The sequence below is a fragment of the Halobacillus hunanensis genome, from assembly GCF_900166655.1.
In the GTDB taxonomy this organism is placed as follows: domain Bacteria; phylum Bacillota; class Bacilli; order Bacillales; family Halobacillaceae; genus Halobacillus_A; species Halobacillus_A hunanensis.
Map to the genome: position 1 here is coordinate 1 of NZ_FVZB01000007.1, position 57671 is coordinate 57671.

General features: G+C 42.2%; 43 protein-coding genes, 16 tRNA genes, 1 rRNA gene and 1 pseudogene (1 of these 61 running past the window's edge). 54 read left to right on the top strand and 7 right to left on the bottom strand.

The features are described 5' to 3' along the window. Nucleotides 1-308 precede the first annotated feature (308 nt). The 20 genes from rrf (at nt 309) to B5354_RS12610 (ending at nt 5516) form a co-directional block, all read left to right on the top strand. Nucleotides 309-422, top strand: a 5S ribosomal RNA gene (rrf, locus tag B5354_RS12515). Between the two features lie 11 nt (nt 423-433). Next, a tRNA-Asn gene (locus B5354_RS12520) sits at nt 434-508 on the top strand. Between the two features lie 5 nt (nt 509-513). After that, nucleotides 514-606 (top strand) — tRNA-Ser (locus tag B5354_RS12525). Nucleotides 607-624: 18 nt separating this feature from the next. Beyond that, a tRNA-Glu gene (locus B5354_RS12530) sits at nt 625-699 on the top strand. A 55-nt stretch (nt 700-754) separates the two neighbouring features. After that, nucleotides 755-830 (top strand) — tRNA-Val (locus tag B5354_RS12535). Between the two features lie 46 nt (nt 831-876). Beyond that, nucleotides 877-953: transfer RNA gene (locus tag B5354_RS12540), tRNA-Met, on the top strand. A 6-nt stretch (nt 954-959) separates the two neighbouring features. Next, nucleotides 960-1036, top strand: a tRNA-Asp gene (locus tag B5354_RS12545). A 36-nt stretch (nt 1037-1072) separates the two neighbouring features. Further along, nucleotides 1073-1148 (top strand) — tRNA-Phe (locus B5354_RS12550). Nucleotides 1149-1160: 12 nt separating this feature from the next. Further along, nucleotides 1161-1236, top strand: a tRNA-Thr gene (locus B5354_RS12555). 12 nt (nt 1237-1248) lie between these two features. Beyond that, nucleotides 1249-1334 (top strand) — tRNA-Tyr (locus B5354_RS12560). Nucleotides 1335-1343: 9 nt separating this feature from the next. Continuing rightward, nucleotides 1344-1414: transfer RNA gene (locus tag B5354_RS12565), tRNA-Trp, on the top strand. 20 nt (nt 1415-1434) lie between these two features. After that, nucleotides 1435-1510 (top strand) — tRNA-His (locus B5354_RS12570). 20 nt (nt 1511-1530) lie between these two features. After that, nucleotides 1531-1605: transfer RNA gene (locus B5354_RS12575), tRNA-Gln, on the top strand. A 6-nt stretch (nt 1606-1611) separates the two neighbouring features. Beyond that, a tRNA-Gly gene (locus B5354_RS12580) sits at nt 1612-1686 on the top strand. 43 nt (nt 1687-1729) lie between these two features. Next, nucleotides 1730-1803, top strand: a tRNA-Cys gene (locus B5354_RS12585). Nucleotide 1804: 1 nt separating this feature from the next. After that, nucleotides 1805-1886, top strand: a tRNA-Leu gene (locus B5354_RS12590). A 485-nt stretch (nt 1887-2371) separates the two neighbouring features. After that, on the top strand, nt 2372-3577 hold the full coding sequence (locus tag B5354_RS12595; RefSeq protein ID WP_079529175.1) for an SEC-C metal-binding domain-containing protein: 1206 nt from the start codon (nt 2372-2374) through the stop codon (nt 3575-3577). Nucleotides 3578-3763: 186 nt separating this feature from the next. Next, nucleotides 3764-4411: a hypothetical protein gene (locus B5354_RS12600; RefSeq protein ID WP_079529176.1), complete on the top strand. Its 648-nt coding sequence runs from the start codon at nt 3764-3766 to the stop codon at nt 4409-4411. Nucleotides 4412-4598: 187 nt separating this feature from the next. Beyond that, on the top strand, nt 4599-5153 hold the full coding sequence (locus B5354_RS12605; RefSeq protein ID WP_079529177.1) for a hypothetical protein: 555 nt from the start codon (nt 4599-4601) through the stop codon (nt 5151-5153). Nucleotides 5154-5333: 180 nt separating this feature from the next. Further along, nucleotides 5334-5516 carry an aspartyl-phosphate phosphatase Spo0E family protein gene (locus B5354_RS12610; RefSeq protein ID WP_079529178.1) on the top strand — a complete coding sequence of 61 codons (183 nt, stop codon included), beginning with the start codon at nt 5334-5336 and terminating at the stop codon, nt 5514-5516. Nucleotides 5517-5642: 126 nt separating this feature from the next. Here B5354_RS12610 and B5354_RS12615 read toward each other — a convergent pair whose 3' ends face one another. Beyond that, a complete protein-coding gene (locus B5354_RS12615) occupies nt 5643-5849 on the bottom strand; it encodes a hypothetical protein (protein WP_079529179.1) in 207 nt (68 codons plus the stop codon). A gap of 125 nt (nt 5850-5974) precedes the next feature. Further along, complete coding sequence (locus B5354_RS12620; protein ID WP_139377135.1) at nt 5975-8161, bottom strand: FUSC family protein; 2187 nt, start codon at nt 8159-8161, stop codon at nt 5975-5977. A gap of 579 nt (nt 8162-8740) precedes the next feature. Here B5354_RS12620 and B5354_RS12625 point away from each other — a divergent pair. From B5354_RS12625 to B5354_RS12660, 8 genes are all read left to right on the top strand, one after another. Next, nucleotides 8741-8814: transfer RNA gene (locus B5354_RS12625), tRNA-Gly, on the top strand. A 135-nt stretch (nt 8815-8949) separates the two neighbouring features. Continuing rightward, on the top strand, nt 8950-10656 hold the full coding sequence (locus B5354_RS12630; protein ID WP_079529181.1) for an ABC-ATPase domain-containing protein: 1707 nt from the start codon (nt 8950-8952) through the stop codon (nt 10654-10656). A gap of 23 nt (nt 10657-10679) precedes the next feature. Then, nucleotides 10680-11813 (top strand): tRNA epoxyqueuosine(34) reductase QueG, encoded by a 1134-nt coding sequence (gene queG / locus B5354_RS12635; protein ID WP_079529182.1) that lies wholly within the window; start codon nt 10680-10682, stop codon nt 11811-11813. 70 nt (nt 11814-11883) lie between these two features. Then, nucleotides 11884-12429 (top strand): methylated-DNA--[protein]-cysteine S-methyltransferase, encoded by a 546-nt coding sequence (locus B5354_RS12640; RefSeq protein ID WP_079529183.1) that lies wholly within the window; start codon nt 11884-11886, stop codon nt 12427-12429. Nucleotides 12430-12543: 114 nt separating this feature from the next. Then, a complete protein-coding gene (locus B5354_RS12645) occupies nt 12544-13401 on the top strand; it encodes an amidase domain-containing protein (RefSeq protein ID WP_079529184.1) in 858 nt (285 codons plus the stop codon). A 48-nt stretch (nt 13402-13449) separates the two neighbouring features. After that, entirely contained in the window at nt 13450-13926 is a 477-nt protein-coding gene (trmL, locus tag B5354_RS12650; RefSeq protein WP_079529185.1) for a tRNA (uridine(34)/cytosine(34)/5-carboxymethylaminomethyluridine(34)-2'-O)-methyltransferase TrmL, read from the top strand. Between the two features lie 350 nt (nt 13927-14276). After that, entirely contained in the window at nt 14277-14597 is a 321-nt protein-coding gene (locus B5354_RS12655; RefSeq protein ID WP_079529186.1) for a hypothetical protein, read from the top strand. 121 nt (nt 14598-14718) lie between these two features. Next, a complete protein-coding gene (locus B5354_RS12660; protein WP_079529187.1) occupies nt 14719-15504 on the top strand; it encodes a hypothetical protein in 786 nt (261 codons plus the stop codon). A gap of 32 nt (nt 15505-15536) precedes the next feature. On the opposite strand, the gene lipA is transcribed toward B5354_RS12660, so the two are convergent. Both lipA and B5354_RS12670 read right to left on the bottom strand, forming a co-directional pair. Next, complete coding sequence (lipA, locus tag B5354_RS12665) at nt 15537-16484, bottom strand: lipoyl synthase (protein WP_079530573.1); 948 nt, start codon at nt 16482-16484, stop codon at nt 15537-15539. A 37-nt stretch (nt 16485-16521) separates the two neighbouring features. Further along, entirely contained in the window at nt 16522-17337 is an 816-nt protein-coding gene (locus B5354_RS12670; protein ID WP_079529188.1) for a lipoate--protein ligase family protein, read from the bottom strand. A 279-nt stretch (nt 17338-17616) separates the two neighbouring features. Between B5354_RS12670 and B5354_RS12675 the strand changes: the two genes are divergently transcribed. From B5354_RS12675 to B5354_RS12735, 13 genes are all read left to right on the top strand, one after another. Further along, nucleotides 17617-19515: a PrkA family serine protein kinase gene (locus tag B5354_RS12675; protein WP_079529189.1), complete on the top strand. Its 1899-nt coding sequence runs from the start codon at nt 17617-17619 to the stop codon at nt 19513-19515. 443 nt (nt 19516-19958) lie between these two features. Next, a complete protein-coding gene (locus tag B5354_RS12680) occupies nt 19959-22787 on the top strand; it encodes a 2-oxoglutarate dehydrogenase E1 component (RefSeq protein WP_245804832.1) in 2829 nt (942 codons plus the stop codon). Continuing rightward, nucleotides 22774-24078 (top strand): 2-oxoglutarate dehydrogenase complex dihydrolipoyllysine-residue succinyltransferase, encoded by a 1305-nt coding sequence (gene odhB, locus B5354_RS12685; protein WP_079529191.1) that lies wholly within the window; start codon nt 22774-22776, stop codon nt 24076-24078. Before B5354_RS12680 ends, odhB begins: the two co-directional genes overlap by 14 nt. A 504-nt stretch (nt 24079-24582) precedes the next feature. After that, nucleotides 24583-25746, top strand: a complete 1164-nt coding sequence (yhbH, locus tag B5354_RS12690; RefSeq protein WP_079529192.1) for a sporulation protein YhbH — start codon at nt 24583-24585, stop codon at nt 25744-25746. A 328-nt stretch (nt 25747-26074) separates the two neighbouring features. Continuing rightward, a complete protein-coding gene (gene proC, locus B5354_RS12695; RefSeq protein WP_079529193.1) occupies nt 26075-26887 on the top strand; it encodes a pyrroline-5-carboxylate reductase in 813 nt (270 codons plus the stop codon). A 103-nt stretch (nt 26888-26990) separates the two neighbouring features. Then, nucleotides 26991-27467: a PH domain-containing protein gene (locus B5354_RS12700; RefSeq protein ID WP_079529194.1), complete on the top strand. Its 477-nt coding sequence runs from the start codon at nt 26991-26993 to the stop codon at nt 27465-27467. Further along, the gene (locus tag B5354_RS12705) at nt 27457-28902 is read left to right on the top strand and encodes a PH domain-containing protein (RefSeq protein WP_079529195.1); all 1446 of its coding nucleotides are present in this window, start codon (nt 27457-27459) and stop codon (nt 28900-28902) included. The genes B5354_RS12700 and B5354_RS12705 overlap by 11 nt, the downstream gene beginning before the upstream one ends. A gap of 147 nt (nt 28903-29049) precedes the next feature. Continuing rightward, on the top strand, nt 29050-30345 hold the full coding sequence (locus tag B5354_RS12710) for an NCS2 family permease (protein ID WP_281252741.1): 1296 nt from the start codon (nt 29050-29052) through the stop codon (nt 30343-30345). A gap of 129 nt (nt 30346-30474) precedes the next feature. Further along, a complete protein-coding gene (locus B5354_RS12715; protein ID WP_079529196.1) occupies nt 30475-32031 on the top strand; it encodes a spore germination protein in 1557 nt (518 codons plus the stop codon). Then, entirely contained in the window at nt 32015-33124 is a 1110-nt protein-coding gene (locus B5354_RS12720; protein ID WP_079529197.1) for a GerAB/ArcD/ProY family transporter, read from the top strand. The genes B5354_RS12715 and B5354_RS12720 overlap by 17 nt, the downstream gene beginning before the upstream one ends. Then, entirely contained in the window at nt 33117-34238 is a 1122-nt protein-coding gene (locus B5354_RS12725) for a Ger(x)C family spore germination protein (protein ID WP_176142488.1), read from the top strand. The genes B5354_RS12720 and B5354_RS12725 overlap by 8 nt, the downstream gene beginning before the upstream one ends. Nucleotides 34239-34815: 577 nt before the next feature. Continuing rightward, on the top strand, nt 34816-35949 hold the full coding sequence (locus B5354_RS12730) for a NupC/NupG family nucleoside CNT transporter (RefSeq protein WP_245804833.1): 1134 nt from the start codon (nt 34816-34818) through the stop codon (nt 35947-35949). A gap of 179 nt (nt 35950-36128) precedes the next feature. Continuing rightward, nucleotides 36129-37559: an aldehyde dehydrogenase family protein gene (locus B5354_RS12735; protein ID WP_425432153.1), complete on the top strand. Its 1431-nt coding sequence runs from the start codon at nt 36129-36131 to the stop codon at nt 37557-37559. Between the two features lie 379 nt (nt 37560-37938). Here B5354_RS12735 and B5354_RS12740 read toward each other — a convergent pair whose 3' ends face one another. Next, the gene (locus tag B5354_RS12740; RefSeq protein ID WP_079529200.1) at nt 37939-39300 is read right to left on the bottom strand and encodes an MATE family efflux transporter; all 1362 of its coding nucleotides are present in this window, start codon (nt 39298-39300) and stop codon (nt 37939-37941) included. 98 nt (nt 39301-39398) lie between these two features. Here B5354_RS12740 and B5354_RS12745 point away from each other — a divergent pair, with 98 nt between their 5' ends. From B5354_RS12745 to B5354_RS20775, 6 genes and pseudogenes are all read left to right on the top strand, one after another. Then, nucleotides 39399-40484 (top strand): undecaprenyldiphospho-muramoylpentapeptide beta-N-acetylglucosaminyltransferase, encoded by a 1086-nt coding sequence (locus B5354_RS12745; protein ID WP_079529201.1) that lies wholly within the window; start codon nt 39399-39401, stop codon nt 40482-40484. 66 nt (nt 40485-40550) lie between these two features. Continuing rightward, nucleotides 40551-40904, top strand: coding sequence for a hypothetical protein (locus B5354_RS12750; protein ID WP_079529202.1), 354 nt, complete (start codon nt 40551-40553; stop codon nt 40902-40904). A gap of 348 nt (nt 40905-41252) precedes the next feature. Continuing rightward, on the top strand, nt 41253-43523 hold the full coding sequence (helD, locus tag B5354_RS12755) for an RNA polymerase recycling motor HelD (protein ID WP_245804785.1): 2271 nt from the start codon (nt 41253-41255) through the stop codon (nt 43521-43523). 67 nt (nt 43524-43590) lie between these two features. Then, complete coding sequence (locus tag B5354_RS12760) at nt 43591-44415, top strand: aldo/keto reductase (RefSeq protein ID WP_079529203.1); 825 nt, start codon at nt 43591-43593, stop codon at nt 44413-44415. Nucleotides 44416-44569: 154 nt separating this feature from the next. Next, complete coding sequence (locus B5354_RS12765) at nt 44570-46084, top strand: FAD-dependent monooxygenase (RefSeq protein ID WP_079529204.1); 1515 nt, start codon at nt 44570-44572, stop codon at nt 46082-46084. A 40-nt stretch (nt 46085-46124) separates the two neighbouring features. Next, nucleotides 46125-46495: pseudogene (locus B5354_RS20775) on the top strand (class I SAM-dependent methyltransferase); the annotation flags it as partial. Nucleotides 46496-46536: 41 nt separating this feature from the next. Here the strand turns inward: B5354_RS20775 and rlmN are convergent. Beyond that, nucleotides 46537-47622: a dual-specificity RNA methyltransferase RlmN gene (gene rlmN / locus B5354_RS12770; protein ID WP_079529205.1), complete on the bottom strand. Its 1086-nt coding sequence runs from the start codon at nt 47620-47622 to the stop codon at nt 46537-46539. 1061 nt (nt 47623-48683) lie between these two features. Here rlmN and B5354_RS12780 point away from each other — a divergent pair. The 7 genes from B5354_RS12780 to B5354_RS12810 all read left to right on the top strand — a co-directional run bounded on the left by B5354_RS12780 (nt 48684) and on the right by B5354_RS12810 (nt 57500). Continuing rightward, on the top strand, nt 48684-50429 hold the full coding sequence (locus B5354_RS12780) for an ABC transporter ATP-binding protein (protein WP_079529207.1): 1746 nt from the start codon (nt 48684-48686) through the stop codon (nt 50427-50429). Then, on the top strand, nt 50426-52456 hold the full coding sequence (locus tag B5354_RS12785; protein ID WP_079529208.1) for an ABC transporter ATP-binding protein: 2031 nt from the start codon (nt 50426-50428) through the stop codon (nt 52454-52456). Before B5354_RS12780 ends, B5354_RS12785 begins: the two co-directional genes overlap by 4 nt. 33 nt (nt 52457-52489) lie before the next feature. Continuing rightward, entirely contained in the window at nt 52490-53320 is an 831-nt protein-coding gene (locus tag B5354_RS12790) for a S1C family serine protease (protein ID WP_079529209.1), read from the top strand. 373 nt (nt 53321-53693) lie between these two features. Continuing rightward, a complete protein-coding gene (sigI, locus tag B5354_RS12795; protein ID WP_079529210.1) occupies nt 53694-54431 on the top strand; it encodes an RNA polymerase sigma factor SigI in 738 nt (245 codons plus the stop codon). Further along, a complete protein-coding gene (locus tag B5354_RS12800) occupies nt 54428-55603 on the top strand; it encodes an anti-sigma factor domain-containing protein (RefSeq protein ID WP_079529211.1) in 1176 nt (391 codons plus the stop codon). The genes sigI and B5354_RS12800 overlap by 4 nt, the downstream gene beginning before the upstream one ends. Before the next feature lie 80 nt (nt 55604-55683). Further along, nucleotides 55684-56082, top strand: a complete 399-nt coding sequence (locus B5354_RS12805; RefSeq protein ID WP_079529212.1) for a DUF1499 domain-containing protein — start codon at nt 55684-55686, stop codon at nt 56080-56082. Next, entirely contained in the window at nt 56079-57500 is a 1422-nt protein-coding gene (locus tag B5354_RS12810; RefSeq protein ID WP_079529213.1) for a dihydrolipoyl dehydrogenase family protein, read from the top strand. Before B5354_RS12805 ends, B5354_RS12810 begins: the two co-directional genes overlap by 4 nt. A 36-nt stretch (nt 57501-57536) precedes the next feature. Here the strand turns inward: B5354_RS12810 and B5354_RS12815 are convergent, their stop codons facing one another. Next, nucleotides 57537-57671, bottom strand: partial view of a TetR/AcrR family transcriptional regulator gene (locus B5354_RS12815; RefSeq protein ID WP_079529214.1) — the 3' portion only. Its footprint extends 465 nt past the window's final position; the window shows 135 of its 600 coding nt (coding positions 466-600); its start codon lies off the right edge, out of view; the stop codon is at nt 57537-57539.

The following is a 57671-nucleotide window of genomic DNA, read 5'->3' on the forward strand; positions in this document are numbered from 1 at the left end:
GTCCGAGGTGGAAGCGTGGTGACACGTGGAGCTGACGGATACTAATCAATCGATGACTTAACTATATTCAAAAGCGGAGACGACCGTTTAAGTCCGCTGGGCTAAGCAAGCTCACATTAAGGCTGTGATTTTTCAGCCTTGAGGGGAGATAGCTTAGAACATGAGGACTTGGGAGTCGGAGCTAGATGATAAAATATGTTTGATAACTTGAATGTCTTATCCAGTTTTGAGGGTTTTCAAAAAAACTCTTGATATTTTCCTTCAAGGATCTTATAATATATCTTGTCCTTGAAAATGAATAATAGAGATCTGGTAACGATAGCGAAGAGGTCACACCTGTTCCCATGCCGAACACAGCAGTTAAGCTCTTCAGCGCCGATGGTAGTCGGGTCGATCCCCGTGAGAGTAGGACGCTGCCAGGTTTCATACTTATTCCACCGTAGCTCAGTGGTAGAGCAATCGGCTGTTAACCGATCGGTCGTAGGTTCGAATCCTACCGGTGGAGCCATTTACGGAGAGCTGTCCGAGCTGGCCGAAGGAGCACGATTGGAATTCGTGTAAACCGTTTTCGCGGTTTCGAGGGTTCGAATCCCTCGCTCTCCGCCATATCGAAGATATTCGTTTGGCCCGTTGGTCAAGTGGTTAAGACACCGCCCTTTCACGGCGGTAACACGGGTTCGAATCCCGTACGGGTCACCAACAAATGCATGATGTACATATTCACCTTACTCATGCTTAGGCACATTCCTTTTGTGGAGGATTAGCTCAGCTGGGAGAGCACTTGCCTTACAAGCAAGGGGTCGCAGGTTCGAGCCCTGCATCCTCCACCATTTATTTCATTATTATGGGAACCAAATAAAGGTTCACCCACATTATCGCGGGGTAGAGCAGTCTGGTAGCTCGTCGGGCTCATAACCCGGAGGTCGCAGGTTCAAATCCTGCCCCCGCAACCAAAATACGGTCCGGTAGTTCAGTTGGTTAGAATGCCTGCCTGTCACGCAGGAGGTCGCGGGTTCGAGTCCCGTCCGGACCGCCACTGATTACATTTTTACATACAATCATAGATTGATTTGGCTCGGTAGCTCAGTCGGTAGAGCAACGGACTGAAAATCCGTGTGTCGGCGGTTCGATTCCGTCCCGAGCCACCATTTCATCAGCTTGCCGGCCTAGCTCAACTGGCAGAGCAACTGATTTGTAATCAGTAGGTTGGGGGTTCAAGTCCTCTGGCCGGCACCATTTATTTAATATGGAGGGATAGCGAAGTTGGCCAAACGCGGCGGACTGTAAATCCGCTCCCATCGGGTTCGTAGGTTCGAGTCCTACTCCCTCCACCATTTTTTCATAGGGGTATAGTTTAATGGTAAAACTACGGTCTCCAAAACCGTCAATGTGGGTTCGATTCCTACTACCCCTGCTTTTCTACTATTAATTATGGCGGCTATGGCGAAGGGGTTAACGCACCGGATTGTGGTTCCGGCATGCGTGGGTTCAAATCCCACTAGTCGCCCCATTTTTTTAAAAAAATGTTGTTGGGCCATAGCCAAGCGGTAAGGCAACGGTTTTTGGTACCGTCATGCGCTGGTTCGAATCCAGCTGGCCCAGCCAATAAATGCGGGAGTAGTTCAGTGGTAGAACACCACCTTGCCAAGGTGGGGGTCGCGGGTTCGAATCCCGTCTCCCGCTCCATTTTATATTCATAATATTGAAATGACTGTATAGAATGTAATATGGCGGCATAGCCAAGCGGTAAGGCAGAGGACTGCAACTCCTTTATCACCGGTTCGATTCCGGTTGCCGCCTCCATGCCGGTGTGGCGGAATTGGCAGACGCGCACGACTCAAAATCGTGTTCCTTCGGGAGTGCCGGTTCGACCCCGGCCACCGGTATTACAAAATAGCCAAAAGTAGACGTTCTTGCGTAAAGCAAGGCGTCTTTTTTTCTGGGAGTAAAGGTAATGAACGATTCACAGTTTGCAGAATCGAAAAATCCTATTGACTACTTATAAGAGGGATACAAAAAGTCGTAGAGACGTTGAATAATTCTATTGTATACGAAAATGGTACGTTTTTAAGGAAGTTCCAAAACAAGTGAACGTGTTGAGTTGGGGTGAACGAAAAAACATCACCGTTATTACAAATACATGCACAACAAGACTTCAACGATAATGTTGTGGTCTTTTTTAATTCTCATAGTGATTATTGTATAATAAAACTTTAATCAAGGATAAAATCAGTTTTAATAGATGTGAGATGAAGTACGGTAACCATTACAACAAGTTGATAAAGTGAAAAATAGCAAGAACCTGAAAAAGAAGAACACAGAAGTCTAGTTGTATAAATTGTAAACTACGTATCGAGAGTAGGTGGAAATAGTGAGTGGAAAGAAACTAGATAAAGAGATGAAATCGGTTTTTTCAAGATTAGAAAGGGTGCAAAGAGAGCAGGAGGAGAAACAGTATAATCGGCATTGGAGTGAAATAAAAGTTCCTTTTACGCTATATGAAGGACTAAGCAAATATACGAAATATGAACTAGATGCTATCAGAAAAAATTTAAAAGTTAAAAATGCGAGCAGCTTGAAGAAGAAGGAATTAATAGCAGTATTAGAAGAAAGGGTTCAACTTTACCTTAAGCAAATTCCCCTCTTATGGGATAGCGAACGTTTTAAGTTGCTAACCAACATAGCTAGTAATGGTGGTTATGTGGTCGCGCCAAAATTGGAAGCCGATCAAGTCGAGTATTTTCGTGCTTATGGTTTGATTTATACTGGAACCCTGGAAGGGGAGAAAATACTGGCTGTACCTGATGAGTTGATTAAGCCAATCCTATCCTTAAAAAATGATTTAAAAGTAAGAGCGGCAATAAGTAGAAATACAGAGTGGATTAAGCTGACACAAGGGCTTTTGTATTATTATGGAACATTAAGCAGCAGGCAATTAATAAGCTTGCTGGAAAAGTACACAAAAGATACGTTCAATTTTGCAGAATATATAGAAATAATTGCTGATGCCATTTCTTATCATGAGGAAGTATATATAGATGAGGAGGGCTTCTCAAATATTCGTGTGTTTGATCCGAAACGGGTAAAACAGGAACATGAAATGAGAGGAAATGTACCGTTCTATCCTTTTACTAAGCAACAAGTTCTAACAGCAGGGGAACCAGGATTTGTGGATAGGAACAAAAGTTATAAGCAATTAGTCAACTTCTTTACAAAGCATTTTGGAATGGGTAAAGAGGAAGCAGACGGCACTGTAGAAGAATGCGTCTATGCTACTAGGATTGGGCATGGTCCAAATGATGTTTTAACTTATTTATCAAATTTATTAGAATTTGATAGTAAGGAAACTGTCCAAGCTGTAATGGATAAAGTCGTGTATTTAATGAATAACACTAGGGAATGGTTTCTTAAAGGATATACATCAACAGAGTTGAGTACGCGGGAGAAAAAACATCTACAGCCATTACCGTCATCTGAATTTAACCACAATGATGGTAAAAAGGTTGTGAAGATAGGCAGAAATGAACTATGCCCCTGTGGGAGTGGAAAGAAATATAAGAAGTGCTGTGGCAGATAAAAAGATAAAATGCTTAGAAAGAGCTGAGCTGCCCCAAGTATTATGAAAATAGTGAAATGAAGGCGCCCTGTCCCCACAGGGCGTTTTTTTAAAAAAACTGTTGACGTATATAAGTCTTTGTAACTATTATATAAGTAGTGTTAAATGTAAAATTTTGAAAATGGAAAATTAGAGGGAGAAGATGATATGCTTCAATATTACAGAGATGAGCAGCTGCTGTTATGGACTAAGTTATTACATGAGCTATTTCCTAATGGTGTACCTAATAAAGCTGACTGGGATAAAAAAGAGGACATTATGAAAGTATTAAAGTTTGTAGGTGAGCATAAGGCTTCAAACCACACATTTTTGCCTGAAAGTGGCGGTTTGGATTTAGTTGGTGCTGATTTGGCTACAGAGGAAGAGACTATAGAATTACTATTTGACGGAAACCCTCAAATTTTAAAACCAAAGGTACTACATTTTCGTTGGAATCAGGAAGCAGATTCAGAATGGGCATATTTTTATTTGGAGGCTGGTGAGCTGCCTGATAGTAAAGTTTATTCTAATTCTAGTAACCACGAAGAATTAGCGGAGCTGGATCCAGGAGAGTATGTTGACCGTGGCTGTTGGGAGAAGGGAGAAATAGGCGGACAGAAAATACCGAGAAGCGCAAGACTAATCAAAAGGCACCGAAGTGGTTCATTTGTGATATTTTCAAAGGGATCCAAGTATAATGCTGTGACAGGTACATATGACGGACGTCATGACAAATTCGGTTTTAAAAACTTTGAGAAATATATTAGCGGTACCATAGAGGCCATTAATGATGAAGTTCGGCACACATTAACCTAAATGGAAAGAATTGTTTTTTAAATTTTATGGTGGGAAATATCGCACCTATTGAATGAGTTAGGAATGATCAACTTAGAAAATAAACCGCCATACTTTGGCGGTTTTTTACTGGAATAATTTACACGTATATGCGACTTTGTTACGATAATATTACAATAAAGATGAGAAAAAGGTGGGATACGATAAAATGACATTCAAAAGAACGATGTGGACTCTCGGAATTATTGCTTTCCTCGTGTTAGCTGTGTTCGTTTACCTTGTTGTTTCGGACGTAATGACGAAGGAGGATGTGGCAAGCGAGTCTAGTCAAACGGAGGAAGCTGCAAGCGATTCCGGTCAAACGAAGGAAGCGGAAGCCGGGGAGGTTTCAACAGAGAAAATTGAAGAAACGCAGGCAACGGTTGGAGAAGCAAATAAAGACGTTGGGGAGTTTGTTTCAAAGACACATGATTTTTACAATGATACAACAGGTTATGGGGCGATCGCCTCTTTAAATTGGAATGACCAAAGGAAAAAGGCCGAGACGATTCTTTCACAGATCGAGACGTTAAAACCGAATGTTACGTCAAATAGCCTTAAGTCTGATTTGGAGGAAATAGGCTCTTATGCCTCCACAGTGCTTGAGAATAAGGATAAAGAAACGGTTCGTAATCTTCACCGAATGTTTCATGATCTGGATATTGCGTTAAATTCTTATAGTGGAACTGACAAAGTTTGGGGAATTACGGAAACGCTGGATTAGAAAACACCCAATGAAGTTCCCTGCACATGGTATTTTTTTAACGTATGTAGAATGAAAACGAATTCATAATGTCTTGATTTGTCTTGTTTTATCTTCCTTTGTCAAAAGCATTTACATACACATAATAATCCTAGATAATAATGTCTGGTTGTGACAAAAACATATAGGAGATGTGGGGAATTGTTGAATGTAAGACAGTTGATAAAATGGTGTATTGATAAAAAGAGAGTTGAAATGATTGAACTTGGCATGGAAAAGGGACTTACCAACAAAGAAGTCATTAAATGCAGTCAACAGTTAGATGAGCTGCTCAACGTTTATAGCAAGGTGATGGGGGAGAGTCAGCTTACCTCTTCTGTATAATTCGATTGAGGGCATAACGTGGTGGACAGCTGATGATGATTACACATAATTCAAGTATGAGTGTACTTATAAATAATAGTTCGTATCAGAAGGTTTCCTGGCTGTTTGTAGGCCATGGAACCTTGTTTATTTTTTCATATAGTTGAGTTCAGCTCCAATAGACTTTAAGATTTCTTTCTTAAGTTCTCGTTTTTGTTCTAGAACCTCTCTGCTGTAGCCGGGGTCCAGTTGGTTAATATACTTATTGAGGTCTTCTAGGTCAGCTTGTGCTTCTGTTTCCAATTCTTGAAGGTTGGTGATCTTTACGTGTAATGGGTCGTTCCAATTTAACATGTAGCTCAGCTCCTGAAAAAATAGATATTTTGCTCTAGTATAGCCAGCTATACTGCTAGAATATACATTTTCGCCTGTTCGCCCCCCTGGATAATTTATAAAAATGACCTGACACCCATTTAGTGTCAGGTCGTTTTTTGGTCTTTTTCTTCCGCACCCATTTCTTTTCCTAAGAGGACGATCGATTGATTGATCCTCCATACATAGTATAGATGATGGATGAGGTCACTTTGGCTCCCATGATGGGCAGGCGCGTATTGTTCGGTTTGTTTTCTTTCTTCATTCATATTAAATGTGATTCCGCTTCGGTCTCCTGTTGTCATCATATGAGTTAACGTCTCTATGTTGGACTTGAATTTATCCTCCATTGAGATGAAAACAGCCTCGAACTCTTCCGGATAAGTAAAATGCTTTTGGTATGAGGAAGCTACCAGGTGTTTAGCGTAATAGTTGATCGCTGTAAAAATCGTGATCCATCGTGGTAGTTCACGATGTCTTAGGGCTCCCGGCCGTTGAAGAAGCGATTTGGACTCATCCTTAATGGCTTGAACCTTTTCATCCATTTTAAAGGCATGGTCAGCTAATTCTTTAATGTCCATAGGTTCACGAAAACTGTGGATGTACTGGGTCACATATGAACTGAGTTCTTCAAGGTAGTCATTAAAGGCTTCGGATACTTTTTCCATCGTTTTCTTTGGGAAAATCAAAGCTGCAATGGTTAAGGCAATGGCTGCTCCTGCAATAGTGTCTATTACGCGTGCTCCTAATAGAGCGAAGCTGATTCCTCCTAGTAATAGGTCATACATGAAGGCGATGAGCAACGTGATGAGCATACTCATTAGCGTGTAAGAGACCGCCACAATGTAAAAAGCTAAAAATACAACGGTAAAAAGAAGAACGATTTCTATAATGGAATGTCCTGAAACGGCCTTGGCTAATACGAAGCCAATTACGGCACCAATGACTGTTCCTACTGATCGCTGCAAGCCTTTCATATACGTGCGGCCAACGGACTCTGTACCGAGCTGAACGATAAATGTCGTTAACAATACCCAATAGGGCTGGACTGGCGAGATGAGGTGCCCGACAATAATCGCGATGGTCCCAGCAATTAACGATTGGTACGCTTTTTTCGTAGAGGGCCTTAACTTCTTGCTGTCCTCTTGATCGTTGTCGTCTGCTTCGCTTGCTTCCTCCTCCTTCTTCTGAGTAGGTTGTTGGCCTGAGTGCAGCGATTGTTGGATGGCTAACGCCCCATTTGTTACATGTGTAGCAATCGATTCGATTCTGCGTATTAAATAAAGCCATCCTTCAGGTCGTGAATTTTCCCTGGCAAACAAATGAGTACTCATGTGGCGTAACTCTTCGGTAGCTGCTTGAGCCTTTGCAAGATTTTGTACTTCATAATCTTGTGAAAGAACTTCGGCTTTGTGAAGCGAGGTAATGACCTTGGCTAAAAGGTCTTGTAATTCTTTTGCTTCTAGTGCATCTTCCTTCTTCAACCGGTGGAGGGAATCGGCCAGGGTTACAACAAGCATCGACGTATCAAAAACATACAGTCTTAACTGTGAGGTGGTGAGACCTGGCCAGACTTCTGTTACATCCTGTGTGTTAAGGTCAGTTGCGACATGGCTGGCATATTCCCTAAGCTTACTGACGTTATATTGAAGCTTTTTAATGCGGGAATGATTGATCTCTGGATCCTGAATGATTTCAATTAGAAGATCAAATGCTAAATTGGCTTGGATATGAAAAGAACGCATGCTTCTTTTTAACAATTGAGCTGAATCTTTAAAGACGATAAAGTTATATAAAAATGCGAAAGATCCTCCGATCACGATCCCCAAATAAAACCAAGGGAATTGACTAGGAGATAGTCCTAAAAAAGAAGATAAATAAACCGTCATAAATCCAATCATGCCTAGAGAAAAATAACGGCTTCCGAAACGTGAAAAGTAAAATCCGCAAAAAATGATCAGAATCATAAGCGCGGAAACTAGGTAAGCGTTCGAGGCTAACAAAGAACCTGCAGTTACCCCACATGCAGCGGAGACGCCGAGCAGCAAAGTGGTTACTTTCTTTTTCTCTTTCGTGTCATCCATAACTGTCATAATCCCAAGCATACCTGTGATTCCTGCCACAATAGCTGGCATCAGAGGAGGTTGTCCTAATAAATTCAGAACAAGGATGACGGTGACGACAGCGGAAATCAAGCTAATTGTCGCTTTTCCAGCTTGGTTGAGCCTTTTCCTACCTGGATCTGAGGCAAGAAAACGGCTTATCCAATAGTTTTTTCTTTGTAATAACCTCAATGTTTCATCAACCTTCTTTATTAAAATCGCTATTTGTGCTCTCCTTATCGTAAGGCTCTTTGTCCGTCAATTCAACTGTTTCAGTTTAAATAGCTATGGTAAATACCTGTACTTAACAGGTATAGGGTAATCACGGTGAATACGAGAAGGAGGAGGATGAATTGCTTTTTTGACAAGGGCGTTATTCGGGTCGAATAGATAACTCCAAATTTATAAGCCGATTACGATAAGCGTGGTCAACCCGATCGCTAAAGTTAATCATGTAATTTCTCCTTATCTATATTATTTTTAAGAAAGTAATGTATAGAATGGCTAGGTAACTACTATACTAGTAATAGATAAGATGAACTATTCGACAAAAATCGATAGTTTCGTGTTGCATCCTTTGGATAGGGTTGTTATAATTTGAATTACGGTTTCGAAATAAGAACGATTTGCGGGTGTAGTTTAGTGGTAAAACCTCAGCCACGAGCGATACTTCATGAGTATGCTTCGAGTTGCCCGCCCCGATTAGCTTCTTTGAATAAGCTAGTTAGAGGTAAGGGCATGTAAATACGCGGCTAATGAAACTGTTTAAACGCGGGTGTAGTTTAGTGGTAAAACCTCAGCCTTCCAAGCTGATGACGAGGGTTCGATTCCCTTCACCCGCTCCATGACTACCAATTGAGTAGGAAGCAATAATACCTAAATATGTGAGCCAACGCAGTGTTTCGTTTATTCAAGTAACGAAGCATTGCGTTTTTTAATGAAGATGATAGGATACATAGGTAGTAGAGGAGTGACGTGCGATGAATAAATTAAGAAATATGCTGCAACAAATAGATGGCAAGAGTTATAAAGGTTATAAGCAAATTCAGGGGCGTTATTTTTTCTCAGCTTATGAGTTGATGATTGATTACGTTCAGGGAGATCCGTTTGCTGCTCCTTCGAAAATACGGCTTCGCATCCCCGCTAAGACCCGCAAGATCGACGAAGAATGGATCTCAACAAGGAAGCGGAAAGTTTTCGCTGAAGATGTGATGACGAGAAAGGTAGCTCAGGCGATTTACCAAACTGGTTCTGATGTGCGCGGTTCTGGAAAAAGCGGTCTCGTAGCCATTGATCGGCCAGGGCAGGAAGTGTTAGAGCGGACAGCGGTCAATTTTGAGAATGGGTTTACAACCGTATGTTTAACAGTCGGTCTGCCCGCGAACGGTCGCAGGATTAATGGTAAGCAGGCTGAGAAGTTATTTTTCCAATTGCTCCCTGACATCATTGAGAAGTCTGTTCTTAGTATAAAAGATCAGGAAATTGCAGAGTCGGTAAAATTAGCAGATCAGCATGAAACGGTTTTGAATAAAATGAAGGAAGAAGGCTACATTTCGTTTGTAGCGGATGGGGCTATTTTGCCTCGTGCAAGCGGAGTAAGCGACAAACCGATGAAGGAAGCGGTGGCCTTTCAAAGTCCTGAAGCCAACCGGGTTTCGATTGATTTACCGCACCGCGAACAGCCGCTGACAGGCATGGCGATTCGTAAAGGAATTGTCCTGATTGTTGGTGGAGGTTATCATGGAAAAAGTACGTTATTAAAAGCGATTGAGCGTGGCGTTTATCCGCATATTAAAGGAGACGGCCGTGAATACGTCGTGACAGATCCTCAGGCTGTTAAAGTAAGAGCCGAAGATGGCCGTCAGGTGACCAATGTTGACATTTCACCTTTTATTAAAAATCTGCCTCATGGCGTGGATACGACACAATTTTCAACAGAAAATGCCAGTGGCAGTACATCACAGGCTGCCAATGTAATTGAAGCGATTGAAGCTGGTGCTGATACGCTCTTGATCGATGAAGATACGAGTGCCACGAACTTTATGATTCGGGATGAGCGCATGCAGGAGCTTGTCGTTCGAGAGAAGGAACCGATCACCCCGTTTATTGATAAAATTCAGCAGATGCGCGATGAACTTGATGTGTCTACCATCTTAGTGATGGGCGGTTCCGGAGACTATTTTCACGCCGCTGATGAAGTGATTATGATGGATCAATATGTGCCTCATCAGGTGACAGAGCAGGCGAAACAAATTGCAGCCAAATATCCGAGTAAACGGGAATCCGTGGCTGAATACTTTGGAACTTTGCCAGCGAGATCGTTTGCCCCTCAATCGATTCAAGCTAAAAAAGGGAAGAAAGAGAAAGTGCAGGCAAAAGGCAGAACGCTTATTTTAATGGGAAGAACAGAATTGACACTTGACGCTGTGGAACAGCTGGTCGATACGTCGCAAACACGATTAGTGGCTGACCTTTTGTTACATTTAGATAAAAAAGGGATATTAAAACAAAACTTAACGTTACATGAACTGCTGGATAAACTTGACCAGCAGCTTGATGAACAGGGACTCGCTTCATTTGCTCCTTTTAAGGATCAGCATCCAGGGGAGTTAGCCCGCCCGCGCAGATTTGAAATCGCGGCTGCTCTTAATCGGCTGCGTACAGCTAAAGTGAACGATATGAGATAAATTGTTGAAGGGAGGTAGTCAAGGTGGGCATTCACACATTCAAGGAAGAAGTTATTGCATACAGTAAAGAAGTTGGCATAGACAAAATTGGCTTTGCCTCTGTCGATGTATTTGGAGAGCTGAAAGCAAGACTGAAAAGACAACAGGACCTTGGCTATCAATCCGGGTTTGAGAAAGGGAGTCTTGAGGAGCGGACTGAGCCTGATCGTTTGCTTCCTGGATCTCAATCGATCATTTCAGTGGCGCTTGCCTATCCTTCGAAAATGCACGACGCCCCTCGCAGTGTGAAAGGCGAACGGCGTGGGATTTTTTGTCGTGCTTCATGGGGCCGGGATTATCATGATGTATTGCGGGATCGTTTACAGAAATTAGCTGCGTTTATTAAGGAACGTTTTCCCGAAGCAGAACTGGCTTCTATGGTTGATACAGGTGAATTATCTGATCGCGCTGTAGCCGAACGCGCTGGCATCGGATTTAGCGGGAAAAATAGTGCGATTATTACCGAGGAATTCGGCTCCTATGTGTATTTAGGCGAAATGGTAACGAACATTCCGTTTGAACCAGATGAACCAGTTGATGACAGTTGTGGAGATTGCAATATATGTGTGGATACTTGTCCAACAGGAGCACTCGTTGAGGGCGGCCAGCTTAATGCCCAGCGTTGTATCGCTTTTCTAACCCAGACGAAAGATTTTCTGCCTGAGGAATTTAGAAATAAACTGGGCAATAGACTATATGGATGTGATACTTGTCAAACGGTTTGCCCTAAAAACAAGAAAAAAGACTTTCACAATCATAAAGAATTTGAGCCGGACCCGGAAGTGGCTAAGCCGAAGCTGATTCCGCTGTTGTCCATTTCCAATCGTGAGTTTAAAGAAAAGTTTGGGCCGATGTCGGGTTCATGGCGTGGGAAAAAGCCGATTCAGCGCAATGCAATTCTGGCTTTAGCTCATTATAAAGATGAAACGGCAGTGGATGAATTGGTTCGTTTGATGAAGGAAGATCCCAGACCAGTTATAAGAGGAACAGCGGCCTATGGACTTGGGAAAATTGGTACGGCCGCATGCTACGCTGCCATTGAAGAAGCACAAGCGATAGAAGAAAACGAAGAAGTGCTTTTTGAAATGGAAAAGGGCCTGAAATTCCAAAAACAATAATATAGTATACCTTTTCATATGGAGATAGATTATTGTATAATAGAAAAAAATGTTAATAAGGGGACTATCTATGAATCATCCATCTTATTTGTATTATGACGTGTTTGACTCCCCTGTGGGTCCAATAACAGTGTTAGCTGATGACAAAGGGGTAAACCGGATTGATTATGGACAGTTTGAAGAACGGATAACATTTTACCAAGCATGGACGAAGAAGCACTTTTTAAAAGGTGAATTTAAACGAGATGCCGATCAGCAATATGTGAAGCAAACTAAGATGGAAATTAATGAGTACTTCAGCGGAAACCGTAAACAGTTTACCATCCCGCTCAATTGTTATGGCACTTCTTTTCAACGAAGTGTGTGGAGAGCACTGCTTCATTCCATTCCACATGGAGAGGTGAAGTCTTATAAGGAGGTTGCGGTTGTATTGCAAGCTCCTAAGTCAGTGCGAGCAGTTGGCGGGGCTGTCAACAAAAATCCTTTCTCCATCGTTGTTCCTTGTCATCGAGTGATCGGGAGTAACGGGAAGCTGGTAGGTTATGCTGGCGGATTGGATAAAAAGCAGAAACTGCTTGAATGGGAAGGAAATCCACAACTTCAGCAAGCTGAATAGCGAAACAAAAAGGGATGCGCCAGGCGCATCCCTTTTTTGTAAGCGCCGGAATAAAAGCAATTCCGCTCATGGTTTTAAATTTTCGCTCATAACTTGTAAAAAGGGGCGATGTGAATGGATGCTTTAAGGAAGTACTGGGAAGACATCATGAAGCGGTTATTGGACCAGAAAGAAGAACCATGGCTTGAGCGCAAAGTGAAAAAGCTTCATGAAAGAGGCCAGCTGGTTAAACGAGCTACATTTGGTGTGAAGCCTTTTCATAGCGTTCGATATGAGAGAGTGAGTGATATGTCATATATGCTTTCGTTGTCTCTCCTTATTAAAGATCGGCAGGATTATTACTTAGAAGAAGGGGTCTATCGCTGTAGGGCTTTTTTAAATGGCGGGAAGTTAATAGAACAGGTAACGGAAACGGAAGCAAGTACAACAGGGGAAGAACGACTCGCTTCAGCGTTTACGGATAAGCATCAAGATCAGCGGCTGCCTTTCAAATACGATAGGAGGGCGGCTGTTCAATATGCTGAACGATGGTGGGATAGTTACAATCCGGCTTACAAACATTTTGATGTGGATTGCACCAATTATGTATCTCAATGCCTTCGAGCTGGCGGTGCGCCAGTGTGGGGACAGCCGAACCGTGGCAGGGGCTGGTGGTACTCAGGGTCCAACTGGAGCTACAGCTGGGCTGTTGCCCACTCGCTTCGTTGGTATTTAAGCGGGGCAAGGCAAGGATTAACAGCAAAAGAAGTATCAGATGCAGCTCTATTATCGCCAGGTGACGTCATTTGTTATGACTTTGAAGGAGATGGGCGGTTTGATCATAATACAATTGTAGTGAAAATGACCAGTAAAGGTCTGCCTTTAGTCAACGCCCACACAATGAACAGCCGCCATCGATTCTGGGATTATGAAGACTCTACAGCTTATACTCCGGCTATTCAATATAAATTTTTCAAGATAGGAGCGGAATAAATATGGTATAATAGTCAGGTTGATTCTGTAGACAACGAGGTGAACAAAATGGCTAACCATATCGTATTATTTCAACCAGAAATTCCTGCCAATACAGGTAATATTGCTCGTACATGTTTAGCTACGAATACCCAGCTGCATTTGGTTCGGCCGCTTGGATTCTCAACGGATGACAAGATGCTTAGAAGAGCTGGTCTGGATTATTGGCATGACGTGACAATAAACTATTACGATTCGATTGAAGAGCTTTATGCATCTTATCCGAATGGGGAGTTTTATTATATTGAGAATTTTGGCACCCGCTCTTTCGTAGACTTTGATTTTAGCGATGAGGCACAGGAGTGGTTTTTCGTATTTGGAAGAGAGTCAGACGGGATTCCTAAGACTCTGCTCGAGGGCTTGGAAGATCGCTGCCTGCGTATTCCCATGACGGACAAAGTACGTTCATTAAATTTAGCTAACACGGCTTCTATCATCTTATTCAACGCTTTAAAACAGCAGAATTTCCCTGGTTTGATCAAATAAAATTTTTTTATTAAAAAAATCGCATCCCAGCAGGGGTGCGATTTTGTCCATCCATTACTTTTTAGGTCTACCTGCTTTCGTATCATATCCTGCTGAAAAAATAGATACTAAGTACGTCACACAAACTAAGATAATCAATGTTAATTTCATGTATGTCGGCCTCCTTTAAAGTCTTTAAAGACAAGCATGCTGTTGTTTATTATACCCCATATCCTGGTTAATGTGAATCGCCTGTCTATGGAATATCTTAAGAAATTATCAATGGCTGGGTTAAATGCCTACACAATAGGTTTTTCCCCACATAGATTGAAACGTAGGTGATTAACCAAGGCTGAAATGGAGGAATAGTAATGGATCAGTACCAGCCCTATCCTTATCAGTATGGGTATTATGATGAGGAACATGCACGAATTGCTGATCAACAGATGTTTGGCTATGAACACGGTTATGATGACGACCGATTTTTTGGACCATTTTTCGGGGGTCCATTTGTAGGAGGATTTCTTGGAGGATTACTAGGAAGTGTAATCGTGCCTCCTGGTGGTTTCGGAGGAGGATATTATGGCCCGGGACCTGGGCCAGGGCCAGGATACGGGCCGGGCTATGGTTATGGCTATGAATATCCACCGCCATATGGACGTCCGCCTTATTATTATGGATCTCCCTGGTAAAAATATTTGCAATAGCCGTCGAATAGGCGGCTATTTTCTTATATTATGGTACAATATGTATATATTATAAGACCAATCATCGAGTCGATAGGGAAATTTTTAAAAAAGGAGCGTAGGTAATGTGAAGGCTGTCATGATGTCGTTCTTGTTGGGGAGCTTTTGTTTATCTCTAGCTGCATGTGATCAAGCGCAAGGAGAGGAGGGACAGGCGGAAGATCCGATAACTGTTACGCTTGAGAAAAAAGTGGACAAGGATAAGCAATCTGACATAAAAACAGACAAGAAAGAAAAAGACAATGAGAAAGAGGATTCTACTAACAAAACTGAGGAAGATAATGATCAAGTAACACAGGAAATAAACGATGAAACCTTCATGAAAAGTAATGAAGGGGACCAAGTTTTAAACAGTTCTGAACCAGACTACTCAACTGAGTCGAACGAAAGCAATTATACATATCAAGATAATAATACGTCTGGTTACAGTTCCCCGTCCTCCAGTTACTCTGAGGGTCGTTCTTCAAGTGGGTCTACAACTACTACACCTTCTTATAACGACACAGATGATACGGAGGAGGAGGTTAGAGAAGAGGAACCTGATAAGGAGACATCGACTGAGAAAGATCCGGTTAGTAAGGAACCTGAAGAAGAGGAAGATACGCACAGACCAGATGAACCTGAAGAGCCAATAGAAGAAGAGGACGATTCTAGTGACATAACCGATCGAGATCCAAGCGATGGTCAAGATGAAGAAAATAAGTATTCTGATGAACAGGAAGAAAATTCTGATGAACAAGAATCAGATGGTGGTTCACAAGAATCAGGTGAATCAGGTGAATCAGGTGAATCAGGTTCATCACCAGAAGAACAATTTTCAAATGAAGAGGAAAACAATAAAAATCAGTCATAAAAAAAGTCGCCCAACGAGGCGACTTTTTACTATTAGATGTTCGTCGTATCTAACTTTTCTCCCTGAGATTCGTACCCTTTCATATACTTGATGCGGCGCTGAGCAGACGTTTCATTAACTTGCTCATCAGCGTGGTAGGAAGAACGGACCATTGGGCCAGCTTCACAATGTTTGAAGCCCTTTTCCATAGCAATATTCTTTAACTCTTCAAATTCATCCGGGTGATAATAACGTTCGACGTTCAAGTGCTTTTTCGTTGGTTGTAAATATTGGCCAATCGTCATGATATCAACGTTATGGGCAAGAAGATCATCCATAGCCTGGACAATTTCTTCCTTTGTTTCTCCAAGCCCGACCATGATGCTTGATTTTGTTGGTGTATCTGGACGAATTTCTTTCACACGTTTCAGTAATTCGAGGGACCGGTCATACATCGCACGGGCACGAACTTTTTTAGTTAAACGACGGACTGTTTCAATGTTGTGATTAAAGATGTCCGGTTCCCCGCCCATTAACGTGTGCAGGCTTTCGTAGTCGCCTTTCATATCAGAAGGCAGGATTTCAACTGTACAGCCTGGAACTTTACGACGAATCGCCTTTACGGTTTCGCCAAAAACAGCAGCTCCGCCATCTTTTAAGTCATCGCGGGCTACCGCTGTAACGACAACGTGTTTAAGACCCATAATTTCCACGGATTCAGCCACTCGTTCTGGCTCGCCCCAGTCCAGCTCGTTTGGCAGGCCTGTCTTAACGGCACAGAAGCGGCATCCGCGCGTACATGTGTCGCCTAAAATCATAAACGTAGCTGTTTTTCTTTCACTCCAGCACTCATGAATGTTCGGGCAGCGTGCTTCCTCGCATACTGTATTGAGTTTCTTTTCCCGCATGAGTTTTTTTAAACCTGTGTAAGATTTGTTGGTATTAATTTTAATTTTAAGCCAATCTGGTTTTCTTATGTAATCCTGATTCTTTTTTGCCACGATTGATCCACTCCTCAGATGGTTTTTTAATCTTAAGTTATCGGGAATAATTCCATTTGTCATTGCTGTATTTCTCTTCAGCAATTTGATTCACTTCAGCCCATTGTTCTTCATCTAAATGAAAGGGCTCCAAATTCAGGTTTAATCCTTTTTCAAATCCCTGTTGGAAAGCTTTTTTTACTTCAGTATACGACTTTTTAGCCGGGCTCAGGTTGTTAATGGAAATGGCTTTGTCGCTAAAGGCTTTTCGAGCTCTCTCTTTTATTCGCTCATTCTTATAAATAAACATATCGAAAAGCTTGGTTTCATCGACTTCTATAGGTATCGACCCGTGCTGGAGGATGATTCCTTTCTTCCTCGTTTGGGCACTGCCGGCAGCTTTCTTACCATCTACGATCAGTTCATACCACGAGGGCTCTTCAAAGCAAACAGCCGACCCGTTTGTGTCGAGCTTCCCTTCAGGGATCGCAAATTCAGCAGCGATGTCAAGTTCCTTAAAACCTTCCAATAATCCTTGTGAAATGACTAAGTAAGCCTCTTTTACAGAAGCAGGCATATCAGGGTGTTGTTCTGAAACAATGACGCTATATGTAAGTTCATTGTCATGAAGGACAGCACGACCACCTGTTTGACGGCGGACAAGTTCATATCCATGGTTCTTTACGCTTTCTACGTCAATTTTTCCGTGAACTTTTTGAAAATAACCAACGGATAGACCAGCTGGATCCCAACCATAAAAGCGTAAAACAGGGGGGATTTTTCCTTCACGATGCCAATTCATCAACGCTTCATCCATAGCCATATTTAAGGCTGGAGTGAGGTGGTCAGAATCGACAAAGTACCATGTTTCCATCATGTTAGCCTTCTTTCCATTATAAAATTCCTTGCCAGCTTATAATATCAAGATAATTCTAACAAGGTAAAAATTCCAAGTCAAAAGCTATGTTTTAAATGAATTGCTCATTTATCTGATAGTATACACCCTTGTCCACATAACAGGCTAGGGGTTGTCATATTCTTTCCCATAACAAGTTTTAAAGACTTTCTAAATGTTTTGTGAGATTCATTTTTTTGTAAGGTTGGGCATAGAATGAAATTAACTTCTGGTTGTTACGACGAGGGAGGTCGTTAAGTGGATATTTTAAAAAGAGTCCAGGAACGAAGAGAGCAAGAAGAGGAATTGAAGTGGGAAGGTACCTTTCGAGAATACTTGGATCTATTAAAAGAGAAGCCGCATTTAGCTCAGTCCGCTCACTCGCGTGTATATAATATGGTTACACAAGCTGGTGTGGAAGAGGAAGAAAACGGCCATAAGAAGTATGCTTTTTTTGATGAAGATATTTATGGGTTGGATGAAGCAATGGAACGGCTCGTGGAAGAGTACTTCCATCCGGCTGCCAGAAGGTTAGATGTGAGAAAGAGAATCTTATTATTAATGGGACCTGTAAGCGGCGGTAAATCAACCCTTGTAAATTTATTAAAACGAGGGCTTGAAAAGTATTCGTATACAGATGAGGGAGCTGTATTTGCAATTAAGGGATGTCCGATGCATGAGGACCCTCTTCATATGATTCCGCATCATTTAAGGGATGAGTTTAGGGAGGAGTATGGCATTCGGGTTGAGGGAAGTCTCTCTCCATTAAACACGATGCGACTTGAGCAGGATTACGAGGGACGTATGGAAGATGTACTAGTTGAAAGAATTTTTTTCTCAGAAGATAAACGAACAGGGATTGGAACCTTCAGTCCGTCTGATCCGAAGTCCCAGGATATTGCTGATTTGACTGGCTCCATTGACTTTTCGACTATAGCTGAATATGGTTCGGAATCTGATCCAAGGGCTTACCGCTTCGACGGGGAGTTAAATAAAGCGAACCGAGGCATGATGGAGTTTCAGGAAATGTTAAAATGTGATGAGAAATTCTTATGGCATTTGTTAAGCCTGACACAGGAAGGCAATTTTAAAGCGGGGAGATTTGCTTTAATTTCAGCCGATGAACTGATCGTTGCCCATACAAACGAAGCGGAGTATCGTTCTTTTATAGCCAATAAGAAAAATGAGGCACTCCATTCTCGGATGATTGTCATGCCTGTTCCATATAACCTGAGGGTCACGCAAGAAGAGAGAATTTATGAAAAAATGATTCGCGAAAGTGATATTCGTGATGTGCATATTGCCCCACATACATTAAAAGTGGCCGCGATGTTTACGATTTTAACTCGTTTGAAAGAATCGAAGAAGGCGTCTGTCGATGTGTTGAAGAAGATGTACCTGTATGATGGAGAAGATGTTGAAGGCTTTAGCGATGTTGATGTTGAAGAGCTGAAGAAAGAATTCTCAGATGAGGGAATGAGCGGAATTGACCCACGTTACGTCATAAACCGAATTTCCTCGACCATTATTAAAAAGGAAATGACTTCGATTAATGCGCTCGACGTACTTCGTTCCCTTAAGGATGGGCTGGACAGTCATCCGTCGATTTCTAAAGAAGACAAAGAACGGTATTTAGAATTTATTTCACTTGCTAGAAAACAATACGACGACCTGGCTAAGAAAGAAGTTCAAAAAGCATTTGTTTATTCGTACGAAGAGTCAGCACGCACACTGATGGATAATTATTTGGATAATGTTGAGGCCTATTGCAATAAGGCTAAACTAAGAGATCCACTGACAGGGGAAGAAATGAATCCAGATGAGCGATTAATGCGTTCCATTGAGGAACAAATCGGAGTCTCTGAGAACGCGAAAAAGGCTTTCCGAGAAGAAATCCTTATCCGAATCTCAGCCTATGCACGGAAAGGCAAGAAGTTCGATTATCAATCTCATGAGCGGCTTCGTGAAGCCATTCAGAAGAAATTGTTCGCGGATCTTAAGGATATTGTTAAGATTACGACCTCTACGAAGACGCCGGATGAACAGCAGCTGAAGAAAATTAATGAAGTTGTCGCGACCTTGATTGACGAGCATGGATACAATTCAACTTCAGCTAACGAACTATTAAAATATGTGGGAAGTTTATTAAATCGATAGTTCAGTAATTTAAAGAAGCAAGGCCATCCGAATTTCGGGTGGTCTTGTTTTTATTTTCAGGGAAACATGTTTTACATAGTACGAAGATGGGAATAATGAAGAGCGGTAATCGTAGTCGATTAGACAAAATCCGACAACATCCTATTTGCAATGGGTCTGAGTAATCACTGAAAACTATGAATATTCTTATTATGTCGCTTTAGTAATAAAAAGTGAAAAAGGCGCCCCATTGCTACATCTTTCTTGTTATAATAGAACTGTTGTTTAAGCTTCAAAAAATAAGTGCTATATGTTGAATTTCGGGACGTTTCGACTCTATAATAGAATGTGTATTTGCAAACGTTTACGTTCTAGCATTGGACAACAACTACTTGTGGGGGTATTTAGACGTGTCAAATCAAGGCTCCAGTGAAAGCTTTTGGGAAAAATTTCACGGCCCCAATATGGGGTATATTGAGGAACAATACGAGTTATATGTAACAGATGCAAATTCTGTTGACGCTTCATTAAAAGAATTATTTGATGCTCATGGTGCACCAGCATGGATGAGTACATCAGTATCTTCAGTAACGAATGGAGAAGCACAGGCATCAGCTCAAGCTTCATCAGAAGATATTGTTAAAGTAACCTCAGCATTGAAACTTGTTGAGGCTATTCGTCGTCATGGACATCTAGAGGCAGACATCTATGCTGTGGGCGGTAAAGATCGTCAAGAAACACAGCTAACAGACATTAAGAATTATGGGTTAACTGAGGAAGACTTGAAGAGAATTCCGGCAGAATGGATATGGCCAGAATCCCCTGTCAAATTAGATAATGCCTTAAGTGTTGTCCGCACACTCAAAGAAAGGTACTCTGGTACAATTTCCTTTGAGTACGACCATGTAAACAACGATGACGAACGGATGTGGCTGCAAAATAAAGTAGAGTCAGCGGCTTTTCAAGTGAAATTAGGCAATGAAGAGAAGAAGCAGCTTCTTAAAAGACTGGCCGATGTGGAAGGGTTCGAGAACTTCCTGGCTAAAACTTTTGTAGCGCAAAAACGCTTCTCTATTGAAGGTTTGGATGTCATGGTCCCGATGCTGGATCATTTAGTTCAATCAGCTTCAGCTGATAAAATTAATCATATTATGATGGGCATGGCCCACCGCGGAAGATTAAATGTGCTTGCTCACGTCTTAGGCAAGCCTTACGATCGGATTTTTTCTGAGTTTCATCATTCTCCTAATAAGGAACTGGTACCTTCAGAAGGATCTACAGGCATTAACTACGGATGGACGGGCGATGTGAAATATCACTTCGGTGCCCGGCGTGAAATTGGTGATGGAGAGCAAACGAGCACTCGTGTCACCCTAAGTCACAATCCATCTCACTTAGAGTACGTAAATCCTGTCGTTCAAGGTTTCACCAGAGCGGCTCAAGACGATCGTTCGAATCCTGGCTATGCCCAAATGGATGAGGAAGAAGCCTTTGGTGTGCTCATTCATGGGGACGCTGCCTTCATTGGTGAGGGAGTTGTAGCAGAAGGGTTGAATATGAGTGATCTGCCTGGGTATCGTACAGGCGGAATGCTTCATATCATTGCAAATAACTTAGTAGGTTTTACAACGAATAGGCGCGATGGCCGTTCCACTCGATACGCAAGTGATTTGGCAAAAGGTTTCGAAATTCCTGTCATTCATGTGAATGCTGATGATCCTATTGCTTGTTTATCTGCTATATCACTATCTTATGAGTACCGTCAAAAGTTCCATAAGGATATTTTAATTGATTTGGTCGGGTACCGCCGTTACGGCCACAATGAAATAGACGAGCCACGCTCTACGCAGCCGAGGCTCTATAAGGAAATCGATGAGCACCCGACAGTGGCTAATCTATTTGAGAAAACTCTCGTAAATGAGGGGTTAGTCGAGGTAGGATCTCTCTCTCAAATCAATGAAGAAATTGAGAAAAACCTTCGTGAGACATACAATAATATGAAAGAAAATGAGACTGAGGAAGCCGATGTAAAAGATCGTCCAGGCGGGGTAGAACGTCCGCTTGATGAATTCGAAACAAAGGTTGAACTGGGCCGTTTGAAACAGTTGAATCAGGATCTGCTCAAACGTCCTGAAGGATTCAACGGGTTTAAGAAACTTGAAAAAATTCTGAAGCGACGGAGCGATATGCTGGATGACGGCAACAAGGTCGATTGGGGTGCAGCTGAGGCACTCGCTTTTGCATCGATCTTAGAAGATGGAACTCCAATTAGAATTACCGGACAAGATACGGAGCGTGGAACATTCGCGCATCGTCATATGGTTCTCCATGATATTGAAACAGATGAAACATATAGTCCGCTTCACGGATTGGACCAGGCAAAGGCCTCCTTCGATATTTATAATAGTCCATTGTCTGAAGCTGGTGTAATTGGCTTTGAATATGGATACAGTGTTCAAGCGGCTGAATCACTTGTCATTTGGGAAGCGCAATTCGGCGACTTTGCTAATGCGGGTCAAGTTATTTTTGATCAATTTGTTGCAGCCGGCCGTGCTAAATGGGGAGAGAAATCAAGTATGGTATTCTTGCTTCCTCATGGCTATGAAGGCCAGGGTCCTGAACACTCCAGTGCTCGACTGGAACGTTTCTTACAATTAGCCGCTGAAAACAACTGGACAGTGGCAAACGTGACATCTTCAGCTCAATACTTCCACTTACTAAGACGCCAGGCAGCGATTAGTAATAAAGAAGAAGCTAGACCATTAGTTGTTATGTCACCAAAGAGTCTGCTTCGTAACCAGAGAGTGGCGGTAGAAGCTGAACGTTTTAGTGAAGGAAGCTTCCAATCGATCCTAAGACAACCTGGTTTAACTAAAGAAGGAAAAGCTAAAGAGAAAGTGACATCATTGCTCATCGGCAGCGGGAAAATCATGGTTGAAATTGAAGATGCAGTAGAGAAGGCAGACCAAAAATTCGAAGCCGTTGATGCAGTTCGAATCGAACAAATTTACCCATTCCCGGACAAGAAACTTGCTGAGATTCTAGAGGCTTATCCAAATCTGGAAGAGCTCGTATGGGTTCAAGAAGAACCGCAAAACATGGGAAGCTGGTATTTTGTAGAAGGCATCCTTCACAAGCTGCTTAAAGAAGGACAAATTCACCGCTACGTAGGCAGACCGCATCGTGCATCTCCTTCCGTAGGTGAACCGAACATTCATAAAACAGAACAAAACCGAATCATCCAGGAAGCGTTACAGATGTCTAAAGGAGGAAAATCAAATGAAGGAAATTAAAGTTCCTGAATTAGCTGAATCCATCACAGAAGGCACAATTGCCGAGTGGCTCGTAAAAAAAGGGGATCAAGTAGAAAAAGGTGATCCTGTACTCGAGCTAGAGACAGATAAAGTAAATGTGGAAGTGAACGCCGATGCAAGCGGCGTAATTGCGGAGCTTTTAAAAGAAGAAGGTGATGACGTAGAAGTTGGGGACGTTATCGCTAAAGTGGATGAGAACGGTGAAGCAGGCGGATCTTCTGATGACAGTTCCGATGATAAGCAGGAAGAAAAACAGGAAGAGCCTAAGGAAGAAAAACAAGAGCAGCAACAAAGCACTGCTTCAGAGCAAAAAGAAGAAAAGAAACAAGCAAGTTCAAATGAACAAGAAGGCAGCACTAAAGGCGATGTGATCGCTACACCAGCAGCGCGTAAACGTGCGCGTGAGCTAGGGATCGACCTGAGTGAGATTTCTGCACGAGACCCATTAGGCCGAATTCGCCCAGAAGATGTGGACTCTGCGGCTAGCAGCAAGAATGAGAAAAAAGCTGCTCCTAAGCAGGAGAAGAAAGAAAGCAAGAAAGAATCAAGTGAGAAGACAGAGTTTGATAAGCCGGTAGTGCGCGAGAAAATGTCTCGCCGCCGCCAAACGATCGCTAAGCGTCTTGTAGAAGCGCAGCAAAACTCTGCTATGCTTACTACGTTCAACGAAGTAGACATGACGAATGTAATGAATCTTCGTAAAGAACGTAAAGATTCGTTCTTGAAGAAGCATGATATTAAATTAGGATTCATGTCGTTCTTTACGAAGGCCGCTGTTGGAGCTCTGAAAGAATTCCCACTGATCAATGCTGAAATTCAGGGCAATGAAATAGTGAAGAAGCAATTCTATGACATTGGCATGGCTGTTTCTACAGAAGAAGGTCTGGTCGTTCCAGTTGTCCGCGATGCTGACCGTCTTGATTTTGCCGGCATTGAAAAAGGGATTGCTGATGTAGCTACGAAAGCTCGTAATAAAGAGCTTCAGCTCGAAGACTTACAAGGTGGTTCCTTTACGATTACAAATGGTGGAATTTTTGGTTCTATGTTGTCCACACCGATCTTGAATTCACCACAAGTTGGTATTCTTGGCTTGCACAATATCGAGAAGCGAGCTAAAGTTATGCCTGATGATACGATTCAGGCACGTCCAATGATGTACATTGCTCTTTCCTATGATCACCGAATCGTTGATGGTAAAGATGCGGTACAATTCTTACGCCGAATTAAAGAAATGATTGAAGATCCTTACGATCTACTATTAGAAGGATAAAGTTTGAGAGAAGCACCTTGCTACTTATGAAGCGAGGTGCTTTTTTATGTGCTTTTATAAAGGAGTGGGAGATGTGGAGCCTGTTTTTGTACAGGTGAGGGTTTCCTTGCGCGAATTTGTGTGGATTTTTCCTTGATGCTTGCGGGTGTACGGGCCCTGAGGTTCGTGGGTTCGACCCTAGCACGCGCTTATTCGGCCCGAGGCTTCAAGGATTCGGCCCTAGCACGCACAAATTCTACCCAAAGCTCCGGCAGTTCTGCCCCAGTAGGTGCGTTTTCTCCACACCTCTGAGTATCCATTACTCATTCAATAGTTTCATCGTTATGTCTTCAAGCCTTGCAATCTTTTAATTTTTTCTGCGCGCTTAATGAGTTTCTTTTTTAAAAAAATAGGCATACATTTCTTTTTTCAGAAATAATCAAACCTTCGTTGATTTCGCTTCATCCATTGACATGGACCTGCATACGATAGAGTAATACTCAAAGCTAGGAGGGGAATTTGTAAATGGATGATAAGAAAAGTTTCGTAATTGCTGAAGACGACTGGTCCCTCCACCGGAAAGGCTATGATGATCAGCGCCGGCATCAGGAAAAAGTAAAAGATGCAATGAATAAACAACTTCCTGATCTAATTACGGAAGAAAACATTGTGATGTCTAATGGGAAGAAAGTTGTAAAGATACCGATTCGGTCACTTGATGAATATAAGATTCGCTACAACCACGACAAGAATAAGCATGCTGGTCAAGGAGACGGTGAAAGTGAAGTTGGCGATGTATTAGGCAGGTCACAGGAGAAACAAGGCAAGCCCGGTCAAGGAGAAGGTGCTGGAGACCAGGCAGGAGAAGATTATTATGAGGCAGAAATCAGCCTTGCTGAGCTGGAAGAAGCTTTCTTTAAAGAATTAACACTGCCGAACTTAGCTGAGAAAGAAAAAGATACGATTGTTCATGAGGACATTGAATTTCGCGATATCCGGAAAACAGGTTTGACAGGAAATATTGACAAGAAGCGGACGATGCTTGAGGCGTATAAACGCAATGCGCTTGGCGGCAAAGCAACTTTTGCCCCGATTTATCCTGAAGATATTCGCTACAAAACGTGGACAGATCAAGAGAAACCGGAGTCAAAAGCTGTTGTTATTGCAATGATGGATACAAGTGGCTCTATGGGGCAATGGGAAAAATATATGGCTCGAAGTTTTTTCTTTTGGATGAATCGATTCTTAAATAAAAATTATGAGACAGTAGATGTAGAGTTTATTGCGCACCATACGCAGGCAAAGGTAGTCAGTGAAGAAGACTTTTTCTCAAAAGGTGAAAGTGGCGGGACGATTTGTTCCTCGGCCTATCGTCGAGCACTGCAGCTTATCGATGAAAAGTATTCCCCGGAACGTTATAACATTTATCCTTTTCATTTTTCTGATGGCGATAATCTTACTTCTGATAACAAGCGGTGTATTTCCTTAATTAAAGATTTAATTGAAGTATCGCAAATGTTTGGATATGGGGAAGTGAACCAGTATAATCGTTCTTCCAGTTTAATGCAGGCCTATAAATCTATTGATCATCCTAAATTCAGACATCATATTTTAAGAAAAAAACCAGATGTGTTTCATGCTATGAAAGCGTTTTTTAATGATGAAGAAAGTGTTGAAGCAATGAGTTAAGAGGGGAAGCCAGGTTCAAAAGGAACCTGGCTTCTTTATATTAGAAAGTGGTTTAATTTTTTTAAAAATGGGAAAAAGATAGATACGCTGGCTTACCCCACGAAAAAAGCTGAGCTTGAAGGCAGCTCAGCTTTTTTCGTAGCAGCTATGATATTTGTTGTGATTCGTTATGATATGAAGAATACACTGTTAATTATAGTAAAGCAGGTTGAATTTGTAAAGGCTTTATCAAGAAAAAATAATCCATCCACCTTTCTAAATGGATAAGAGATTGTAGTAGAAGTCATATTCGGATACAATGAGAATCACAAGAAAGGGGTGTTGTGCGGTGGATAAACAAATAGGGTTCCTGGGTTGCGGTTCCATGGGTCAGGCGATGATTCAAGGGATGATCCAGTCGAATTTGGTAAAGCCGGAGCAAATTGCGGCCACTGCTTTAAGCGATGAAACCATCGATTTCGTCGATGAAGAGTATGGGATTCATATCTCTACTGATAATAAAAAATTGGCGCAGGAAAGTGACATTTTGTTTCTGGCTGTGAAACCTTATATCTATCAAGGGGTTATCCAGGAGATTAAATCATCAATCCATGAACATACTGTCATCGTAACAGTGGCAGCTGGAATAACGCTTGATCAAGTAAAAGAATCATTTGGATCGCAAGTTAAAGTGATTCGGTCCATGCCAAATACACCATCACTCGTGGGTGCCGGAATGAGTGTCCTTTGCCCGAATGACTTCATTACGGAAGAGGATCTTCATGATGTGAAGGAACTCTTTGAAAGCTTTGGCGAGGCTGAAGTGATAGAGGAGCACTTAATGGATGCTGTGCCGGCACTGAGCGGATCATCGCCAGCATTCGTCTATATGTTTATTGAGGCAATGGCTGATACAGCGGTGCAGCAGGGGTTTCCAAGAGACAAGGCCTATAAGCTTGCTTCACAGGCCGTGCAGGGGGCAGCGAAAATGGTGCTGGAAACAGGTAAGCATCCTGGTGAACTAAAAGATGCGGTCTGTACGCCAGGCGGCACGACCATTGAAGGGGTGACTGCGCTTGAACAGACAGGTTTGAGAAGTTCGGTCATTCAAGCTATGACGGCTTGCACCAATAAATCAAAAGAATTATCCAGTGGTTCATAAAGGGCGTAAAATCCAGGCTTTTTTGGTCTGGATTTTATTATGATGAAACCTAACGGTGAGATCGCTCGTAGAAGATATAGCAGAGAGAAAAGGGGGGCTGTTCATGAATGCACCTACAAAACAAATTTCAAAACGTGCCCTTTCATTGTGGAGGGTTCATGGGTGTATCAGCACAGGGATCAGTGTCATCGTAGCTGTCGCGGTCCTGGTTCTAACGAATCTGTTCTCATGGCCGGTCTGGCCAAGTCTTGTGATTGGGGCTGTGATTCTGTTAGAAATTATTTTTTCCATTTGGCTGATTCCTTCAATCAGGTGGGAGCGGCTCAGGTATGAGGTTAGGGAGCAGGAAATCGACTATCAATATGGTCTGTTTATTGTGAAACGCACGTTAATACCAATGGTTCGTGTCCAGCATGTGGATACAGAACAAGGGCCATTGCTGCGCAAATATCGTTTGGCAACGATCAGCATTTCTACTGCAGCTACTGTACATAAAATCCCAGCGCTGGATGAAACAGAAGCAGAAGAACTGCGGCGTTCGATTTCATCATTAGCACGGGTGGCTGAAGATGATGTTTGAACCGAAACGTCTTCATCCTATTTCAGCTGTACTTAACTTCGCAAAAGGGCTAAAAGATGCAATTCTGCCAATCGTTGCGATTTTCTTTTTTAATGGAAACAGCGAGGGAGGGTTTCTTGGCTGGCTGCCGCTTATTTTAACAGGAGTATTTTTATTAATTATTTTAATTGGCGGTGTGGTCAAGTGGCTTCGTTTTGTTTATTGGATTGACGAAGGAGAATTGCGAATCGAACACGGTTTACTGTTCCGGAAAAAACGTTATATTCCGCTGGAACGTATTCAAAGTCTGGATTTCTCAGAAGGTATTTTGCACAGGCCGTTTCAGCTTGTCAAAGTGTCGATCGAAACGGCTGCCACTTCGGGGTTAGAAGCTGAAGCGGTATTGACGGCAATTAAACGCCTCGACGCGAAAGAGCTTGAGAAAACGATCTATCAGCAGAAATCTGATCCTTCTTCTGCCGAAAGTGACGCAGAAATCATAGAAGAAACAAGTCGTTCGCTCGTTTATCAAATGACGACGAAAGACCTGATCCTTATGGCTGTAACTTCAGGCGGGGCAGGAGTTGTGATTTCAGGGGTAGCTGTCTTTCTTTCGCAAATTACTGAATTTTTACCGGTTGGCGCAATTTATAATGAGGTAGTAAACTGGCTGCAATTTGGTGTTGTCATTGCGGGAGTCATAGCTGCCTTTGTTTTGATCATTGCTTATGGACTAGCTGTTATTTTAACGATTCTGCGTTTTGGAAACTTTTCTGTTTTTCATGAGGGAGACGATTTGGTAATTACTCGCGGGCTCTTGGAAAAGAAACAAGTTACGATCCCGCTCAATCGAATTCAAGGAATCAGGATTGATGAGAACATAGTCAGGCAGCCTTTAGGTTTCGCTACAGTCTCGATTATTAGTGCCGGAGGATCAGTTAAGGAAGGGGCAGATCAGCAATTTAAAATTCTTCCTTTTATCAAGCGAGACCAAATTGAACCAGTGCTGACAAGCATTCTTCCTCAGTATGAGCTAGAAGTTTCTCCTGAAAGTCCTCCAAAACGTGCCAAACGTCGTTATGTCTTCAGATGTATATGGCTTCCTTTACTGATTTCGATCGGAGTTAGTGTGTTTTTCTGGCCGCTGGGCTTACTATCGTTCATAATGATTCCTGCTTTCATCGGGCTGGGAATGTTAAATTACCGTGATGCTGGCTGGAATATTCGAGAAAAACAATTGATGCTCAGCAATCGTCTCATTACGAAACAAACTTATTTTATTAAGAAGCATCGTATCCAATCCTGTCAGTTCTCGAGGTCGATCCCTGAACAGCGTGGCCGGCTTTCCTCTATTGAAGTCATGGTCAAGACCGGGGCTGGAAAGACAAGGGCCCGGTGCCTTTACTTAGACCAGGATGATTCCGAAACCATAATGAGTTGGTTCCAAACTAAATGATCGTTTTTCTATCGATTTCTGCTCTTAAGCAGGAATCGATTTTTTGTTAAAAGACGAACATTTTATGGACATCCCTTGAAATTTGTTCGTAAAACGAATATTATTAAGGATGTTGTGATTTTTCATTCGGAAAGTAAGGTGTTGGTGATGTTGAAGATGTTTCGTTTACAAGAAAACAATACAACCGTCCGAACAGAGCTATTAGCAGGCCTGACTACATTTCTAACTATGGTTTATATCGTTGTCGTGAACCCGGCGATTTTATCGGCTGCTGGTTTACCGTTTGAGCAAGTCTTTATGGCGACTGTTATTGCAGCGATTATTGGTACGTTAGTTATGGCGCTTGCTGCCAATTACCCGATTGCGATTGCACCGGGGATGGGAATGAATGCTTACTTTGTAACGGAAGTTGTTCAGCAGGATGTCAGCTATTCCGTTATTTTAGGTACTGTTTTCCTTGCTGGGATCTTATTTGTTATTTTAAGTTTAACGAAATTAAGGGAAACGCTGATTATAGCGATTCCTCCTTCGCTCAAATACGGAATTACCTCCGGGATCGGCCTCTTTATTGCTTTTTTAGGGCTGCGCATGTCAGGGATTATTGTCGCTAGTGAGTCAACGCTGGTTACAATGGGCGACTTGACGGCCCCTGGGACGGTGTTAACGATTGTCGGTCTATTTGTCACACTTGGGCTTATTGCCCGTCGAGTAACTGGGGCGTTATTTATTGGCATGGCCATAACAGCATTGTTAGGCGTATTTACCGGCCAGCTTGAGTTTGAGAATGGTATCACTTCTGTACCGCCAGCACCAGTTTTTTGGGATATTGACATAGCAGGTGTGTTTAGCAACGGGCTTTATACAGTTATTTTCGCCTTTTTGCTTGTGACGATTTTTGATACAACAGGAACGATGATTGGGGTAGCGGAGCAAGCTGGCTTTATCCGCAAAGATGGAAGCCTGCCGAGAGCACGTGCAGCTTTGATGGCTGACGCAACTGCCACCACAGCGGGAGCGATGTTTGGAACCAGTCCTTCTTCTGCGTATATTGAATCGTCTTCCGGAGTTGCGGCAGGAGGGAGAACTGGGCTGACGACAGTTGTCGTGGCAGCTTTGTTCTTCATTTCTATCTTTTTCTCTCCGCTGGTAGGAGCGGTTTCCAGCTTATCTGCGATCACAGCGCCGGTATTGATTATTGTTGGCTGCTTTATGATGGAAGGGTTAGCAAAGATTAATTGGCAGGCGTTCGATGAAGCATTTCCGGCTTTTATTATTATTTTATCGATGCCGCTTACTTCAAGCATTGCAACCGGCATCGCCTTTGGATTTATTTCTTACCCACTCTTGAAAATCATGTCTGGAAGAGCGAAAGATGTTCACTGGATTCTGTATTTATTCGGATTTATCTTCATCTTGCAAATGATCTTCTTCCCCGGATATTAACACACATCACCACCACTGCATTCTCGCAGTGGTGGTTTTTTACATAAACTTCCACCTCAGGTCATCCAGTTTCTGGGTGGGGATGCATATTTGGTCTTTTTTGGTGCATTCTATTTTTAGGTGATGAATATGGGATTCTTTAAAAAATTTCTAGTTGGAAAAAGTGAGCAAGGCAACAAGCAAGAGAAAGCATTCGAACATGAACTACCGCAGAAGCCACATTATGCTCAACCTCAACAGATGAGTTCATCTGCTCAATTATCCGAAAATATCGACTACCTTTTTTCGCAGTGTAAACAAACAGGTGATTTAAAGGTTAGAGCCTTAGATGACGGTCGTGCGGCTTTGGTATTTTACGAAACACTCGTTGATCATGAAAAAATGCAAAAGAAAATATTTGCTCCTATTGAAATGGGACATGTGGGACGAATACCGGATCTTCCTAATTCCAGACAAATGACAAATTTAGATGAAGCTATAAAAAAACTGTTAAGCGGCCATGTGCTGTATTTTGATGAAGACAGCACACGAATTACTTATTTTGACGTGACTGCGTCTTTTAATCGTAGTGTAGAAGAACCAGTTAATGAGAAAGTAGTAAGAGGATCACATGAAGGATTTGTCGAGAATATCAAAACTAATGTTAATTTAATTCGAAAGCGTATCGAGGATAAGAGTTTAGTCGTCAAATACTTCAAGGTTGGCAAGAAGACGAATACAAATATCGCCATTGTATACATGAATGGGATTGCTGATCCGGAAATCGTTCGTAAAATCGAACAAAGGATCACTGATATTTCTGTGGATATGGTACAGAGTCCAGGTTTCATTGAAGAGTTTATCGAGGATTCAACTTCATCGCCATTTCCGCAAATGCTTAATACGGAACGGCCAGACAGGGTGTCTGCTAACATCATGGAGGGACGCATTGCAGTGATGGCGGAGGGAAGCCCGACAAGTTTAATCGCCCCTTCCACCTTTTTTATGTTTTATCAATCTCCCGATGACTATAATATGCGGTGGTATACGGGGACATTTATTCGTTTAATTCGATTGACTAGTTTCTTAATTGCTATTGGGCTGCCGGCGTTTTACATAGCTGTCGTCAGCTTCCACTTTGAAGTGATCCCTGATGATTTGATTGTTCCTGTGAAAAGTTCTATCAACGATATTGCCTACCCGCCACTTGTAGAGGCATTGGTCATGGTTATTATTATCGAGTTGATACGGGAAGCCGGGATTAGGCTGCCATCTCCTGTCGGTCAAACGATTGGGATCGTAGGAGGCTTGGTGATCGGAGATGCCGTTGTACGTGCAGGTCTAATTTCAAATCTCATGATTATTGTCGTCGCCTTGACGGCTATTGCATCGTTCGTCGTTCCTTCGAATGAACTGAGTACAACACTTAGGCTGTTAACTTTTCCGCTCATATTCCTGGCCGGAACTTTAGGGTTTGTGGGTATCATGTTTGGATTATTGTTTATCGCGATTCATTTAACAAAACTCGAATCGTTTGGAGTGCCTTATTTTGCTCCTATCGCACCGTTGAGCCTTAATGATTTAAAAGACACGTTTGTAAGAATCCCGCTTTATAAAATGAACAAACGGCCGAAAGATGCCCATCCCACCAAGCAGTTAGCAATGGAGGAATCAAGGGAGTGGAAGAAGAATGAGCAGTCAAAGTAAACCAATGATATCCCGGCGGCAATTCTTTTTCATTATCGTTCAAACCGAAATAGGTGTAGGGGTCTTATCGATGCCTTATGACCTTCACGGCATCGCAAAACAAGATGGGTGGATATCCCTGCTTATTACGGCCTTTTCCTTACTGATTATCCTGTTCTTGTTGTGGATGCTGGCTAAACGTCATCCATCCTTGAACTTTTTCCAAATTTTAGAACGAGTGTTTAGCAAATGGCCTGGCAAATTCATTATTGTCGCTTATATTATCTATTTCACCTCTGTGTCGGTATTAATTGTACTATTATTTGGCCGAATGCTCAGTCTCTGGGTCTTGCCGAGTACTCCTTTCTGGGTCTTGTCGATTTTGATGGTATCTGTTTGCTTGTATTTAACAGCGAGTGGTTTGAAAATTATTGCTCGCCTATATACAAGCCTCTCGCTGTTTTTATTTATTCTGATCTTTCTTATGGTCTTTTGTTTTTCAGAATTGGAGATCCTCTATATTCTACCTGTGGCCCAGTCTGGTTGGATAAATATTGTCAAAGGGGCGAATGAAGGATTACTGTCCTATTTCGGCTTTATTGTCACACTCGTTATCTATACGTATGTAGAGGGAAAACCGAAAGATAAATTTAAAACGGTCTTTTGGGCTCACTGTTTTGTCACTTGCTTCTACTTATTTGTAGTGCTTGTGAGTTTTACATTCTTTAGTACGAAGGAAATTGCTCTCGTTCAAGAGCCAGTCCTTTATATGCTAAAATCCTTTCAGTTTCCTATTATAGCAAGAATCGATTTATTCTTTCTTTCGATTTGGGTGGTTTCGGTGGCCACTTCATTTGCAACGTATCTCTTTATGACAGGAATGGGACTGCAAACAGTTTTTCAAAAACAATCCAGTATTCTGGTCACGCTGGCAGCCATCAGTATCTTTATCATTTCAATATTCTTTGGTTTCGAGAGTGAACGGCTTGAATTGTTAGGGAATGTGGTCGTTTTTCTTGGGTATGCGTTCGGGATTTTTATTCCAATCTTTACGTTATGTATAAGTGCCCTTAGGTTTAAAGCAAAAAAGGAAGGGGGGAAGCAGAGTGAATAAGGTAATATGCGTAATCCTCTCTCTTTTAGTCCTGACTGGATGCTGGGATCAAAGGCATTTTAAGAACTATAATCTTGCTCTATCCGTTGGCTTTGATCAATTAGAAAATGGAAGCATTATTGAAACAGTTTCTATTCCGACCATTATGGGAAGTCCAGAGGGACCGCTTAAACCAAAAGTCCAAATTGTGTCCTCGAAAGCTCCTACGACTTTAGATGCTCGGGAAAAAATTGACCAAAGAATCTCAGCTTCCTTTGACCCTTCTAAACTTCAGGTCGTCTTAGTTGGAGAAGATTTGGCGAAGCGGGACATTTATCCAGTTTTAGACGGATTTTACCGTAATCCAAATAGTAATCTAAACGCACGATTAGCCGTTGTCGAAGGATCAGCTAAAGAGGTCATTTCAGTAAAAACACCAAATGAATCAAGAGTCAGCCAATATATAACAGGTTTGCTTGAAAGCGTCGTGTTAGGAACTTATTCAACAGGCGAAAACCTTCAGCTTATTAGTGCAGAATTAATGGAGCCTGGAGAAGACTTTACTCTTCCGATATTAAAAAAAGTAGTTCAAGGCGATGAGCAGTTAGTAGAATATAACGGTTTAGGTCTTTTCCATAACCGTTCTTACACAGGCGAGAAAATTAAACAGGAAGACGCTGTACTGTTCGTATTGATGCAAGGACAAAAAGGGAAGAGGGCTCGGATTACAAGGAAAGTCAATAATGATAAAGCGTACGAACCATTAAACTATGTGACCATTAAAGTGATGAAGATAAAAAGAGATTTAAATGTTAAAGTTCAAGGTGGTGAGGTGAAAGCTGATTTATCTTTAAAAATTTCTGCCCGGATTCTGGAGTATCCGCATAATCAACTTGTATCATTACAGATTATTAATAAACTTTCCGATCGACTAACACGTGTTTTAACAAAAGATGCGAAAGAAATCGCAGCCAAAACTCAATCGGCAAACAGTGACGTATTTTCGATTGGAAGGCGGGTCAAAGCCTATTATCCTGAGGTTTGGAACCAGATGGACTGGAATAAAGACTATCCAAACATAACGATTACTCCTAAGGTAGAAGTTGATGTGAAACAGCATGGTATTATTAATTAATCAAGGGAATTGCAGATTTTTGAAACCTGAAGCTCTGTTTTGTCGTCTAATAGTTAAGAATCACTTTAAAGCGTTAAGTGAATCCTATAAGTCAAAGATCCATTTAGCAAAATTGGGTGAACAGGACGTAGTAGTAAAAGCAGTCCTTTCATTATATAAAAGATATACCTCCCCTTAGGTATAGCACCTTTCGGTTGACCGCCGGAAGGTGCATTTTAGTGTGTGTTTTCATGTTAGTTCAGACCAAATAGAAAATAGGAAAAAAGTCTTTCGAGAATTATTTATGAAAAACCCCTCGAAATCTAGATGTTTTTGATGTAGTGTAAATGCTGTAGTTTAGGGAATAATGTCCATATATGAGGATAAAGATCTATTTTATGAAAATTCTTTTTATTTGATAACTATTGCAAGACGTCTGACAACCTGTTAAAATCCTTAATAGAAACAGATCATGAAAGCATTTTCATTTTTTGTGATTCTGACGACTTAAAACTTTTGAGGGGGAACCTAAGTGGGTATTGTAGGTATCTTATTGGGCATTTTGGGTATAATCGTGATTCTTGGAATAGCCTTCCTAATGTCTAATGATCGTAAAAATATAAATTATTTCGGTATCGGTGTCATGCTTGTGGCGCAGCTTCTAACAACCTTTGTGATGTTTGAGACAGAAGTCGGTGCCTGGATCATTAATAAAATTTCATGGGTTTTTAACAAACTCATTGAATATGGAACAGTCGGGGTGAACTTTGTTCTAGGCGGAGTAGCGACAGAAGATGGTGCATCTGTTTTCTTCTTTAATGTATTGCTGCTTATTATTTTCTTCGCAACTATTCTTTCTGTGCTTACGTATTTGAAAATTCTTCCGTTTATTATCAAGTATTTTGGTCAGTTTTTATCGTATATTACTCGTCTTCCTAAGATCGAATCGTTCAACGCGGTAAACAGTATCTTTTTTGGTCAATCTGAGGCAATTATTGCGATTAAATCTCAGTTTAAGCACTTAAGTGATAATCGTCTATTTATTGTAAGTGCATCAGCAATGGGGTCCGTATCCGCTTCCATCGTAGGGGCATATATCGGCATTCTGCCTGCTGAGTATGTTCTTGTCGCCCTTCCATTAAACATGTTTAGTGCACTAATTATTGCTTCCTTGATTGCGCCGGTTAAAGTATCTAAGGAAGATGATTACGTAGATATTCACGATGTATCTGGTTCGAAGAGTATCTTCGAAGCGATGGGAAATGGTGCTTTAGATGGTGGTAAAATTGCCTTGATCGTAGCAGCCATGCTAATTGCATTTATTGCTTCACTGGAATTGGTCAATGCATTGTTCTCCTTCTTATTTGCGGGCTTTACCTTGCAGGAAGGGCTTGGATATATCATTGCTCCACTCGGTCTTCTAATGGGAATCCCGGCATCAGAAGTACTTGATGCAGGTGCCATTATGGGGACGAAAATTGTGACAAACGAATTTGTTGCCATGCTTGAATTCCAGGGAATGGTTGATCAAGTATCAGAAAAAACAGTCGGTATTGTTACAGTATTCTTAACCAGTTTCGCTAACTTCTCTTCTATTGGGATCATCGCGGGAACTGTACAAGGAATTGATGCCGATAAAGGTGCCCGAGTATCAGGTTTCGGTATGAAACTTCTGATTGGTGCAACACTTGGTTCTATGCTTTCCGCTACAATGGCTGGTTTATTTTTATAAAAAACTGATGGACAAACCTGGCTGGAGAGAAAATTCTCTCGCCAGGTTTTTTGTATGAGCAATTTTTTTCTTTTCCCCATGATTAGTCTTTCTAAACATGTTGTTTGTCCTGTATGGGTGTTTACACGGTGACGAAAAAGGCTATATTCCCTATAGATTCCATTTGAAAGGGAGTATGTATCGTGGTAAAGCAATATAAATTATATATCGACGGTCAATGGACAGGAACGAATGAATCAATAGATGTAGGAAATAAATATACGCAAGATACATTTGCTCAAGTCGCCAAAGCGTCTGAAAAAGAGGTGGATGCGGCAATCAGTGCGGCTGAACGTGCCTATAAAGGCGGACCTTTAGCTCCTTATAAGCGTTATCAGGTACTTAAGCGTGTCAGTGAGCTGTTACAGGACAACAAAGAAGAGTTCGCTCAGACGATTGTGATGGAAGCTGGAAAACCGCTTAAACAAGCCCGTACTGAAGTAGACCGCGCAACACAGACAATTGAGATTTCGGCAGAAGAGGCGAAGCGGATTCATGGGGAAGGCGTACCTGTTGAATCTGCCCCTGGCTCTGAGAATCGTATGGCTTTTACAATTAAGGTGCCAGTTGGTGTGGTCGGGGCGATTAGCCCGTTTAACTTTCCCCTTAATCTCGTGTCCCATAAAATCGCACCTGCTATTGCGGCGGGAAACACGGTAGTGTTGAAGCCTGCAAGTAAAACACCTGTAGCTTCCTTAATGTTAGCTGAAATGTTTCAGGAAGCCGGCTTGCCAAAAGGGTTCTTTAACGTTGTGGTAGGCTCAGGATCAACAGTCGGTAATCAAATGATGCAAGATGAACGGATCCAGCTTTATACGTTTACAGGAAGTGCTGAAGTCGGACTGAAACTGAAACAGAATACCGGGCTCAATAAGCTGATCCTTGAGCTCGGAAATAATTCACCGGTTATTGTTGATAAAGAGGCAGATATTGATGCAGCAGCCCAAAACACGGCAGCAAAGAGCTTTGCTTTTGCCGGGCAAGTTTGTTTATCAGTGCAGCGTCTTTATGTACACGAAGACGTTCGCGACGAGTTTCAAGAGAAATTTATAAAAGCGGTGAAGGAACTGAACGTCGGTGATCCGAGTGATGATGAAACAGATGTTGGGCCGATGATCAGTGAAGATGAGGCCAAACGTGCTGAGCAGTGGGTAGAGGAAGCGAAGCATGCTGGAGCGACGGTCGTGCATGGCGGCAAACGGGAAGGTGCCCTGCTTCAGCCGACCGTTCTTCAGGACATCACGCACGATATGAAAGTGGTATGCGAAGAAATATTCGCACCAGTTGTCAGCTTGATTCCGTTTACAGATATAAAAGAATGCATCGATGAAGTGAACCAGTCTCCGTATGGTTTACAAGGTGGAATCTTCACACAAAATTTAGATACTGCATTTTATGCAGCTAAACATGTCGAGGTAGGCGGAATGATGGTCAATGATTCTTCCCAATACCGCGTAGATCTTATGCCATATGGTGGTGTGAAAGATAGTGGTTCCGGCAAAGAAGGCCCTAAGTATTCCATTGAAGAAATGACGGAGGAGCGCCTGGTTGTACTGAATTTAAATCAATAAGAATAGGATTCTCTTTGCAAAAAGTGGCTGGGACATAACTAAACTTTTTAAGTAAAAAGACGAACGATATGCTTTATTTTCGCAGCGGATTATACAACATTCATAGTTTCTGCTTAGTTCGGATTTTCATTTGGTAAAAGTATTTTTGTCCCAGCCTCTTTTCAGCTTGAAGTGAAACCATTTGCTTTCCTTTATAAGCATTATAACCACGTACGGGCGAATCCAGCTATCTTCTCGCGAAAATGCTAGAATAGGCGATTCGGGGATATATCCTCATTTTAGCGGTTATATTCTAATAGTCGCGGATATATTTTAAAAATCGCGGTAATATCGAAGTTATCGCGGATAAACATCAAAAGGTTTAATTTGTGCGCTTTCCTCATCCCTTTTGATAAAGGCGAATATTCTTCTGCTGCAGGTAGAGCATACGCAGCATCAATGTAATGGCTCCGGCAGTTAAACCGATAATTAAGCTCATCCAGTAGCCGTAGGGACCAAGCTCCGTATAATTGGCCAAAATATAACCGCTGGGTAAACCAATCACCCAATAAGAAATAAACGACATAAGGAGCGTAATCGTGACGTCCTTGTAGCCTCGTAAAATTCCTTGAATTGGGGCTCCGAAACCGTCGGATAGTTGAAAGAAGATAGCAAAAATAATAAAGTTCTTTGTTAATTCAATCACGCGTTGATTGGAACTGTACAGGCGCGCAACTGAGTCGTCGAAGATATACAGTATAGCCCCCGCCACAACTGACATACAGACGGCAAATGAAATCCCAAGATAGGAGTAGGTTCTGGCATCTGTGAATCGCTTCGCCCCTACTTCATACCCAACGGCAATCGTTAAGGCAAAAGCGATGCTCAGAGGCATCATATAGACGAAAGAAGCAAAGTTAATGGCTGCCTGGTGTGCGGCAACGGTGTACGTATCATAAGTGGTCATGAAAAAAGTAACGGCTGAAAAGATACTCGTTTCAAAAAAGATCGCAAATCCAATTGGGATACCAATTTTCAGTTGTTCCCACCAGCTTTTAAAGGAAGGTGTGACCCAGCTTCTAAAGATACCGTACGTGCGCAATGGGTAAAGTTTATGAATCACAACAGCAATAATGGCAAAAGCCACCCAATAGGTTAAGGAGGTTGCTAAGCCTGCGCCGATTCCACCGAGTTCAGGGAAGCCCCATTTTCCAAAAATCAATACATAGTTAAAGAAAACGTTTGTTGGTAGTGTTAGTAAAATGATCATCATTGATATTCTAGTGTGACCGAGTGCATCGATAAATGAACGCAGTAGATTAAAAATGAACAAAGGAATGATCCCAGTTCCAAGAGCAATTAAATAATATTTCGCAATATGCTGTACAGATTCCTCGAGCTCCATTAATGACAAAATAGGGTCAATCAACAAGAAGCCGATTCCTGCGATTACCACAGCAATGGCGATCGATAAATATACCCCTTGTTTGACGGATTCGGGAATATCCGCATCCTTTCTCGCCCCTTTAAGCTGAGCTACGATGGGGGAAATCGCCATCAGGATTCCGTTTAATCCGGTGAATATCGGCAGCCATATACTTGATCCGATTGCTACACCAGCCAAGTCTTCCGGCCCTGCCTGACCGGACATGATCGTATCAAAAAAGTTCATCGCATACATGCCGACTTGCGTAATAAAAATAGGTATGAGAATCATGGTGAATAATTTTATTTTTTCTTTTAATGTCGTTGTTTCATACATAGGACTTCTCCTTTTTGGTACAATTCCTATAGGACACGAGGATTATAGCACATTTTGTATCGTGGCAGCTAACAGAGCCACTGATGAAAGGACGATGAATGTTGAATCAGAAACGGATTTTATTTACAGGAGGAGGAACAGCAGGGCACGTGATTGTGAACCTGGCTCTCATTCCTGAATTTCAGAAACAAGGTTACCAAGTTGATTATATAGGGTCCTATAATGGAATAGAAAAACAGTTAATCGGTTCTTTAGAAGGCGTCACGTATCATGGCATTTCAACAGGGAAGCTGCGCCGTTATATGTCTAAGGAAAATATAAAAGACCCTTTCAAGGTTATGAAAGGGCTTATGCAGTCGATCCGGATCATTCGTAAACGAAAGCCGCAGGTTATTTTTTCTAAAGGTGGATTTGTATCAGTGCCTGTTGTGGCGGCCGCAAAATTAAACCGCGTTCCGGCTATTATTCATGAATCTGATTATACCCCCGGTCTTGCCAATAAGCTGTCGTTTCCTTTTGCCAAAAAGGTGCTGGCTACATTCCCAGAAACGATGAAGCACTTGCCTGATGGGAAGGGGCAATATATTGGAGCTGTTGTAAGGGAAGAGCTGTTTACCGGAGATGAAAGAAGAGGTCTATCCTTTAGTGGATTGACTTCTCAGAAACCCGTTGTACTGGTGATGGGCGGCAGTACGGGATCCAAGAAAATTAATGATGCGATCCGTTCTAATTTAGACGAGTTGCTAAAAGATCTTCAAATCATCCATATTTGCGGCCAAGGACATAAGGACGAATCAATCAACCGACCTGGGTACGCTCAATTTGAATATGTAAATGATGAATTAAAGGATTTGTTTGCGGCAAGTGATTTTATTATTTCACGTGCTGGTTCCAATGCAATCTTTGAATTTTTAGCCCTGAAAAAGCCGATGCTGCTTATTCCTTTATCAAGAAAAGCAAGTCGCGGCGACCAAATTTTAAACGCGGATTCTTTTGTGAAACAGGGATATGCTCATAAGCTTGAGGAGGAAGAGCTGACTTCTGAAAGCTTGCTGACAGAGGTGAAACGGTTAATGGATTCCAAAGAAGAGTTGCTCCATCATATGAATAACTATGAAAGTAGACGAACGAAAAATGAAGTCATTTCCATTATTCAACATGCGCAAAAAGCAGGGAACAGGTAAGTATGCAAGCAAGGCCCCATGAGTTATAATAAAATTAGAAATAAATCTATATCAGGGGTAGATGATGTGAAATCAAAAATGTGTCGTTATTGCTACAAGCCGATTCGGGATCGTGATGAGCTGGTTACGGCCTCAAATTGGTTTAGAATTCGACCTTACCATTACAGATGTTTTCAAGAGGTAGAGCAAGATACAAAAACGATTGTTGGAACGTGGACACCTATTAATGGTCCGGCAGGCTTAGTGACAATGATCTTGATGCTCGCTTTAGCGCTGTGGATGTATTCGACGAATACGCTCGGGGTAATAGGTGATATTATTGGATTGTTGGCGTTTTATCCTGTTTTGCTGCGAGTCGCATCTTTTGTATTCATAGAGAGTAAGTTACCTAAATATGTGGAGAACAAAAAATATCAATGAGTCTGCTATTTCTATGAATAGCAGACTTTTTTGGTGAAAATGGGGTTAGGGCGTTATCCTCATGCGTTAGGGTGCTATCGCTCTAGGTTAGGGCACTATCCGCAGGCGTTAGGCAGCTATCGTAACTAGTTAAGTCTTTATACGCCAATGTTAGGGCGGTATTTAAATTTAAAGAGCCGAAAATAGCCGTCTTAAAAGGCAATTTGACTTAAGGTTTTACAGCTATTAAAATTTATGATTGCGCTTACAGAAAATTTGTGGTATGTTTATTTCTCGTTGCTTCGAATAGGCTCCACTTAGGCCGGTTACATAGTCATTCCGATCACATAACGAAAGGGAGAATGGCGTATGTCTATGTATGATGAGCACTTGCAAAGTGAAAAAGAACGACTACTGTTCACGAAGGAGTACATGAATCACTTAATTACCCTTCAAGAATCAGGCCAACAAGCACTAAAGGAACAGCAGGAAGATACCTTGCAAAAGCTCGATTTTAAAGACAGCAGTCTTCGCTATCAGGAGATGTTGACCCACTCAAGTTTTATGAAGTTATCGAAGGATCAACTGGAAAACCTCAAGAATCTACGTAAGAAACCTTATTTTGCCCGCATTGATTTTCACCGTAAAGAAAAACCAGACAAAGAAATCTTTTATATTGGAAAAGTCTCTCTGTTCGATCGCGAAACACAGTTGCCGATTATTCTAGATTGGCGCTCACCGCTAGCCAATGTGTATTATGAAGGGCGCTTGGGCGAGGTCAGCTATAAAGCTCATGGAGAAGAATATGAAGGCAATGTTTCACTGAAGCGTCAGTATCAAATTGAGGATGGCGAACTGTTAGAATTCCGTGATATTGACTTAACGACAAAAGATGAATTGCTGCAGGATTCTCTTGCCCAAAATGCTGAACATCGTTTAACAGAAATTGTGTCAACGATTCAGGAGGAGCAGAACAGGGTCATTCGTGCTGACTTAAGGAAGCCGATTATCGTTCAGGGGGCAGCGGGAAGCGGCAAGACTACTATTGCTTTACATCGCATCTCCTACTTTTTGTACAGTATGCGGGATATTTTTAAACCTGATGAAATGCTGATCCTTGCTCCGAACCGTCTGTTCATTCAGTACATATCCGAGGTGCTTCCAGAGCTCGGTGTAAATAGAGCTAAACAAACAACATTCGCGAATTTTGTGCAAGAGATGGTGGATGTAGATTGGCCAGTCGTCAGCCAGCATGAAGTACTTATGGATACCATTGAAAAAACAGCAAATAAAGACGCACCTCACCTACAGGCAGCTGGGTTCAAAGGATCAAAAGCGTTCAAGCAGCTGCTGGACAGGTATATCCAAAAAGTAAAACAATCCTACATCGTTGAAGAAGATTTCATGCTGGGAGAATTCAAAATTAGAAGCGGTTCCAGTATTAAACGGCTTTTTCTCAAAGACTTTCAACTTTTTCCTTATGAAGTACGGGTGGAAAAAATAAAACAAGTACTGCAAAGTGAATTGAGACGAAAGAAGAAAATCATCCTAGAGAAAATAGCCGCTAAATATGATGACGAGCTGGACAAAGCACTGTTTGGTATGAAGGATAAAGCGAAACGGAAAAAGAGAGTCAGTTTCCTGATTACGAGGAAAGAAGAGCGGCTAAAAGATCTAAAGAAACTAACGCGTACAGCGGTCTCTCGCTATATGAAGCAATTTCCCAAGCACAAGCTGACAACCCTTTACCGGGCGATGTTTGAGGAAGAGATGTTTTGTTCGTTAATAGATGAAGATTCCGAGCAAATGGAGTACCTGCGCACGATGACACGGCGCTATTTGCAAAAGAAGCGGCTCCATTCAGAAGACTTGGCTCCATTGCTATATATATTTACTTTTCTAAAAGGGCTGCATTCGGACGATCAAATGAAAAAAGTAGTCATCGATGAAGCGCAGGATTATAGTTTTCTTGAATTTTATAGTTTGAAAAAAGCTTTCCAAACAGACTTATTTACGGTTGTAGGCGATCTTGCTCAGGGAATCTATCGTTATAGGGGCTTAAGAAGCTGGGAATCTCTCAATGAAGTTTTTAGACAGCCAAATTACTTAACGCTGCAAAAAACGTATCGAACGACAATAGAAATCATGGATTTAGCGAATAGGCTGCTAACGTTGATGCCGGAAGACCTACCCATGGCCGAACCGGTGGTAAGACATGGTCCGCTGCCAACTTTCATTGAAAAACAACCAGGGTGGCAAGAGGCTTTACTCAAGATTGTGAACCAGTTGAGTGACGAAGGGATGAAGAGTTTCGCAATTGTTACAAAAACGATGAAAGAAACAGCTGCACTCCAGCACATTCCAGAAATTCGTTCTTTAAACTTTGAACCATTGAATGAAGAAACGGAAATGGGGAAGCGGATGATTTTGCCAGCTTACCTGGCTAAAGGATTGGAATTTGACGTGGTCTTTTTGTTCAGTGAAGATTCTCCTTTCACAAGAAATGAATTGGATATCAAAGTATTATATGTAGCCATGACAAGGCCGCTTCACAGGTTATATATGATCGGAAATCACCCAGATGATTTTTTATTACATCACCTGAATGAGCCGCCCTATCAGCAGCATTCTCTGAAATAAACAAGTTTCAAATGATTCTGAACAGGGTACAGAAGGGTTATGGTAAAAATAAAGGAGTGCATGTCAGATGAGTCTAACGGATACAACTCAATTATCCAATGGTGTACATATGCCGTGGGTCGGTCTCGGTGTTTACAAAATGGACAGTGGTGATGAAGTGGTCAACGCTGTTCGTTCGGCTCTGGACCTCGGGTATCGCCATTTGGATACAGCATCTTTCTATGATAATGAAGAAGGGGTAGGTCAGGCTATTCGTGAAAGTGACCTTTCGCGTGAGGAACTTTTTGTAACGACGAAGGTTTGGAATGATGAACAAGGGTATGAGGAGACTCTGGAGGCATTTGACCGAAGCCTGCGTAAATTAGGGCTGGTTTACCTCGATCTTTACCTCATACATTGGCCGATTGAAGGCAGCTATAAAGATACGTGGAAAGCGTTAGAGAAACTTTATAAGGATGGTAAAGTGAAGGCAATTGGTGTCAGCAACTTTATGACGCATCATTTGGACGACTTGTTACAGGATGCGGAAGTGACGCCGATGGTCAACCAGATTGAATTTCATCCCGAACTTTATCAAGCAGAGCTCGTCGATTATTGTAAACAACGTAGTATTCAAGTGGAAGCTTGGTCACCGATTGGCCGTGGCACATACTTGGATAACTCTGTTTTACAAGAGTTGGCGGAAAAATATAAGAAAACACCAGCGCAAATCATTTTAAGATGGGACTTGCAGCATGGAATTGTGACCATACCAAAATCAACCCATAAAGTGCGTCAAAAAGAGAACGCTGATGTCTTTGATTTTGAGTTGGCAGCAGCTGAAATGGACAAAATCAATTCCCTAGACAAAAACAATCGTTTAGGACCGCACCCTGATGAAATGGGTAAATAACGCTCCCTGGATAATCTCACTCCTTGATTAGAAGTGGGGTTATTTCTTTTTATCGGTTAAAATAAATATACAGAAGTTACATAACATTCGGTTGTAAGCACTTATAGAATTTGCGGCACAACTGACAGGAATTTAATGATAGAGGAGGGGTTACATGAAGCCTCAAATATTAATTGCAGGTGCCGGTCCGACTGGACTTTCCTTAGCTTTGAGCCTGGCGAAGCAGCAGGTTCCTTTTAAGATTATTGACAAAGAGGCCGGTCCGGGGGAGTCATCAAGAGCGATGGCCGTGATGCCGAGAACGCTTGAGTTTTATGATCAATTTAACTTCGCTGATGAATTCGTAACTGGCGGGATCAAGATTGAAGGCGTCCATGTCCATGTAGATGGTAAAGAAAAGGCACATCTCGATCTTGGGTCGATCGGTGAAGGGATAAGCCGCTTCACTTCGCCTTACAGTTTTCCACAGGATGAGCATGAGAAAGTTTTACTGAAACAGCTTGATCGGTATGGAGTAAACGTTGAGTGGAACACAGAGCTGTTGTCCTTTCAAGAGACTGATGAAGGGACAAGGGCAGTATTAGTTTGTGATGGTGAAGAAAGCGAACAAGAATTCCTTTATATATGCGGATGTGATGGCGCAAGCAGTGCGGTTCGTCATCAAATTGGTGCAGGTTTTCCAGGCGGGACGTATGAACAGGAATTTTATGTGATGGATATGAAGGCCGAAGGGGCACCGATTGGCTCTCATAGATTAGCGATGTGTATGCACGGGGAAGAGTTTGTCGTATTATTGCCTGTTCGCAGTACCGATACGACGAGAGCGATTGGTGTGGTTCCCGACTATATGACCTCAGCTTATAAAGAGATTACATCTGAAAATCTGGTGGATTACATGCAGTCGGCATTCAAGATAAACGTAAAAGAAGTCAATTGGTTCTCGACATACAAAGTGCATCATCGGGTGGCGGAAGTATTTAGAAAGGGAAGAGCTTTTCTAGTTGGGGATGCGGCCCATATTCATAGTCCAGCAGGCGGCCAGGGAATGAATACGGGGATTGGGGATGCGATGAATCTCGGCTGGAAACTGGCAGCCGTCGTACAAGGAAAAATGAAACAAGAGGTGCTCAAAACGTATGAGACGGAGCGAAAGGCCTTTGCAGAACGTCTAGTCGATACAACAGACCGTGTGTTTACACGAGTAGTCTCTAAGAAGAGAGCCAATCGACTGTTTCGAAAAAGAATTGCTCCCCTGCTGATTCCATTAGCGAATCGATCAGATCGTGCCAGAAGAAAGCTGTTTATGATCCTTTCCCAAGTGCAGATTGAGTACACAAAAAGCCGGCTGAGCAGAGGAAAAGTAAACGAACTCCAAGCTGGTATTCGGCTCCCTTATACAGGGGAGAACTATGAAGCTTTACGTGCGTGGGATTGGCAAGTACATGTCTATGGCGGGGCCAACTCTGAGCTTCGCGACTTTTGTCAGGACCGTGGGTTGGCGCTTCATACATTCAAGTATGATTCTGCCGCAGAAAAACGAGGGTTTAGCGGAGGAGCCATTTATCTAGTGCGACCGGATGGGCACATTGGTTTCGTGCATCCTGATCGGAACGTGCAGAGACTTCAAAAGTATATGGATGACTGGGGAATGATCCCCTTTAAGGCTTAATATTATTTTGCGAAGAGCGTGAAATACTGCTTTTAGATGATCATTTAAAGAAATTTGTAAAAAGTTCCATGATGCTCTAGTCTCAGGAGGATCGTTTATATTTTCTGTTGAACACCCGATTTTTACCTCCCGTGAGGAACAAGACTGGTATGTGGATGAACAAGGAAATCGTCTGCATTGGCCAGTGGATAACTACCGGCTGGAGGGAATACGTGAAACGAACTTCTTAGGTAAAGATGTCATAAAGACCATCGGACATTATCAACTTATTTAAATATCCTGATTGAAGCTGGTCTTAAAGTGAAAGCTGTTGAGGAGCCTATGCCTTCAGATGAGGTGGTACAGAATAATCCCATGAAAGATGAAAACCGAAGACCTATGTTCCTGATTATTTCAGCAGAAAAGGAATAGTGGGATCAAAAAGAAGCATGAGGCCGACAGCCCCATGCTTTTTAATTTGCCTGTAATTTTTTCTTTTTACGAGCTTTTTCCTTTTCGATCTGTTTACTGCGAAGCTGACCACATGCTGCATCAATGTCTGTTCCGTGCTCAGTGCGGACACCACATTTTATTCCACGATCCATTAAAGTCTGATAGAAGGTAAGAATCGCTTCTTTTTCACTTCGCTCGTACGGATTATCCGCGACCGGATTGTACGGAATTAAGTTAACGTACGATAAATGGCGCTTATCTTTTAGTAAAGCGGCTAACTGTTCTGCTTCCTTCTTATGATCATTCACATCTTTTAATAGAATATATTCAAAGGTAATACGACGGTTCGTTTTTTCTAAATAGTAATCAATAGCTGGCATTAGTTTCTCTAATGGATAGGCGCGATTGATCTTCATAATTTTCGTACGGAGTTCGTTGTTAGGGGCGTGGATGGATAGTGCCAAATTGATTTGGATTCCTTCATCCGCAAACTCGTACATTTTCGGCGCGATTCCACTTGTAGATACGGTGATGTGACGTGCTCCAATTGACAAGCCTTTTTGGTCATTAACGACGCGCAAGAAGTCAATCAAGTTGTCATAGTTATCGAACGGCTCACCGATTCCCATCACGACAATGTGGCTGACACGTTCGTCCTGGCCTTGCTCATCTAGATGGTGCTGCACTTGCATAATTTGTTCGACAATCTCACCACTTGTTAAGTCACGATTTTTACGCAGAATGCCACTTGCACAGAACGAACAGCCAATATTACAGCCGACCTGTGTGGTGACACAAACGGAAAGACCATAGTTAAACCGCATCAGCACCGTTTCGATCACGTTGCCGTCGTCTAATTTAAATAGGAATTTAACCGTTCCATCTTTTGATTCCTGTTTAATTTCTTCCGTTAGCGTTTCTATCGTAAAATGCTGATCAAGAAGGTCGATACAGGACTGATTCACATTTTTCATTTGCGTGAAATCAGTGACACGTTTCTGGTAAAGCCAGTTCCAAACTTGCTTTGAGCGGAACTTCTTCTCACCGTGCTCGATCATCCACTCCGTCAGTTGGTCAAAGGTTAATCCGTAAATGGATTGTTTCATATATACGCTCCTCTATAAAAAAATACGCTATTCCTATAATAATGGATATACAGGCTGTAAACAACCAGTATGGGAAAGTCAGAATCTTATTTTAACTTCCAGTACAAACATTTTAGCAGCTGCGTCATTGGAATAGAAGAAGGTGGTCGGGGAAATAACTCGCTTTCCGTGGGCGTACGGTGAGCTTCCTCAGGCTTCCGCCTTCCGGGATCTCACCCTGTACTATAATCCCACAGGAGTCTCGTCATTTCCCCGACCACCTTACCTAGTAAAAGAAACGGAACGGGTACCTGTCAGTGTAGGAACACTACATAGCCATTAATTATGACAGCTTTTATAGGTCTACCTTCATGAATGAACAGTACCGTTAAATTTAATCTCCGTTAATGGAAGGCCCGATGCTCGTAAATGGTTCCGTAGAGCTCATTATCGAAATGGGGATGGGAAACTGCGAGACTCCTACGGGAAAGGAAAGGCTGGCGAGGCCCCGGAGGTCGGAGACCGAGGAGACTTGCCGTCTTCCCCGTGGAAAGCGAGTGGTTTTCCATCCCCATCCTCATATTAATAAATACGGAACCTTTATCAATCAGGACAATTTCATAATGACGGAACAGTTAAAACAGTAGAAAGGAATTAATTTCCTTAATAATCTGTTGCATTAATTTTCCGAAAATTGTATAATATATAATCATTGAGAAAAGGAGGTCACGACCATGAAAAAACGAATTGTACGATCCCAGTCCAATTTCATATGGTTCGTGGCCAGCCGGTAAACCTAGTTTATTCCATGAGAATAGTTTCATAGCGGGCCACGTATATTTCGTGGCCTATTTATGTGTTAGGAAAGCATACGTCACGTACGTATGCTTTTTTGCGTTTTTAGGTGTCTGTCATAAAGGACAGATCTTCATTTTCTTGGTGGCAAGCGGCTGGGACCGCTTCACATAAATACATGATTACAGGAGGTTTTTATGAAATGGGTAACAAGTGGATGCACAAAGAATGGAACGAAGAGTGGAAAGAAAGCGGTTAGCTAGTCAACAGATGAAAGGATGATAGCGATGTTTAGTGTGTTAGTGAAATTACGTTGGTTTTTTAAGCAATATTGGAAAAGATACACGTTTGCCATTATCGCCTTAATTATTGTTAGTGCAATTGATTTAATCCCGCCAAAATTGGTTGGGATGGCGATTGACGAAATACAGTTTAACACCTTAACGATGGAACATTTAATTAATGTGTTGCTTTTATATGGCGGATTGATTATTGCCAGTTACACGATCTCTTATTTATGGGATTATACGTTATTCAGCGGGGCAGCCATTATGGAGCAAAGCATGCGTTCAAGACTTATGAACCAGTTTCTGAAAATGACTCCGACTTTTTTTCAACGCAATAAGGTTGGCGATTTGATGGCCCGGAGTACAAATGACCTTAAAGCCATTGAAATGACGGCTGGCTTTGGGATACTAACGTTGATCGACTCGACGATTTTTATGATCTTAATTATTGCGATGATGGGGGTGACGATCAGCTTTAAGTTAACCTTAGCAGCTTTGATTCCGCTTCCGATTATGGCATTTGTGATGAATAAGTATGGCGGTGTGATTCATAAGCGGTTTATGGAAGCTCAGGAAGCCTTCGGCGATTTAAATAATTATGTGCTGGAGTCAGTGAGAGGAGTTCGAGTGGTTCGGGCTTTTGTCCAGGAGCGACAGGACCAGCATAGATTTCAGAATATAACTGAAGATGTCTATGGAAAAAATGTCAAAGTAGCCAAGGTGGATGCTTTGTTTGAACCAACTATAACGGTGCTCGTAGGAATCTCCTACACCATCGGTCTTGGGTATGGGGCCTCACTTGTCTTTCACAATGTGATTACGCTCGGTGAGATGGTGTCCTTTAACGTATATTTAGGGATGTTAATTTGGCCGATGTTTGCGGTTGGTGAGCTGATCAATGTGATGCAGCGTGGGAATGCCTCGTTGGATCGAGTGAATGAAACGCTGCAGTATAAGCCTGACGTTTTGTCACCTAGTCAGCCGAGAAGGCTCGATTATCCAGATACGATCGAGTTTAAAGGGGTAGATTTTCAATATCCAGGGACAGAAGTTAAAGGGTTAAGTCAATTGAATGTGTCAATCAAACGCGGGCAGACGATTGGAATTGTCGGGAAGACGGGTGCTGGGAAAACCACCCTGTTTAGACAGCTGCTCCGTGAATATCCGGGGCTTCAAGGCTCGCTGCAAATTAACGGGATCGACATCAAAAACCTGGACTTAGATACGACACGATCCTGGATTGGCTATGTCCCACAAGAGCAAATTTTGTTCTCTAAGACCATTCGCGAGAACATTCAGTTTGGTAAAGAAGGTGCGACGGATGAGGAAATTTATCGAGTCATGCGGTTAGCCCACTTTCTAGAGGATATGAAAATTTTACCGAAAGGGCTCGACACGATGGTGGGAGAAAGCGGAGTTACCTTGTCTGGAGGACAAAAGCAACGGGTGGCGATAGCCCGGGCTTTCATTATGGACCCGGAAATTCTCATGCTTGATGATGCAATGTCAGCTGTAGATGGAGAGACAGAGGCAGCCATTATCGAACATCTTCGTAAGGAACGAGAAGGGAAAACAACGCTGATTGCTGCCCATCGATTGTCTGCGGTGACTCACGCTGATCATATTCTCGTCCTTGAAGAGGGCCGAATTGCTGAGCAAGGTACACATCAGGAGTTGATGAAGCAGAAAGGCTGGTATCAGACACAATACGATCATCAGCAGCTCGATCGGGAGGTGAAGGAATGAAGAAGCCTTCAACAGAACGTAAATTATTTAATTTTGCTTTATTGTATCGGAAAAGTATTCTTATTGGGCTTGTTTGTTTAATCATTGCGGTTGCTTTAGAGCTTACAGGACCATTTATTGCCAAACGTCTGATTGATGAACATATCGTCGGTATCGAAGACCAGTGGCATGAAGTGCAACAACACGATGGCTACACAGTTTCTTACAACGGAGAACTGTATAAACGGGCCGACCGTATTGAGGTTAATGATGAAGTAACCGATACGGCAACCATTCTGCAAGTAGGCAGAAATTATATGTTTATCCCATCTGATGTGCCTCTGAAAGGAAATCGCTCCTATCAAGACGGTGTCATTACCATTACTTTAAACGGGGAAACGGTGAAGACTGAAGCAGAGCAACTGTCTTTGACGGAGCTGTATCGTTTCTTCGAGCCTGAGCAGCGCTCCATCTACTGGCTGCTTGCCATCTATCTTGGACTCCTGCTGATCGCAGCTGTGTTTCAATTCATTCACACTTTTATTCTGCAAAAGACGTCCAATCGTATCATTAAGCGAATGAGAGATGACGTATTTGCTCACATTCACCGTCTGCCTGTGAATTATTTTATCGATCAGCCGGCCGGGAAAATTGTGGCGCGCGTTACAAACGATACAGAAGCGATTCGGGAGCTTTACGTCAAGGTGCTGGCTACATTTGTTACAAGTATCTTTTACATGGCGGGAATCTATGTCGCACTGTTTTTGCTGGATGTAAAGCTTGCTTTCATGTGTTTGCTGCTGATCCCGGTTATTCTGGTATGGATGAGGCTGTATAAGCATTATGGAGGCAAGTACAATACCGTTGTGCGATCTACCGTCAGTGATATGAATGGAAGTATAAATGAAGCGATACAAGGCATGTCGATTATTCAAGCCTTTCGTCAGGAAAAACAAACGTCGGAGGATTTTGAACGTCTGAATACGAGACATTTCAATTACCAACGTAAACTTGTACGACTGAGTGCTTTAACTTCGTTTAATTTGGTAAATGTATTAAGAAACATCGCTTTTGTTGCCTTTCTTTGGTATTTTGGTTCCTCATCAATTGGAGTGGAAGGGATTGTAACAGCTGGAGTGCTTTACGCTTTCGTGGATTATTTGAACCGGCTTTTTCAACCTGTAACGGATCTCGTTAATCAGCTGCCGCGGCTTGAACAGGCTCGTGTCGCTGCTGGGCGGGTATTCGAGCTGCTTGAACAACCGGTGGAACCTCAAGACCATCACCCTGTATCTCGTTATCGAGGGAAGATTGAATTTAAACAGGTAACCTTTGCCTATACAAAAGGAGAAGACGTGCTCAAAGATATTAATTTCGAAGTACAGCCGGGACAGACGGCTGCCTTTGTCGGTCACACAGGTTCTGGAAAAAGTTCGATCATGAACTTGCTATTTCGTTTTTATGACCCCCAAGCTGGTGAGATCACGATCGATGGACACTCTACAAAAGAATGGTCACGGCAGCAGGTACGTAGTCACATGGGGATTGTGCTCCAGGATCCCTTTATTTTCTCAGGAACAATTTTGTCGAATGTAACGATGAATGATGAAAAAATTTCCCGGGAAATGGCTATCAATGCCTTGAAAGCTGTGGGAGCAGATCGCTTTATAGAAAAGTTGCCAGCTCAATATGATGCCATCCTGCAGGAAAAGGGAGATTCTTTATCCATGGGAGAGCGTCAGTTGATCTCCTTTGCCAGGGCACTAGCATTTGATCCGGCCATTTTAATCCTGGATGAAGCGACGGCGAACATTGATACGGAAACCGAGCAGATCATTCAGCAAGCTTTGGAAGTATTAAAGCAAGGTCGGACGACACTAGTGATCGCCCACCGATTATCCACTATTCAGCAGGCAGATCAAATTTTCGTATTAAATCGTGGTACAATGATAGAGCGAGGAACACATAGTGAACTTCTGGCTGAAGGCGGCCAGTACTACCACATGTATCAAATGCAGCAGGGTGCCGTTAAAGCAGGTGCTATGTAGTTCTTATTCTAATGGCTTATGAGGTGTCGATACATGAAAGACCATGATGATCAAAAGCCGGATATCATTGATGATGATTTATATGAAGAAATAGATGATGAAGAATTATATGAACTTATTCAAGAGGAAAAGAGGCTGGCCTGGGAACACGAACGGGAAGAAAAAGAAGAGAGAAAATCTAAGCGTCCGTTTCCAAGATGGCTGTTCTTTCTAATCGCCTTTATGATGATAGCAAACATCATTGCTGTCATTCCGAAAACGTTCTCGATTCCCGCGATTGATTTCTTAGTGACGTCTGCAAAGCTCTCTACCAATCCAGACATTGATCGATATCAGGAAGCGGTCGTTGTTGTGGAAGCAGGGCAAAGTAAAGGGACGGGGTTCGCAATCGATAACGAGGGAACGATTATTACAAACCACCATGTGATTGAAGGAAAGAAACGGATCTCTGTTGCATTTCCTGACGAGGGTTTGTTTGAAGCCAAAGTTGTTGAGAAGTTTCCTGAGGTTGACTTAGCTGTATTACAAGCCGAAGGAAGCGGCTTTCCACATCTTACATTGGCAGAACAAACATCTTTCGATGAAGGGGAACCTTTTTATTTTATCGGAAATCCGTTAAGTTTCACAGGAATTGCGAATAAAGGGACGATTATCGACTCTATTACATTAGAAGATTGGAAGCAGCCTGTTCTAATGCTTGATGCACCAATCTATCGAGGCAATTCGGGAAGTCCAGTCATTAATCCTCAAGGAAAAGTGATTGCTGTGGTATTTGCTACCTTAGACCATGAGGAAAAAGGGCGGGTCGGCCTTGCTATCCCTATCGATTATTACTACGAGCGAACAAATCAAGAAACCCCCTAAGTAATAGCTGACGTTTTACTTAGGGGGTTAAATAGGTATTATGAATCATTGTTTTGTAGTTCATAAGACTCATTAAGTGGGCATGTTTACGTTCTTAACTTGATAATGGTTATTGCGTGATTCTAAATACCTGTTTTTTGAAATGATTATTTAATAAAATGTAAATCGTGTGTGGTGGAATACAAGTCGAATATTGAGTAAAATTGTCTTGCTCTATACAATATCCACATACCTGCCTTATACAATTAGTGAAAACTACTTCAGTTTTATATGGTTGATACAAAATTGTAATAAAAATGAAACTTTTATTTAAAATACGCCCAAATAGATCAAATATGAAACGAAAATATTTATTAGCTGGAGGTGATGAAGGTTGATCAGAGGTCTTTTTCGAACGAAGGACACCTCCCTTGATGAACTGGTAGCAGCTGCAAAACAGGGAGACGACAACATTAAAAATGAAATGCTTAAACAGTATCAACCTTTTATCGCCAAAAGTGTTTCTGAAGTATGTAAAAGATACATTGATCCAACGAAAGATGATGAATACAGTATCGGTTTGCTCGCTTTTAACGAGGCCATTGACGCTTATTCCTGTGACAAAGGCAGCTCGTTCTTATCTTTTGCGAAGCTTGTCATAAAGCGTAAAGTGATTGATTATATCCGAAACGAGCAAAAGCGTCTTAAAGTAGTTTCTCTTGACGAAGATTATGTTGAGGATGAACAAATGGAAAACCCTTCAGAGGTAAGAGCAGCGAAAGACCGCTATGTTCTTGAGACCGAAGCGTGGTATCGCAGGGAGGAGATTCGTGAATTTCAGGCTCATTTGCGAAAGTACAAGCTTTCCTTTGCTGAATTAACAGAAGCTTCTCCTAAACATGTGGACGCAAGAGAGTCTGCTATTCAGGTGGCACGTATCGTTTATGAAAACGATGAGCTTCGTCAGCAAGTGCTTGAAAAAGGCCGGCTGCCCATTAAAGATCTCGTTAAAGTAGTAGAGGTCAGTAAGAAAACATTGGAGCGAAACCGTAAATTCATCATTGCTATGGTACTCATCTTTTCTGGTGACTATGTGTATCTAAAAGATTATCTAAAGGGGGTGGGTATGTGAGAAAAGGTATTGTCATGGAGCAAAGCAGATCGTATACGATCGTGATGACAAATGATGGGAATTTCCATAAAGCGAAACTCTTAAAGCGGGCTGAAGTAGGAATGGAAGTGTATTTTCAACCTGCCGTTGTTAAACACAAAGGTTTTGCCCAGGTGTTTACACTGCCCAGGATGAAATTTGTCGCTGTTGCGTTAGCTTTATTGATTGCCTTATTTCCAGCCTATCTATGGTATGGGAGTAACAAAGCCTATGCTTTTGTAAATATTGATATGAACCCTAGTGTTGAACTTAAGCTTAATAAAAACATGCAAGTCATTGATGTGATTCCGCTGAATGAAGACGCGGAGGTCCTTTTATCAAAGCTTGAGGATTGGAGGAATGACCCTGCCTCCGAAGTCACCTTTGACATGATTACATTAAGTCAGGAATTAGGTTATATTAATAACCAAAATCAGGTGCTGATTGGTGTAAGCTATGTCAAGAAGCATGATGAGGACTTTTCTGCCAAAATTGAAAGCTATTTAGCTAAACAATCTTTTAATATGTCGATAGCTTCCTATAATGTTCCCAGCCAATTAAGGAAACAGGCGAAAAAGGAAAAGGTATCTGTTAATGAATTGATGGCAGATTCACTTAGTGAATCTAAGAAAGGTGAATCAGCGAAAGTTACGATTGAGGCTGACGATAAAGCCATTATACAATCCTTTTACAACCAATCAGAATCGTCAAATTCAAGCGGAAACGAAATGAAAAAGCCGTCTCAGAAGATCAACCGTGATTCTTCCAAAGAAATGTTCATTGTCCCAAAGGGTGAATTTAAGCCTAAACCTTCTCAAGCAAAAGAAAAGCAGAATCCTCCAGGCCAAGCTAAAAAAAAGGATCCTTCACCTCACCCTGGTCAGGCAAACAGAAGTGATCAAGCAGATAAGCGTGCTCATGATCGTCCTGCTTCGGACAAAGAAAAAGCGAACAAGAATCATTCATCAAAAGCAAAGAATAATCAACATAGCAAACCTGACCCCTCTAAACGAACTGATGATCATAAACCGGATAAAAAACCGAAACACAATGACAAAAACCAGAAGAAAAGCAAAGGTCATAACGGAAATGGCCCTGGCAAGAAGCATAACCATGGCAAAGCGAACAAACATAATGGTAACGGACCTCACTAACACTTCGGCAGAACGAAGTGTTTTTTTGTTGTTCATTCTGTGAATATATAAGGGAGGACAGAAAAAGGAGAAGGGTAATCATGGCTAAGGAATGGCTGGGAGTTAGAAATGGAGAATTAGCACCGTGTCCCAATTCTCCAAATTGTATATCTACACAGGCACAGCGACCCCCTCAGAAAATGGAGTCTTTACCATTTTTTCACGATAAAGATGGGGCAAAAAACGTCATCTTGAATATCATTGGTGCAGAGAAGGGGACTGAGATTCAAAGCCAGCATGAGGATTATTTACACGTTGTTTTTACATCGAAGTTTCTGAAGTTTAAAGACGATGTGGAGTTTTATTTTGATCAACTAGAGGAAAGGGTTCATTTTCGGTCTGCTTCAAGAGTTGGCTGCATAGATTTCGGGGTGAATCGTAAGCGAATGGAACGTATCTCCAAGGAATATCTCGACCAAATGAAAGGGGCATCTTCATGAAATTTGATTATCAACTGGCCGTGATCGGCGGTGGATCGGGTGGTTTGACTGTTGCAGCAGGAGCTGCAAGTTTAGGGGCCTCTGTAGCCTTGGTCGAACGCAAAACGGAGTTAGGCGGTGACTGTTTACATTATGGCTGTATGCCCTCAAAAGCTCTGATTCACAGTGCGGCAGAAGCGCATGTGACTGCAGAGCTGACTGAACTTTCCAGTGAGCAGTATGATTATTTGTTTACTGTAGCAATGGATAAGGTTTCGAAAGCGGTTGATGAGGTTCAGGCCCATGATTCTAAAGATCGCTTTCTTAAGTTAGGAGTAGATCTGTTTGAGGAAGAAGCAAGCTTCGTGAATGAGCATACCCTTCAGGTCGGAGAGGATGTCATTACGGCAAAACGCATCGTGCTGGCTACAGGGTCATCGCCGGTTGTGCCGCCGATAGAAGGGATGGAGCAAGTCAGCTATTTGACGAATGAATCGATTTTTAATTTAAAGAAACGCCCTCAGTCACTCGTGGTGATTGGCGGTGGTGTGATTGGCCTTGAATTAGCCCAGGCGATGGCTCGGCTGGGAGTGAATGTTACGATCGTTGAAGCTGGGGATCAGATCGTTGGACAGGAGGATCGTGAAATCGCCCAAATAGCGGAACAGGTGATTGGAGAAGAAGTATCGATCTTAACAAACGCGTCTGTGGATCGTGTTGAACAAGGAGCAGAGCAGGTCGTAGTTCATTATTCTCAAAATGGCATTCAAGGAAGTATCGAAGCTGATCAGCTATTGCTAGCAACAGGACGACAGGCAAATATTGAACGGCTTTCTCTTGAACGCGCAGGAATCAAGACAAAACATGGAGCCATTGAGGTCGATGATGGTTTGCGAACAAATCAGAACCATATTTATGCTGTTGGCGATTGCAACGGCTCGATGCCGTTTACTCATGTGGCCGGCATGGAAGGGAAACTTGTCGTTTCAAATGCAGTGCTTGGACTTTCAAGGAAAGTTTCTTATCAAAAGGTTCCATGGGTGATCTATTCGGCACCAGAAATCTATCATTTGGGCCTGACGGAAGAGCAGGCGAGAGAGAAATATAGGGATCGGCTGCTAACATTTAAGACGAAGCTTTCTGATCATGACCGATTTATAGCTGAGCGACAGACGGAAGGATTGGTAAAAGTACTAACAACGAGCAGTGGAAAAATTGTAGGCGCGCATGCTGTCGGTCCAGGTGCAGGGGAGTGGATGCAGGAAGTGGGTACGATCCAGAGCTTAAATAAAAAATTTCAGTCCTTATCCAATGTCATTCATCCTTATCCAGCACGAAATACTATCGTTTCCCAGACAGCCGATATCTATTGGCGGGAAAAGCTGTTTGACAGCAATATGAATAGTTTGATCCGCTGGTATGTAAGGAAGTTTAGATAAAAGCTGCCTCATCTTTTTTGAAAAAGAGGACAGCCATTATGAAGGGTCGCCTAGTAATCCGTAGAAGAATAAGTGGGTGAATTCATCGGTGAATCGCTGGATGTCTTCTTCTGTCCGATAAAGTTCTTTATGTTTTCGTAAAGCCTGAGCATACATATCGATATAAATCAT

What these genes read in the sequence shown, in the direction of transcription:
- B5354_RS12705 (WP_079529195.1), top strand. Translation starts at nt 27,457, where the DNA reads ATGATGTTTGAACCGAAACGTCTTCATCCTATTTCAGCTGTACTTAAC.
- odhB (WP_079529191.1), top strand. Translation starts at nt 22,774, where the DNA reads ATGAAGGAAATTAAAGTTCCTGAATTAGCTGAATCCATCACAGAAGGC.
- B5354_RS12615 (WP_079529179.1), bottom strand. Translation starts at nt 5,849, where the DNA reads ATGTTAAATTGGAACGACCCATTACACGTAAAGATCACCAACCTTCAA.
- B5354_RS12760 (WP_079529203.1), top strand. Translation starts at nt 43,591, where the DNA reads ATGAGTCTAACGGATACAACTCAATTATCCAATGGTGTACATATGCCG.
- B5354_RS12790 (WP_079529209.1), top strand. Translation starts at nt 52,490, where the DNA reads ATGAAAGACCATGATGATCAAAAGCCGGATATCATTGATGATGATTTA.
- B5354_RS12765 (WP_079529204.1), top strand. Translation starts at nt 44,570, where the DNA reads ATGAAGCCTCAAATATTAATTGCAGGTGCCGGTCCGACTGGACTTTCC.
- B5354_RS12670 (WP_079529188.1), bottom strand. Translation starts at nt 17,337, where the DNA reads ATGGAAACATGGTACTTTGTCGATTCTGACCACCTCACTCCAGCCTTA.
- B5354_RS12730 (WP_245804833.1), top strand. Translation starts at nt 34,816, where the DNA reads ATGTCTAATGATCGTAAAAATATAAATTATTTCGGTATCGGTGTCATG.
- B5354_RS12605 (WP_079529177.1), top strand. Translation starts at nt 4,599, where the DNA reads ATGACATTCAAAAGAACGATGTGGACTCTCGGAATTATTGCTTTCCTC.
- B5354_RS12785 (WP_079529208.1), top strand. Translation starts at nt 50,426, where the DNA reads ATGAAGAAGCCTTCAACAGAACGTAAATTATTTAATTTTGCTTTATTG.
- B5354_RS12600 (WP_079529176.1), top strand. Translation starts at nt 3,764, where the DNA reads ATGCTTCAATATTACAGAGATGAGCAGCTGCTGTTATGGACTAAGTTA.
- B5354_RS12700 (WP_079529194.1), top strand. Translation starts at nt 26,991, where the DNA reads ATGAATGCACCTACAAAACAAATTTCAAAACGTGCCCTTTCATTGTGG.
- B5354_RS12640 (WP_079529183.1), top strand. Translation starts at nt 11,884, where the DNA reads ATGAATCATCCATCTTATTTGTATTATGACGTGTTTGACTCCCCTGTG.
- B5354_RS12715 (WP_079529196.1), top strand. Translation starts at nt 30,475, where the DNA reads ATGGGATTCTTTAAAAAATTTCTAGTTGGAAAAAGTGAGCAAGGCAAC.
- B5354_RS12645 (WP_079529184.1), top strand. Translation starts at nt 12,544, where the DNA reads ATGGATGCTTTAAGGAAGTACTGGGAAGACATCATGAAGCGGTTATTG.
- B5354_RS12810 (WP_079529213.1), top strand. Translation starts at nt 56,079, where the DNA reads ATGAAATTTGATTATCAACTGGCCGTGATCGGCGGTGGATCGGGTGGT.
- B5354_RS12780 (WP_079529207.1), top strand. Translation starts at nt 48,684, where the DNA reads ATGTTTAGTGTGTTAGTGAAATTACGTTGGTTTTTTAAGCAATATTGG.
- B5354_RS12805 (WP_079529212.1), top strand. Translation starts at nt 55,684, where the DNA reads ATGGCTAAGGAATGGCTGGGAGTTAGAAATGGAGAATTAGCACCGTGT.
- B5354_RS12710 (WP_281252741.1), top strand. Translation starts at nt 29,050, where the DNA reads ATGTTGAAGATGTTTCGTTTACAAGAAAACAATACAACCGTCCGAACA.
- helD (WP_245804785.1), top strand. Translation starts at nt 41,253, where the DNA reads ATGTCTATGTATGATGAGCACTTGCAAAGTGAAAAAGAACGACTACTG.
- B5354_RS12655 (WP_079529186.1), top strand. Translation starts at nt 14,277, where the DNA reads ATGGATCAGTACCAGCCCTATCCTTATCAGTATGGGTATTATGATGAG.
- B5354_RS12720 (WP_079529197.1), top strand. Translation starts at nt 32,015, where the DNA reads ATGAGCAGTCAAAGTAAACCAATGATATCCCGGCGGCAATTCTTTTTC.
- trmL (WP_079529185.1), top strand. Translation starts at nt 13,450, where the DNA reads ATGGCTAACCATATCGTATTATTTCAACCAGAAATTCCTGCCAATACA.
- yhbH (WP_079529192.1), top strand. Translation starts at nt 24,583, where the DNA reads ATGGATGATAAGAAAAGTTTCGTAATTGCTGAAGACGACTGGTCCCTC.
- rlmN (WP_079529205.1), bottom strand. Translation starts at nt 47,622, where the DNA reads ATGAAACAATCCATTTACGGATTAACCTTTGACCAACTGACGGAGTGG.
- B5354_RS12630 (WP_079529181.1), top strand. Translation starts at nt 8,950, where the DNA reads ATGAATAAATTAAGAAATATGCTGCAACAAATAGATGGCAAGAGTTAT.
- B5354_RS12740 (WP_079529200.1), bottom strand. Translation starts at nt 39,300, where the DNA reads ATGTATGAAACAACGACATTAAAAGAAAAAATAAAATTATTCACCATG.
- B5354_RS12680 (WP_245804832.1), top strand. Translation starts at nt 19,959, where the DNA reads ATGGGGTATATTGAGGAACAATACGAGTTATATGTAACAGATGCAAAT.
- B5354_RS12745 (WP_079529201.1), top strand. Translation starts at nt 39,399, where the DNA reads ATGTTGAATCAGAAACGGATTTTATTTACAGGAGGAGGAACAGCAGGG.